Source organism: Desulfosporosinus sp. FKB, assembly GCF_002196705.1.
GTDB lineage: Bacteria > Bacillota > Desulfitobacteriia > Desulfitobacteriales > Desulfitobacteriaceae > Desulfosporosinus.
Genome location: NZ_NADJ01000013.1, coordinates 57,672 through 113,217 on the forward strand (window position 1 = coordinate 57,672; position 55,546 = coordinate 113,217).

The 55,546-nt window shown below is 40.0% G+C and carries 66 protein-coding genes and 3 pseudogenes (2 of these 69 only partly in view); 57 read left to right on the forward strand and 12 right to left on the reverse strand.

Features of this window, described 5'->3' with window-relative positions:
* The 5 genes from B5Y67_RS03590 to B5Y67_RS03610 all read left to right on the forward strand — a co-directional run.
* Positions 1-348 carry the final stretch of an MFS transporter gene (locus B5Y67_RS03590; protein ID WP_242975816.1) on the forward strand. The gene continues 1,071 nt to the left of window position 1, outside the view, so only the last 348 of its 1,419 coding nucleotides appear in the window; its start codon lies beyond the left edge, outside the window; it ends in the stop codon at positions 346-348.
* Positions 349-352: 4 nt separating this feature from the next.
* Complete coding sequence (locus B5Y67_RS03595) at positions 353-859, forward strand: putative zinc-binding protein (RefSeq protein ID WP_088225181.1); 507 nt, start codon at positions 353-355, stop codon at positions 857-859.
* A gap of 207 nt (positions 860-1,066) precedes the next feature.
* Positions 1,067-1,333: a DUF3343 domain-containing protein gene (locus tag B5Y67_RS03600; protein ID WP_088225182.1), complete on the forward strand. Its 267-nt coding sequence runs from the start codon at positions 1,067-1,069 to the stop codon at positions 1,331-1,333.
* An 18-nt stretch (positions 1,334-1,351) separates the two neighbouring features.
* Positions 1,352-2,503 carry an aminotransferase class V-fold PLP-dependent enzyme gene (locus B5Y67_RS03605; RefSeq protein ID WP_088225183.1) on the forward strand — a complete coding sequence of 384 codons (1,152 nt, stop codon included), beginning with the start codon at positions 1,352-1,354 and terminating at the stop codon, positions 2,501-2,503.
* 103 nt (positions 2,504-2,606) lie between these two features.
* Positions 2,607-2,996 (forward strand): metalloregulator ArsR/SmtB family transcription factor, encoded by a 390-nt coding sequence (locus B5Y67_RS03610; protein WP_242975817.1) that lies wholly within the window; start codon positions 2,607-2,609, stop codon positions 2,994-2,996.
* A 129-nt stretch (positions 2,997-3,125) separates the two neighbouring features.
* On the opposite strand, the gene B5Y67_RS03615 is transcribed toward B5Y67_RS03610, so the two are convergent.
* The 7 genes from B5Y67_RS03615 to B5Y67_RS03645 all read right to left on the reverse strand — a co-directional run bounded on the left by B5Y67_RS03615 (position 3,126) and on the right by B5Y67_RS03645 (position 7,698).
* Positions 3,126-3,680 (reverse strand): permease, encoded by a 555-nt coding sequence (locus tag B5Y67_RS03615; protein ID WP_088225185.1) that lies wholly within the window; start codon positions 3,678-3,680, stop codon positions 3,126-3,128.
* On the reverse strand, positions 3,677-4,162 hold the full coding sequence (locus B5Y67_RS03620) for a permease (RefSeq protein WP_088225186.1): 486 nt from the start codon (positions 4,160-4,162) through the stop codon (positions 3,677-3,679). The genes B5Y67_RS03615 and B5Y67_RS03620 overlap by 4 nt, the downstream gene beginning before the upstream one ends.
* Positions 4,163-4,253: 91 nt before the next feature.
* Positions 4,254-4,610, reverse strand: a complete 357-nt coding sequence (locus B5Y67_RS03625; RefSeq protein WP_088225187.1) for a carboxymuconolactone decarboxylase family protein — start codon at positions 4,608-4,610, stop codon at positions 4,254-4,256.
* A 44-nt stretch (positions 4,611-4,654) separates the two neighbouring features.
* On the reverse strand, positions 4,655-5,830 hold the full coding sequence (locus B5Y67_RS03630) for an MFS transporter (RefSeq protein WP_088225188.1): 1,176 nt from the start codon (positions 5,828-5,830) through the stop codon (positions 4,655-4,657).
* A gap of 78 nt (positions 5,831-5,908) precedes the next feature.
* Positions 5,909-6,880, reverse strand: a complete 972-nt coding sequence (locus B5Y67_RS03635; RefSeq protein WP_088225189.1) for a permease — start codon at positions 6,878-6,880, stop codon at positions 5,909-5,911.
* 259 nt (positions 6,881-7,139) lie between these two features.
* Positions 7,140-7,379, reverse strand: a complete 240-nt coding sequence (locus B5Y67_RS03640) for a thioredoxin family protein (protein WP_088225190.1) — start codon at positions 7,377-7,379, stop codon at positions 7,140-7,142.
* 13 nt (positions 7,380-7,392) lie between these two features.
* On the reverse strand, positions 7,393-7,698 hold the full coding sequence (locus B5Y67_RS03645; RefSeq protein ID WP_088225191.1) for a metalloregulator ArsR/SmtB family transcription factor: 306 nt from the start codon (positions 7,696-7,698) through the stop codon (positions 7,393-7,395).
* Positions 7,699-8,102: 404 nt separating this feature from the next.
* Between B5Y67_RS03645 and tatA the strand changes: the two genes are divergently transcribed.
* The 18 genes from tatA (at position 8,103) to B5Y67_RS26115 (ending at position 25,166) form a co-directional block, all read left to right on the forward strand.
* The gene (gene tatA, locus B5Y67_RS03650) at positions 8,103-8,354 is read left to right on the forward strand and encodes a twin-arginine translocase TatA/TatE family subunit (RefSeq protein WP_088225192.1); all 252 of its coding nucleotides are present in this window, start codon (positions 8,103-8,105) and stop codon (positions 8,352-8,354) included.
* Positions 8,355-8,677: 323 nt separating this feature from the next.
* Positions 8,678-9,274, forward strand: coding sequence for a 4Fe-4S dicluster domain-containing protein (locus tag B5Y67_RS03655; protein WP_088225193.1), 597 nt, complete (start codon positions 8,678-8,680; stop codon positions 9,272-9,274).
* Positions 9,274-10,440, forward strand: coding sequence for an NrfD/PsrC family molybdoenzyme membrane anchor subunit (nrfD, locus tag B5Y67_RS03660; protein ID WP_088225194.1), 1,167 nt, complete (start codon positions 9,274-9,276; stop codon positions 10,438-10,440). Before B5Y67_RS03655 ends, nrfD begins: the two co-directional genes overlap by 1 nt.
* A 1-nt stretch (position 10,441) precedes the next feature.
* Complete coding sequence (locus B5Y67_RS03665) at positions 10,442-13,252, forward strand: molybdopterin-dependent oxidoreductase (RefSeq protein WP_088225195.1); 2,811 nt, start codon at positions 10,442-10,444, stop codon at positions 13,250-13,252.
* Between the two features lie 131 nt (positions 13,253-13,383).
* Positions 13,384-14,049 (forward strand): molecular chaperone TorD family protein, encoded by a 666-nt coding sequence (locus B5Y67_RS03670; RefSeq protein WP_088225196.1) that lies wholly within the window; start codon positions 13,384-13,386, stop codon positions 14,047-14,049.
* A 70-nt stretch (positions 14,050-14,119) separates the two neighbouring features.
* Positions 14,120-14,647, forward strand: coding sequence for a rhodanese-like domain-containing protein (locus tag B5Y67_RS03675; protein WP_088225197.1), 528 nt, complete (start codon positions 14,120-14,122; stop codon positions 14,645-14,647).
* A gap of 119 nt (positions 14,648-14,766) precedes the next feature.
* Complete coding sequence (locus B5Y67_RS03680; RefSeq protein ID WP_088225198.1) at positions 14,767-16,209, forward strand: YeeE/YedE thiosulfate transporter family protein; 1,443 nt, start codon at positions 14,767-14,769, stop codon at positions 16,207-16,209.
* A 93-nt stretch (positions 16,210-16,302) separates the two neighbouring features.
* Positions 16,303-17,772 carry a hypothetical protein gene (locus B5Y67_RS03685; protein WP_088225199.1) on the forward strand — a complete coding sequence of 490 codons (1,470 nt, stop codon included), beginning with the start codon at positions 16,303-16,305 and terminating at the stop codon, positions 17,770-17,772.
* A gap of 74 nt (positions 17,773-17,846) precedes the next feature.
* On the forward strand, positions 17,847-18,803 hold the full coding sequence (gene phnD / locus B5Y67_RS03690) for a phosphate/phosphite/phosphonate ABC transporter substrate-binding protein (protein WP_088225200.1): 957 nt from the start codon (positions 17,847-17,849) through the stop codon (positions 18,801-18,803).
* A 48-nt stretch (positions 18,804-18,851) separates the two neighbouring features.
* Positions 18,852-20,363: an ATP-binding protein gene (locus tag B5Y67_RS03695; protein WP_242975818.1), complete on the forward strand. Its 1,512-nt coding sequence runs from the start codon at positions 18,852-18,854 to the stop codon at positions 20,361-20,363.
* The gene (locus B5Y67_RS03700; RefSeq protein ID WP_088225201.1) at positions 20,356-21,018 is read left to right on the forward strand and encodes a response regulator transcription factor; all 663 of its coding nucleotides are present in this window, start codon (positions 20,356-20,358) and stop codon (positions 21,016-21,018) included. Before B5Y67_RS03695 ends, B5Y67_RS03700 begins: the two co-directional genes overlap by 8 nt.
* A gap of 38 nt (positions 21,019-21,056) precedes the next feature.
* A complete protein-coding gene (locus B5Y67_RS03705) occupies positions 21,057-21,629 on the forward strand; it encodes a zinc dependent phospholipase C family protein (RefSeq protein WP_088225202.1) in 573 nt (190 codons plus the stop codon).
* Between the two features lie 293 nt (positions 21,630-21,922).
* Positions 21,923-22,261 carry a metalloregulator ArsR/SmtB family transcription factor gene (locus tag B5Y67_RS03710; protein WP_088225203.1) on the forward strand — a complete coding sequence of 113 codons (339 nt, stop codon included), beginning with the start codon at positions 21,923-21,925 and terminating at the stop codon, positions 22,259-22,261.
* Positions 22,262-22,273: 12 nt separating this feature from the next.
* A complete protein-coding gene (gene arsB / locus B5Y67_RS03715; protein ID WP_088225204.1) occupies positions 22,274-23,335 on the forward strand; it encodes an ACR3 family arsenite efflux transporter in 1,062 nt (353 codons plus the stop codon).
* A gap of 62 nt (positions 23,336-23,397) precedes the next feature.
* Positions 23,398-23,544, forward strand: a complete 147-nt coding sequence (locus tag B5Y67_RS25160) for a hypothetical protein (RefSeq protein ID WP_170932566.1) — start codon at positions 23,398-23,400, stop codon at positions 23,542-23,544.
* Between the two features lie 41 nt (positions 23,545-23,585).
* A complete protein-coding gene (locus B5Y67_RS03720) occupies positions 23,586-23,999 on the forward strand; it encodes a low molecular weight phosphatase family protein (RefSeq protein WP_088225205.1) in 414 nt (137 codons plus the stop codon).
* Positions 24,000-24,484: 485 nt separating this feature from the next.
* On the forward strand, positions 24,485-24,721 hold the full coding sequence (locus B5Y67_RS03730) for a hypothetical protein (RefSeq protein WP_088225207.1): 237 nt from the start codon (positions 24,485-24,487) through the stop codon (positions 24,719-24,721).
* Positions 24,722-25,037: 316 nt separating this feature from the next.
* Entirely contained in the window at positions 25,038-25,166 is a 129-nt protein-coding gene (locus B5Y67_RS26115; protein ID WP_282432745.1) for a hypothetical protein, read from the forward strand.
* A gap of 346 nt (positions 25,167-25,512) precedes the next feature.
* Here the strand turns inward: B5Y67_RS26115 and B5Y67_RS03740 are convergent, their stop codons facing one another.
* Complete coding sequence (locus B5Y67_RS03740) at positions 25,513-25,893, reverse strand: DoxX family protein (protein ID WP_088225209.1); 381 nt, start codon at positions 25,891-25,893, stop codon at positions 25,513-25,515.
* A 443-nt stretch (positions 25,894-26,336) separates the two neighbouring features.
* Between B5Y67_RS03740 and B5Y67_RS25765 the strand changes: the two genes are divergently transcribed.
* From B5Y67_RS25765 to B5Y67_RS03780, 8 genes are all read left to right on the forward strand, one after another.
* The gene (locus B5Y67_RS25765; RefSeq protein WP_282432748.1) at positions 26,337-26,714 is read left to right on the forward strand and encodes an NAD(P)H-dependent oxidoreductase; all 378 of its coding nucleotides are present in this window, start codon (positions 26,337-26,339) and stop codon (positions 26,712-26,714) included.
* Between the two features lie 1,258 nt (positions 26,715-27,972).
* Positions 27,973-28,230: a hypothetical protein gene (locus B5Y67_RS24820; protein ID WP_140419038.1), complete on the forward strand. Its 258-nt coding sequence runs from the start codon at positions 27,973-27,975 to the stop codon at positions 28,228-28,230.
* A 179-nt stretch (positions 28,231-28,409) separates the two neighbouring features.
* The gene (locus B5Y67_RS03755; RefSeq protein ID WP_088225179.1) at positions 28,410-28,841 is read left to right on the forward strand and encodes a C-GCAxxG-C-C family protein; all 432 of its coding nucleotides are present in this window, start codon (positions 28,410-28,412) and stop codon (positions 28,839-28,841) included.
* Between the two features lie 356 nt (positions 28,842-29,197).
* Positions 29,198-29,542 (forward strand): hypothetical protein, encoded by a 345-nt coding sequence (locus B5Y67_RS03760; protein WP_348982284.1) that lies wholly within the window; start codon positions 29,198-29,200, stop codon positions 29,540-29,542.
* Between the two features lie 69 nt (positions 29,543-29,611).
* Entirely contained in the window at positions 29,612-30,169 is a 558-nt protein-coding gene (locus B5Y67_RS03765) for a DNA-3-methyladenine glycosylase I (RefSeq protein WP_088225212.1), read from the forward strand.
* A 192-nt stretch (positions 30,170-30,361) separates the two neighbouring features.
* The gene (locus B5Y67_RS25575) at positions 30,362-30,532 is read left to right on the forward strand and encodes a MazG-like protein (RefSeq protein ID WP_207652389.1); all 171 of its coding nucleotides are present in this window, start codon (positions 30,362-30,364) and stop codon (positions 30,530-30,532) included.
* Positions 30,533-31,096: 564 nt separating this feature from the next.
* A complete protein-coding gene (locus B5Y67_RS03775; RefSeq protein ID WP_088225213.1) occupies positions 31,097-31,960 on the forward strand; it encodes an AraC family transcriptional regulator in 864 nt (287 codons plus the stop codon).
* A 147-nt stretch (positions 31,961-32,107) separates the two neighbouring features.
* On the forward strand, positions 32,108-32,515 hold the full coding sequence (locus tag B5Y67_RS03780) for a recombinase family protein (RefSeq protein WP_088225214.1): 408 nt from the start codon (positions 32,108-32,110) through the stop codon (positions 32,513-32,515).
* Positions 32,516-33,116: 601 nt separating this feature from the next.
* Here B5Y67_RS03780 and B5Y67_RS03785 read toward each other — a convergent pair.
* Positions 33,117-34,007 carry a LysR family transcriptional regulator gene (locus B5Y67_RS03785; protein ID WP_088225215.1) on the reverse strand — a complete coding sequence of 297 codons (891 nt, stop codon included), beginning with the start codon at positions 34,005-34,007 and terminating at the stop codon, positions 33,117-33,119.
* Positions 34,008-34,202: 195 nt separating this feature from the next.
* Between B5Y67_RS03785 and dapA the strand changes: the two genes are divergently transcribed.
* The 16 genes from dapA to B5Y67_RS03860 all read left to right on the forward strand — a co-directional run bounded on the left by dapA (position 34,203) and on the right by B5Y67_RS03860 (position 44,846).
* Positions 34,203-35,066, forward strand: a complete 864-nt coding sequence (gene dapA / locus B5Y67_RS03790) for a 4-hydroxy-tetrahydrodipicolinate synthase (protein ID WP_088225216.1) — start codon at positions 34,203-34,205, stop codon at positions 35,064-35,066.
* 404 nt (positions 35,067-35,470) lie between these two features.
* Positions 35,471-35,674: a hypothetical protein gene (locus B5Y67_RS03795; RefSeq protein ID WP_088225217.1), complete on the forward strand. Its 204-nt coding sequence runs from the start codon at positions 35,471-35,473 to the stop codon at positions 35,672-35,674.
* Between the two features lie 14 nt (positions 35,675-35,688).
* The gene (gene dapF, locus B5Y67_RS03800; RefSeq protein ID WP_088225218.1) at positions 35,689-36,540 is read left to right on the forward strand and encodes a diaminopimelate epimerase; all 852 of its coding nucleotides are present in this window, start codon (positions 35,689-35,691) and stop codon (positions 36,538-36,540) included.
* Between the two features lie 735 nt (positions 36,541-37,275).
* On the forward strand, positions 37,276-37,455 hold the full coding sequence (locus tag B5Y67_RS03805) for a hypothetical protein (protein WP_088225219.1): 180 nt from the start codon (positions 37,276-37,278) through the stop codon (positions 37,453-37,455).
* A gap of 193 nt (positions 37,456-37,648) precedes the next feature.
* The gene (locus tag B5Y67_RS25770) at positions 37,649-37,894 is read left to right on the forward strand and encodes a hypothetical protein (RefSeq protein ID WP_242975822.1); all 246 of its coding nucleotides are present in this window, start codon (positions 37,649-37,651) and stop codon (positions 37,892-37,894) included.
* A gap of 41 nt (positions 37,895-37,935) precedes the next feature.
* A complete protein-coding gene (locus B5Y67_RS25775) occupies positions 37,936-38,082 on the forward strand; it encodes a hypothetical protein (RefSeq protein WP_242975823.1) in 147 nt (48 codons plus the stop codon).
* Positions 38,083-38,434: 352 nt separating this feature from the next.
* Positions 38,435-38,791 (forward strand): hypothetical protein, encoded by a 357-nt coding sequence (locus B5Y67_RS03815; protein ID WP_088225220.1) that lies wholly within the window; start codon positions 38,435-38,437, stop codon positions 38,789-38,791.
* 373 nt (positions 38,792-39,164) lie between these two features.
* Positions 39,165-39,431, forward strand: a complete 267-nt coding sequence (locus B5Y67_RS03820; protein WP_088225221.1) for a hypothetical protein — start codon at positions 39,165-39,167, stop codon at positions 39,429-39,431.
* Positions 39,432-39,709: 278 nt separating this feature from the next.
* The gene (locus B5Y67_RS03825; RefSeq protein WP_088225222.1) at positions 39,710-40,045 is read left to right on the forward strand and encodes a DUF6054 family protein; all 336 of its coding nucleotides are present in this window, start codon (positions 39,710-39,712) and stop codon (positions 40,043-40,045) included.
* A 254-nt stretch (positions 40,046-40,299) separates the two neighbouring features.
* A complete protein-coding gene (locus B5Y67_RS03830; protein ID WP_088225223.1) occupies positions 40,300-40,881 on the forward strand; it encodes a hypothetical protein in 582 nt (193 codons plus the stop codon).
* A gap of 214 nt (positions 40,882-41,095) precedes the next feature.
* On the forward strand, positions 41,096-41,491 hold the full coding sequence (locus tag B5Y67_RS03835; RefSeq protein WP_088225224.1) for a DUF3795 domain-containing protein: 396 nt from the start codon (positions 41,096-41,098) through the stop codon (positions 41,489-41,491).
* Between the two features lie 197 nt (positions 41,492-41,688).
* Positions 41,689-42,150: a hypothetical protein gene (locus B5Y67_RS03840; RefSeq protein WP_242975825.1), complete on the forward strand. Its 462-nt coding sequence runs from the start codon at positions 41,689-41,691 to the stop codon at positions 42,148-42,150.
* A gap of 269 nt (positions 42,151-42,419) precedes the next feature.
* Positions 42,420-43,034, forward strand: a complete 615-nt coding sequence (locus tag B5Y67_RS03845; RefSeq protein WP_088225225.1) for an SGNH/GDSL hydrolase family protein — start codon at positions 42,420-42,422, stop codon at positions 43,032-43,034.
* A 203-nt stretch (positions 43,035-43,237) separates the two neighbouring features.
* Positions 43,238-43,753 (forward strand): DUF1648 domain-containing protein, encoded by a 516-nt coding sequence (locus tag B5Y67_RS03850; RefSeq protein WP_088225226.1) that lies wholly within the window; start codon positions 43,238-43,240, stop codon positions 43,751-43,753.
* A gap of 118 nt (positions 43,754-43,871) precedes the next feature.
* Positions 43,872-44,060 carry a hypothetical protein gene (locus tag B5Y67_RS03855; RefSeq protein WP_140419039.1) on the forward strand — a complete coding sequence of 63 codons (189 nt, stop codon included), beginning with the start codon at positions 43,872-43,874 and terminating at the stop codon, positions 44,058-44,060.
* A gap of 78 nt (positions 44,061-44,138) precedes the next feature.
* Complete coding sequence (locus B5Y67_RS03860; RefSeq protein WP_140419040.1) at positions 44,139-44,846, forward strand: hypothetical protein; 708 nt, start codon at positions 44,139-44,141, stop codon at positions 44,844-44,846.
* A 506-nt stretch (positions 44,847-45,352) separates the two neighbouring features.
* Here B5Y67_RS03860 and B5Y67_RS03865 read toward each other — a convergent pair.
* Together B5Y67_RS03865 and B5Y67_RS03870 are read right to left on the reverse strand one after the other, a co-directional pair.
* Positions 45,353-46,375 carry a tyrosine-type recombinase/integrase gene (locus B5Y67_RS03865; RefSeq protein WP_242975826.1) on the reverse strand — a complete coding sequence of 341 codons (1,023 nt, stop codon included), beginning with the start codon at positions 46,373-46,375 and terminating at the stop codon, positions 45,353-45,355.
* Positions 46,362-47,297 (reverse strand): site-specific integrase, encoded by a 936-nt coding sequence (locus B5Y67_RS03870; protein ID WP_088225229.1) that lies wholly within the window; start codon positions 47,295-47,297, stop codon positions 46,362-46,364. Before B5Y67_RS03870 ends, B5Y67_RS03865 begins: the two co-directional genes overlap by 14 nt.
* A gap of 143 nt (positions 47,298-47,440) precedes the next feature.
* Between B5Y67_RS03870 and B5Y67_RS03875 the strand changes: the two are divergent.
* The 7 genes and pseudogenes from B5Y67_RS03875 to B5Y67_RS03900 all read left to right on the forward strand — a co-directional run.
* A pseudogene (locus tag B5Y67_RS03875) lies at positions 47,441-47,704 on the forward strand (transposase); the annotation flags it as partial.
* Between the two features lie 459 nt (positions 47,705-48,163).
* Positions 48,164-49,069: pseudogene (locus B5Y67_RS25780) on the forward strand (tyrosine-type recombinase/integrase).
* The gene (locus tag B5Y67_RS03885) at positions 49,053-49,343 is read left to right on the forward strand and encodes a hypothetical protein (RefSeq protein WP_088225230.1); all 291 of its coding nucleotides are present in this window, start codon (positions 49,053-49,055) and stop codon (positions 49,341-49,343) included. The pseudogene B5Y67_RS25780 and the gene B5Y67_RS03885 overlap by 17 nt, the downstream one beginning before the upstream one ends.
* Positions 49,344-49,590: 247 nt before the next feature.
* On the forward strand, positions 49,591-50,265 hold the full coding sequence (locus tag B5Y67_RS03890) for a tyrosine-type recombinase/integrase (RefSeq protein ID WP_242975841.1): 675 nt from the start codon (positions 49,591-49,593) through the stop codon (positions 50,263-50,265).
* Between the two features lie 133 nt (positions 50,266-50,398).
* Positions 50,399-50,773, forward strand: a pseudogene (locus B5Y67_RS26120) (transposase); the annotation flags it as partial.
* Positions 50,774-50,797: 24 nt separating this feature from the next.
* On the forward strand, positions 50,798-50,995 hold the full coding sequence (locus B5Y67_RS26125; protein WP_282432749.1) for a transposase domain-containing protein: 198 nt from the start codon (positions 50,798-50,800) through the stop codon (positions 50,993-50,995).
* Positions 50,979-51,260: a hypothetical protein gene (locus B5Y67_RS03900; protein WP_242975828.1), complete on the forward strand. Its 282-nt coding sequence runs from the start codon at positions 50,979-50,981 to the stop codon at positions 51,258-51,260. Before B5Y67_RS26125 ends, B5Y67_RS03900 begins: the two co-directional genes overlap by 17 nt.
* A gap of 276 nt (positions 51,261-51,536) precedes the next feature.
* Here the strand turns inward: B5Y67_RS03900 and B5Y67_RS03905 are convergent, their stop codons facing one another.
* On the reverse strand, positions 51,537-52,211 hold the full coding sequence (locus tag B5Y67_RS03905) for an NlpC/P60 family protein (protein WP_088225233.1): 675 nt from the start codon (positions 52,209-52,211) through the stop codon (positions 51,537-51,539).
* A 411-nt stretch (positions 52,212-52,622) separates the two neighbouring features.
* Here B5Y67_RS03905 and B5Y67_RS03910 point away from each other — a divergent pair, with 411 nt between their 5' ends.
* The 3 genes in view from B5Y67_RS03910 to B5Y67_RS03920 are tightly spaced (at most 17 nt apart) and all read left to right on the forward strand, a layout consistent with a single transcriptional unit that may run on beyond the window.
* A complete protein-coding gene (locus B5Y67_RS03910) occupies positions 52,623-53,855 on the forward strand; it encodes an efflux RND transporter periplasmic adaptor subunit (RefSeq protein WP_088225234.1) in 1,233 nt (410 codons plus the stop codon).
* 17 nt (positions 53,856-53,872) lie between these two features.
* Positions 53,873-54,616 (forward strand): ABC transporter ATP-binding protein, encoded by a 744-nt coding sequence (locus B5Y67_RS03915; RefSeq protein ID WP_088225235.1) that lies wholly within the window; start codon positions 53,873-53,875, stop codon positions 54,614-54,616.
* Positions 54,616-55,546, forward strand: the 5' portion of a protein-coding gene (locus B5Y67_RS03920) for an ABC transporter permease (RefSeq protein ID WP_088225236.1). The gene runs 290 nt beyond the window's last position; the window shows 931 of its 1,221 coding nt (coding positions 1-931); its start codon is at positions 54,616-54,618; the stop codon falls past the right edge of the window. Before B5Y67_RS03915 ends, B5Y67_RS03920 begins: the two co-directional genes overlap by 1 nt.

Genomic DNA, 55,546 nt, shown 5'->3' on the forward strand with positions numbered 1-55,546 from the left:
AATTCCACTTTGCAAACGCCGGTATATCTGATTCTCATTTATCTTGCTTTGATGGGGCTCTCTTTGGGACTGTTTCAATCACCAAACAATAGCTGCATTATGGGGAACGTACCAAAGAACAAGCTTGGAGCAGCCAATGGCATTACTCAGCTTGTAAAAAATCTTGGAATGGTTATAGGTATAGCGTTTTCGGTTACTTTATTTTCAGCTTTTTTGGATAACACCGCGAATAATTATGGCACAAATTTTCTGGAAAGCACCCAGAAAGTTTATTACATTGCGGCAGTAATGAGCTTTATAGGTGCTCTAATCTCAGGCATTAGAAACAAAAATCAGAAGGAGGAATAAACAAATGGACGAAAAAATAATTTTGGTAAGCACAGAAACAATCGAGGGGCAAAAAACGAATGAGGTTAAAAAGGAAAAAGAAAATTGGTATCTTCCATATATGGATAAGAAGACAAAGGGTATAGAAGTCGAGGAAAGGAAAAGCCCGGTTGCTGTATTCTATTGTGCAGGTGCTTCTAATGTGGGTCAGTCTACAATGCTTTCTTCAGTGAAGGCTGCAAATGAGGTTGGTTATGATAAGGCGGCACTTCTCTGTCTCGCCAGTATCTCCGCCGGTCTTGCCAATATTACTAATGGGGCAAAAAATGCTAAAGGAATTGTTGCCATCGATGGTTGTCCAATGAGTTGTGCTAAGAAGACTCTAGAGAAGGCCGGTTTTACCCCGGATGAACATCTAATCGTTTCCAAGGACTTAGGTATTTCAAAAAACTTTGACCTAAATTCATCGACCGACTTAGGGAAGATAAAAGATGCTGTAGTAGAAAAAATAAATAAAATATATGAAAAATAATTTCTAACGTCACTTTCCTTACCAGAGAGGTGGAGAATTATAAAGGAAATTCTTAAACCTTTACTAATTGCTATCTTTGTAAAGTCATCGCTTTGCCAAATATGCTTACCGGGTATTTCTTTAATTTAATCAGTTTAGGACTTCGGGGTTTTGCTAGATATGATGCAAAACCCTTTTTAATGATCGATGGGGGGACTTTAACTTTAGATGCTTTATGGTGAACTTAAGCAGTACAGAGCTCTAATCACGTTCGATTCATTAACTCAAGCGATGGCGGCTGAGAAAGTCTTTAAGAAGCTTGACTGCCCCTATGCTTTAATTCCAACTCCTAGAACCTTACGGTCTGGGTGTAATAATGCTTTGTGTTTTCCACACGAGCGGAAAGAAATCATCGATGATTTAATTGATGAAATGGTAGTGTTTACTGGAGTCTATGAAGCGAACAATGACGGATTTGCTCCGTTAAAGTGGTAGCTTTCGGAGGGTGTAATCATGATTTATTTAGATAACGCCGCAACTTCTTGGCCCAAGCCTCAAGGTGTTGTCGAGGAAATGCGGCGAGTGATGACAAATCTTGCTGGCAATCCCGGTCGTGGCAGCAACCGTGCTGCAGTTGGGACTGCTCATTTAGTCTATATTGTTCGTGAACAGATTGCCGGATTTTTTAATTCTGGCGCCCCTCAAAGAGTTATTTTTACTAACAACACGACTCATGCGATCAATCAGGCGTTGTTTGGGATTTTACAACCAGGAGATCATGTCATCACCACATCATTAGAGCATAATGCTGTCGTCAGGCCACTCAAAGCGCTCACTGAACTCGGTGTTTCAGTAACAGAGATACCGGTTGTACCAGGTGAGAAATTTCCCTTTGCTGAATTTAAGGCATCCTTTCAGAAAAGCACTAAATTGGTGGTCACGTTACAGGCATCCAATGTTAGTGGTAATCTCTTGCCAATACATAAAATCGGAGAATTGGCCAGAGAAAAGGGAGTTCTTTATCTAGTTGATGCCGCCCAAACGGCAGGGATATATCCTATTGACGTTAAAAAGATGGCTATTGACCTGTTAGCGTTTCCAGGTCATAAGGGATTACTTGGGCCCCAAGGAACAGGTGGCTTAATTATCGGACCCAATATAACATTGTGCCCGCTTATATACGGTGGTACCGGAAGTTTATCGGAATCCGATCGACAACCTGATTTCCTTCCAGATGCTCTTGAAAGTGGGACCTTAAATGTAGTCGGTATTTCAGGTTTAGGGATGGGCTTAAAATATATCCGCAAGTATGGTATTGATAATATCAGAATGCGAGAACAAGAGAAGTGTCAACAACTAATTGACGGACTACAAACAGTACCTGAAGTTAGGATATATGGCGGAACAAATGCTTCCGAAAAAGCACCGATAGTAGCTTTTAATATTGGTGGTCATGATTCCATGATAATTAGTTACCTTTTAGACAAGGAATTCGGAGTTATCTCCAGAGCTGGATTACATTGCGCGCCCCGAGCTCATACTGTACTTGGAACAATCGATCAAGGATTAGTTCGTCTTAGTCCCTCGCACTTTACGACAGAGATAGAAATAGAACAAGCTATTGAAGCTGTACGTAACGTGGCGAAAGAGCTTGTTGATAGGTAACAGATGAATTATTTACCCTAAAATCGATAGAATACGTTGTAAATAAAAACTCAAAATACTATAATATGTTGTAATATCTACAAACTTAAATGTATTAATAAAAATGGAGGTATTTATTATTACCATTCAATTAGGAAAAATTGCTGAGTTTTATAAGGCTTTGGGCGACGAAATCAGATTGAGGATCATTGATATGCTCTCCGAACAGGAAATGTGTGTCTGTGAAATTATAGAGCGACTAGGTCTTTCCCAACCGGCAGTATCGCATCATTTAAAGATTCTTAAACACGCTGGGATTTTACGCGACACAAAGGAAGGGAAATGGATCTATTATTCCCTCAACACAGACGTCTTTAGTATAGTATTTCCAGGAGAAGAAGAGACTTTTTTGGCAAGTTATGCCCAATCTCTCAAGTCTAAACTCAAACAAACGATGCCCTCACGGATTAGGAAGGACCCGGCTTTATGTGAGCGATTAACCAATAAGAAGTGATGAAGCAGTAGGGATAAATATGCTGCGGGAAAAGAATACATGGAAGCCTGGTTAATTATATTAAGATGATTTAGTTATAACAAGGGACCTCTGATCAATGATTCAGAGGTCTCTATTTTTCTGTGGGGACTATAGAGATTCGGCACGTTGTTGAATATGCTTAATTTCTTGTCGGGAGAGAAAAGTTGACAAGATATATGCCATAATTATGATTCCAGGTATATCAATTAGTAGGCGAGTGATGGCAAATTTTGCTCCAAGTGAAGACATTTCAAATAGAAACATGGGAATCTTTGTTGTGGACCAGGCACCGATAAAGATCAGGATATTACTGAACTTAACTCCTTTTTTCATAAATACGGCTGCTATGGGGAATGCCCCATATAATGGACCTGCTGCAGCTGAACCTATGACGAAGGAAATGACGATCCCTTTAAGCCCCGATCCTTCGCCCATGTATTTTACCATGGTCTCTCTTGGAACCCAAACGTCTAAAAGTCCTAGTAAGATAAAGATCGGAGGAATAAAAGAAGCCATCTCTTCTATACTGTAACCGGATACCATTAGGGCTTTTATGCCAAGATCCCGGTTAAAGATCGTTAATAAGAGTGTTACAAGAATAGTTAAAAGAAATAAGCGATATCGTTTAACCAATTTTAGCAATGGGCTTTGTTTTTGATTCATAGTCCTATCATCACCTTACCAATAATGAACGCCACAAAAAAGGAAAAGAGAAAGGCGAGAGTATTACGCAGTATGGTCAGTTTTTTACCGAAATATTTAATTTCGACAGGCATTGTTATGATGCCAACCATCATAAGGGTGGAAACAAAGGCACCTATCTGCATATAACCAGCACCCTCGTGAAGCATTAAGGCTGCAGTCGGAAAGGCAACGAAACCAGGAATCAACGTGATAGCTCCGACTAATGCAGAAATGATAACCCCAAACCATCCTGACTCCTTGCCAATGACTTTGGAAATAACTTCTGGATTCAGTACGGCCAGTAAGATACCCACCAGCATTAAAACTCCCAAAAATTCCGGAAGAATATTCTCAAAGGATTTCCAGGCTTTTTTAAGAGCAGTCTTTGTCTTCTTTGGATCTTTTAAATAAGAAATAACTAGGAATGCACCAGCGACTAAATAAAGAAAATAGGTAAACATCTCGACTCACTGTCCTTTTTTGGCATGGCTTAAAGGGGACATCCCCCCAAAGCCATGCCAAGAAGTTTGCTGTTTAAGATCATAAATGAATTTATTCCTTATTATTAGCGAGCCACTCTAAGGCAGGAGCAGCACTGGAGATTGCCGTCGCTCCTTTAGCAAATTTGGCTAAAGCAAAGACTTCCATAATTTCTTCAACCGTCGCTCCAAGTTTTTTGGCCAGTTTGGTATTATTCAAAATGCAAGCCTGAGAGTCGAGTGCGATACCGGCGGACAATATTAGCAGTGCCTTATATTTCTGAGGTATTGTTGGCATTTCCATGACAAACTTTTTATCAATTACGTGATTAATTACAAGACTTTCATCGAGTTCACTTAAACGTTGCATTGGTTTTGGTATTTCTCCGTTTTCTTTTTTTAGATTATCTAGCACTGTTTGTAAATCCATTTGTAACTCCTCCTTTGTATGCGTGTTACTAGTTTGGGTTGTTTTTAAGCCTCATTAATTCCAACGACACGTCCGCGAATCAGAATATAGCTCAAGCAAAGCGTTGCGACTAATGCAACTCCGTAAATAATGAACAACTGTAGCAATCCATAGGCTGCAATAAGTCTGCTTCCAATCGCAGTGCCAACACCACCGCCACCCATAAAACAGAAGGCAACTAGGGACATAGCTGCTCCACGGGCCTTTTGGGCAAACTCTGTGGCTCTTGTAAGAAGCGTTGAATGCGTAAAAATAAAACCAAGCCCCAACATGGCAACTCCTAAAATCAATAGGATTAAGTTCGCCCCCAGATAATAGATGATCATGTCAGCCAGAGAAGCACATAACAGGCCTAACGTTAATACTGTTCTAGCTCCCACTTTTGCTGAGAGTTTGCCACTCAAACGTCCGCCTATAACCGTCATGATCCCAAAACCGGTCATGATAAGGCCAATATAAAAGAAATTATAGTGGTAAGTTTGCGCAATAAATGAGCCGATATAGGAAAAGCTGCCCACAATGAAAATGCCTTCCAGCAAAACCAAAATATAGGTCAGAAGACTCTTGGAAGTCGCTAGGAGTTTTTTGTAGGGTGCCAGTATTTTACTGTCAGGGTGTTTTTCCGAGGGTAGACTTTTGTAGTTTATTAGAAGTAAGATCGTTGGAATCAAAGAAAAAACAGAATAGGCGGCGAAAACCCCTCGCCAGTTTAGGAAAAAAGCGATGGTTCCGCCAATAACCATACTCAAACCTTGACCTAGAAAAGAAATGCCCATAAAGTTGCCAATGGCCCCCTGGCGTTCTTGAAGAGGAAAGACATCAGCAATTAAGGCTAGGGAAATTGGCATTACGGATGCAGCAAAAATTCCTGTTAAGGCCCTAAAAATAGCGAGACTAGTCAAAGTGCTGCCGAAAGCACAAAGCCCCGTGACAACAGTGAAAGCAATCATAGAAAAGGTAATTATTTGTTTCTTGCCATATCGATCGGCTAAAGGTCCAAAAATAACCTGAAAGATGCCAAAAGGTATCATGTAAGCACTGATTAATAAGCCAGCCTTTGCTATATCAATGTTCAAGTTTTGGGATATGGCAGGTAATATAGGAGAGACAACCCAGTTATCGGCCATAACAATGAATCCCGCCAGACCGAGCAACGCAATAAGATTTTTTTTCACGTCCATACACCTCGTTTCACTAATCTTAGGGGGGAGAGAATAAACTTAGTCCCAAAACAACGGATGAGTTTAAGAGTAAATGGCTTATGAAATGATGAAGTTAAACATATAACCCGTAAAAATAATTCCGCAGCCGACAATCGTTACAAAAATTGCAAGCAGTTTTGGCTTTAAAACCTTACGCAGTAAGATCATTTCCGGAATACTTAAGGCAGTGACCGCCATCATGAAAGCGAGCGCAGTGCCCATAGCGACACCTGCTCTGGTTAACTCACTGACCAGAGGAATGACTCCTGCAGCATTCGAATATAACGGGATGCCAAAGAGAACTGCGACCAACACAGCAAAAGGATTGTTTTTCCCAGCGTATTTGGCGAGTGCATCTTTAGGGATCCATCCGTGCATAAATCCCCCAATCGCAATACCTATCACAACATAGATCCATATTTTCTTAATGAGGTCCAAGGTGAAAACCCAAGCATCACGAAGTCGCTCGCTTAACGTGGGAATCGGTATTTCGAGTCCATCATCATTAAGCTCAATTTCATAGACATAGCCCTCGACATACTTTTCCAACCCAAGCTTGCCTAAGATGAGACCACTAATGATGGCGATGATTTCTCCAGAAGCAATATAAATGAGGGCGATTTTTAGACCGAAAAGACTGTATAAGAGTCCAAGGGCTACTTCATTAACCATTGGGGCAGCTACTAAATACGAGAATGTTACCCCTAAGGGAATACCGGCTTCAACAAAGCCTATAAACAAGGGTACCGCTGAACAAGAACAAAATGGAGTGACGATTCCCAGCAGCGCTGCGAGGATGTGAGCAAGAAAGGTATGCCCTTTTTTATTGGCAAGAATTTTTCGGGTTTTTTCAGGCGGAAAGAAACTGCGAATAAAGGTAATTGCATAGATGATTAAGAAAAGCAGAATAAAGATCTTGATGGTGTCGTAGATAAAAAAGTTGAGCGCACTTCCAAGTTTTGAATCTTTGGCAATATTCAAAACGGAATAGATCAGCCAATCAGCTAAGTTTTGAGTCCAAGTAAACATATAATCACTTCCTGTATTCCTATTTAAGCTGGTTTGTGCCTAGAAAGAGAGGTAGTTAATGGCTATAACCCGATCAGAAGAGACTAGCTCGTTAGAAGTTCACCTCCCCAATAAGTAATTAAGTAAATTCTAATATTATTATAATCACGGAGCTTTTCTTTTTCAAGAGAGGCAGGCCAAAATAACAAAAAAACCGTCATCCTCAGATGGCGGTTTTTTTGTTAAGTATTATAGTTAATGATAGGCAAGGAACCTTTGCTTAATCTTGTGCTTGAATTAACTTCTTGATTTCTGCAGTAGACAATACTTTTCCATAGGACTTTACCTTTTCGTTAATCACAAATCCAGGGGTTCTCATGACGCCATACTTCATGACCTCTTTAATGTCCTCAACTTTTGTTATTGAGGCATCGATTGCCATCTCTGCAATAGCCGCTCTGGCATTAGCCTCTAATTTCTTACAGTTGGCACAACCGCTGCCCAGAATTTTGATCTCCATTTCCAGTTCCTCCTTAAGTAATAGATTCCTGTATGCTCTTAATATGGGCAATAGCAAACTCATCCGTTAGTTTGATAATTGCTTTTACTTTTTCGCTGCTAATACGGTAATGAACATTGAGACCAACTCTCTCGCTTTCGAGTACACCGGCCTCTTTGAGGATCTTTAAATGCTGTGATAAGTTGGATTGGCTAAATTCTACATCCTCAGTGAGTTTACAGACACATTTCGGTTCATCGAGCAAAAATTTAACAATCTTATAACGAATAGGATGGCCTAGCGCCTTTAAAACTTTTGCACTTAATTCTATTTGGTTCATGATGTTCATCCTTTATTGGTGATTGTTTTGTCTAATTAATTATATTATAAAATACTAATATTATCAATTCACATTATCTGCATTATCAAATCAAAACCACGAAGAAAACAAAAAGGTGCCCATGCCTCTTGTTCATATCTAAATTAGTTATTCTATGATGAATGTAAAAATGGTAGAGTTTCACTAGTTTTAGGGATGTTAGCGCCATCATACAAACTATTATGAATTCCTCAATAAAGATTGGTGTAAATCATACAGAAGCTAAATTGTCGTAGCTGTACGGAGTCTTGGGTGTCAGGATTTTTTACGGGCATGAGACGGAAACTTGTGGGGGTTTTTACGTATAGCAAATACTCTTCAATTCGTTTATGCTTAACATATCTCATTTAACGGAGGCGGGATATGTGTTAATATCTTTTGGCATTCTAGCTCCAACAGAATTAATTGTTGTTCTGGTTGTTGCTCTAATTATTTTTGGTCCGGGAAAATTGCCTGAATTAGGGAAATCTTTAGGCCGAGGGATCAACGAGTTTAAGACCGCATCTCAAGAACCTATTAGAATAGTTGAAAGTATTGGAACAGAGAAAGATACAGTAAAAGGTAACGTAAATAATAACATAAATGATATCCCTAAAGATTCCCCAATAGAAGGATAATGAGAAAGATAAACTACTTTCGTATTAATAATAGAGCAAGAGCGTACAAGGTGCGCTCTCTTTATTTTTATAGGGAAAACAGATTACTTTGTAAGGAAAATTACCGACACGGAACTTAAACTATATGAGGGTTTTGAGGTAAATAAATTAGGTGTTTACCCGCTAGTAACTCTTTATAAACAATTTAAAATTTATGGTGATGAAATAGTTCATCTGCCTCCGAGTTCCGGCTATTTTAAGTTGGAACCGATAGGGTGCGGAAATCTGCGCCTGCCCGTATTTGGCGAAGGTGGCAAGCACTTATAAATGAAGGAGATGAGATAATGGGAAAACGCTATGCCATGGTCATAGACCTACGTAAGTGTGTGGGCTGCCATGCCTGCCAAGTGGCTTGTAAGAGCGAAAACAATGTACCTCTGGGCGTCTTCAGGAACTGGGTCGACGAATTAGAGACAGGTAAATTCCCCAATGTATCCCGTCATCGTTTGCCCAGACTATGTAATCACAGTGAAAATCCATCCTGTCTTAATGTTTGCCCAGTCAAAGCAACCTATCAACTTGAGGATGGGACGGTTCTGATTGATTATGATCGTTGTATCGGTTGTAAGTATTGTATTGCGGCCTGTCCGTATGATGCTCGGTTTATCAATCCTGTAAGAAAAACCGCCGAAAAATGCACGTATTGTCACGAAAGGTTAGAGGCCGGGTTACAACCTGCCTGTGTTAATACCTGTATTTCAGGAGCTCGGGTTTTTGGGGACCTAAACGACCCGACGAGCGAAGTCTTTAAACTCCTAGCCACTCAACCCGTTAATGTTAGTAAACCAGAAACGAATAATCGTCCACAGACGTATTATATCGGTGCTGATCAGAAAGCCCTTCGTCCAAATCTCCTAGACATCGTAGGAGGTGAGAAGTAATGACGACGGTTCATTTATTTGATACGAATCATCAAATTTACTGGGGGTTGCTCATCGCTGTATACTTCTACTACACCGGTATGAGCGCAGGATCCTTTATCTTAACAAGTCTTGGGACTGTCTTTGGGATCGAGAAATATAAAAAGGTTTCTAAAGTCGGGGTATTAATGGCCATCGTCCTTTTGGCGTTTGCACCCTTACACTTGCTGTTTGACCTGGAACAGCCTGGGAGAGCACTCAATCTGTTTTTGCACGTCAATCCAACCTCGGCCATGTCCTGGGGTGTCTACCTTCTTGTTTTATACCCGGTTTGTCTGCTTATCTATGCCTGGTTTATGTTTCGTCAGGACTTCGTCAATAATATGAACGGAACAGGTTTTAAAGCAGGGCTTTATCGTTTCTTACTGTTTGGAAAGACTGACATGTCAACTGCAGCTAAAGAAAATGACACGAAAAAAGCGAAGTTTTTCGGAACTTTGGGTGTCCCATTAGCCTTGGCTGTTCATGGATATACGGGCTTTATTCTGGGTAATGTCCAAGCACGGGCAATATGGCATACACCGTTGATGCCGATCATCTTTTTAATGTCTGCTATGGTTTCTGGTACAGGACTTTTTATCATTGTCCTGATGTTGGTCGAGAAGTTTAAGTTCGGTAAACTCGATGCTGACATTAAATCTCTTATCGCCGACATTGCCAATCTCATGAAATGGTTTATTGTCATCGATGGGGCTCTGATGATTATTTACTTTATTGTACTTTGGTATTCCAGTGAAGCGGGTTATGCCGCTGCCTACTATCTGTTGCACGGAGACGCCTGGAGTTTCTTAGGTTTGGAAAACGGTTTAGGGATGCTGCTTCCACTCTTAATCCTTCTATCCAAGAACGCACGTCAAAGTATACCGGCTGTGGTAGTAGCATCCTTGTTAACGATTATTGGTGTTTTGGCAATGCGTATTAACCTGGTAATCGGCGGACAAGAACTTCCTTTGACTGGCAGCAAAACGCTCGAATATGCTGTTTCAGGGCATGATTTGACTATTGTTATCGGTTTAGCGTTAGCGACAACTGTGGTACTTTCATTCCTTTATGCCGTCTTGCCGATGAATCGTCCGGGTGCTGTCGTTAAATTGACAAGTCAAGCCGTGAAGGAGGTAGCTCAATAATATGAAAACAACTCGCCGAAACTTTATTAAGGCTGCAGCTGCTTTAGGCGCCACGATGGCTATCTCGCCGTTAGCCTTTGGAAATATTACTCAAAAAACCATTCCCAGCTGGTCAGAGGGGTCTCCAGCTGAAGATGTTTTAGATACTGACCCAAGTGTTAGTTTTGTCTATTCAACCTGCTTGGGTTGTCGGAGTGACTGTAGTTTACGCGGTAAAGTCAAAGATGGTGTTGTTATCAAATTAGATGGCAATCCCTATAGTCCGATGACTCTAAATGATCCTATTAAATATTCTACCGATCCAAAAGAAGCCCGTAAAGTTGCAGGAAAGCTCTGTCCGCGCGGGCAGGCAGGATTACAAATCCTCTATGATCCCTTACGGGTTCAGCAGCCGTTAAAGCGGGTTGGTAAACGGGGAGAAAACAAGTGGCAAGCCATTAGTTGGGATCAAGCGTATAAAGAGATTATCGAGGGCGGCAACCTCTTTGGGGAGGGGAATGTCGAGGGCTTGCGCTCAGTGCACGATTTATCAACGCCGATCGATCCAGATGCACCGGAACTTGGACCAAAAGCGAATCAGTTCGTATTTTTAGCGGGTCGGATTGAGAACAGTCGTGCTGAATTAGTCAAACGCTTTGTTAACAATTCCTTTGGGTCGATTAACTGGTTTGAGCACACAACTGTATGTGAACAAAGCCATCATATCGCCACAGCCAATACATTTGCTGGTAAAGGGCATTTAAAGCCGGATTTTGAAAATGCTAAATTGATTATGAACTTTGGTGCCAATTATGGCGAAGCAAACTTCCCAATGAATGGTCTGAGCAGAAAATTAGCAGACTTTCGTATTAAAGGCGGTCGCTTAATCACAGTGGACCCGCGCTTTTCTGTCAGCGCCTCCCACGCCGATGTATGGGTTCCCATTCTGCCGGGAAGTGACGCAGCACTAGCTTTAGGTATGATTCAGTGGATCATGGACAACAAACGTTATGATAAATCCTTTTTAGAGGCCCCTTCTAAAGATGCAGCAGCGCTTAGAGGAGAGTCCAGCTGGTCTGATGCAACGTATCTTGTTCGGACGGATAACGGAAAGTATCTCCGTGGTGATGAAGCCGGTCTGGGTGGTACGAAAGACGACTATGTTGTTTTAGTTGGAGGCACCCCTTCACTTGCCGCTGCCGCGAATACCGCTGACCTAGCAGGAGAGGCTACCGCCAATGGGATTGCCTGCAAGACTGTTTTCCAATTACTCAGTGAGCGTTCCAAAGAAAGAAGTTTAGACGAGTATGCGAAAATATGCGGGATTCCAAAAGAACAAATCGTGAGTGTAGCAGATCAGTTTTCTTCTTATGGAAAGCTGGCGGTTGCCGATTTTTATCGTGGACCGGTACAACATACCAATGGTTTTCAGACCGGACGTACGATTTGTATTCTCAATATGCTGATGGGTAATGTCGATCACCGCGGCGGTTATCAATCGGGCGGCAGTACTCTCAGTTATATGGGCGACAAGAACGGAAAATATCAAGTAGCTAAACTACATCCCGGGTCTGTAAAAATGAAAGGTATTCGAATATCTCGGGAAAAAGCTAATTATGAGGATTCAACGGAATTTAAGAAAAACGGTTACCCGGCAAAAAGACCTTGGTTTCCACTGACGGGGGATGTTTATCAGGAAGTTGTAGGAGGAGTTTTAGATGGTTATCCCTATCCCGCTAAGATTTTATGGCTCCATATGGCAACTCCGGCCTATTCTATTCCGGGTATGAAAGACCGAATAATTAATGCCTTTAAGGATCCTAAAAAGATACCGCTTATCATTTCCACCGATATTGTTATCGGAGATACCACAATGTTCGCCGACTATATACTTCCAGATGTCACCTACCTGGAGCAATGGAATGCCCTGGGAGCCGCCCCAACGATACTTGGTTTGGTAGCGGATGTTCGCCAACCGATGACCCATGTATTCCCACAAGCAAAATCAGTAGAAAATATGTTTATTGATATTGCTAAGAAGATGAATCTTCCGGGCTTTGGGGACAATGGTTTCGGCGCGGGTATGCCACTGAACAAAGAAGAAGATTGGTACCTCAAGTTGGTAGCAAATTTCGCCAGTCAATATGGGAAGATTCCCGGTGCTACCGAGGAAGCACAAGTTAAATATATTCTGGATCGCGGAGGCGTCTTCGATTCCGGAGGAGCCTATGATGGTTCGATGATGAAGAACAAAGTAGCGAGTCTTTGCACGATTTATGCTGAGAAAGTGGCAACCACTAAAGATTCAATGACAGGTAAAAACTTTGATGGAATTCCTCAATATTATCCGGTTAGAGATGCTAAAGATCAAATCGTCAAAGACAATGGTTATGACTTTATCGCTACAACGTATAAGCAAGCGTTCCACTCTCACAGTCGGACAATTTCTGCTCCCTGGTTAACGGAAATCCAACCAGAAAACTTTATTGAGATGAACAATGATGATGGCGCAAAATTAGGATTCAAGGATGGAGATATGATTAAAGTCAGCAGTCTGAGCAATAAAGAAGGGGTTAAGGGAAAAGTTCGCTTACGACCCGGTATTCGTCCTGGCGTTGTTACTGTCTGTGCCAGTTATGGTCATTGGCACTATGGTGCTATTGATTCTGTTATTGATGGGAAGACCGTTGCAGGAGATAAGAGACGAGGCACGGGTGTTAATATCAACTTCGCCCTGCGAGTGGATGACTCAATCGGCAATGTTTGTTTAGAAGATAAAATAGGTGGCAGTTGTTCATTCTACGATTCCCGTGTCAAAGTTGAGAAGGCCTAAATAACCTCTTAAAATCAATAGAATAGTGCAGGAATATCCTGCACTATTCGTTATAATTGTAGAGCATTTCAACAACAACCTGATGCTTTAGAATATGTAGAAAGAAAAAATCCGATGAAAAGAGTGAAAAGATGATTGAGCCAGCCATATGTCTCGAACTTGTAGAAGAGTCAGGGACACGAGCTATTCTGTATAACATTTTTGCGGATGCTCTAGCCCGTAAATTGGATGTATCATGGTTAAACCCTCATTTTCAAGCACAATTGAGCAAAGGGTTGCCGGAAGCAGAGGGGAAGGAAGAACTATTAACAGCCTTGACTCAAGCTGTACATGAGACGGAATATTTCCAAAAGGTTCAGTTGGACTACGACGCCCTTTTTATCGTACCGGGGGCAAAGCTAATTTTTCCTTATGAATCATGTTATACGCACCGTAATGTGGATGGAACCTTTGGCCGTTTATGGCAAGAACCTGCGCAGGATATGTACCGGATTTTAAAAGAATGGGAGATTCAATTTGCTGAAGGATGGGACCTTATTCCGGATCATATTGCGATTGAACTCTTCTTTATGGGCAACCTTTGCCGACTGGTCACAGAACGACGAGGAAATGAAGATGAAGTGCAAAAACTCTTGGAATGGGAAAAGCAGATCTTTGTAAAACATCTGTGTCCCTGGGTTTTTGAATTAATCACTAACTTGGAAAGAAAAGCCGATACAGGGTTCTACTGCGGGATGGCAAAATTGCTTCAAGCTTTTCTAAAAGAAGAAGAAGCGTTAATAACAACATTTTATTAAACAAAGGACTACAGCTTAGATAAGGTGTGGTCTCCTTCCGGGTATATTAAATAAGTGGAGATGTTTGAGAATGAAGGTAACGTCAAATCTTCTACTCTTAATTCTTATAGTCATCATTTTGGCCGGATGCGGAGCTAAAGTAAGTCCATTACCTAATACCACCAGCACTTCACAACAGGTTACTCCCACCTCTCCAACAGCTTCAGAATTGTCCGGTTCAACAAATGGTTCACCTAGTTCTGTCGAAAAATCCTTACCCTCCGAATCGATGATATCTGCGAGCCAGCTTGATGCGGGTATTAAGGCTAAAAACAATTGGCAAATTATTGACGTTCGAGAACCCAGTGAATTTGCCTCAGGGCACGTACCGACAGCGGTAAATATACCGCTTGGGGGTATAGCCAATCATGTAAATGCAATCGCAAAGGATAAAGACATTATACTCGTCTGTTTAAATGGTTCACGCTCATTCACAGCATGGCAAACGCTTGCTCAAAAAGGTTATACCCCTCAAAAAGTAAAAGTTCTAATAGGCGGAATGGAACAGTGGAAGAGTTTGGGGATAGGTGAGATTACAGAAAGTATAGGCGGTTGTTAAATTAATAATGGATGTAGGTTGTTTGAAAGTACAGCCCTTGTTTGTGATGTTCAAACAAGGGCTGTACTTCGTCAAAGGAATTCGATTAGTAGAAGAGTAATAGCAAAGAGGCGGTCATCATGAAAGGGAAAATGTTTAAGGCGGTAACAAAACAGTGGTCTTTCTTTTGGGCCGGCTTGGTCTTTGGCCTGGCACAAATTCTTTTCATGCTCGTTGATATTCAAAGAGATTTTCAAGTCTATGGTCGAGCCGTTGTAGATCCACTACGAGTGACTGCAGGACTTGGGCAAATGTTTCGGGGGCTAGAGGTGTTTCTATTTGGGGGAAGGACAAATTTCTACGGACAAGTTTTCCAACCGGATGTTTGGTGGCCGATTATCGGAATGATTTTAGGGGGCAGTTTAGTAGGGCTGATGGAAAGAGAGTTTCGAAGTTGGGTTAAGTATGATACAAAGATGCTTATCGTTGCTTTTATTGGTGGGATCGTTTTTAGTTACGGTACTCGTCTTGCCGGAGGATGTACCCTCTATCATTTGCTTGGCGGAATACCTTTGATGCAGATCGACAGTTGGGTGGTTGTTTTGGTCATGAGTCTAAGCGGAATTTTAACCTTTCGATTATTTACTAAGTTAGGTTTGGCTGGGTATTTTAAACATCAGGAAACCCGTTATTATGTTGAAAAGGCTCGGTTGAAGGGCTGGAACGAAGAGGGCATGGGTTATCATCCTGAGTATAGGCCCTGGCGGGACCCATGGCGCTGGATTGGCATTTTGTTTTTAATACTCATGGTTGGAGTTGCGGTTTGGAACGGAATGTTTAATCCATCTTATACGATGGGTTTTTCTCAAGCAGGTTGGGTTTATCCGACTCTTACACTTTTAGCCGGTCTCTTGGCTGGTATTGCTATGGCCAAGAGTGGTTTTGGTACTGAATGCGCTATGGTTTCTTTAGAATTATCACCAGCTTTACATCGAAATGACGAATGGTTAGGAACTTTGGGTTTGCCTAAGATTACTCAAACCTTATTTAAGGGGTTGTTCCCTTTCATTGGGGTAATGACAGCTGTTGTCATAACGAACTTATTTATTCTTATCACTTGGGTTGGCTATGGGATTCCTTTAGGTCATCATATAGCGATTAAAGATCAGCTTAATCTTGGGCATCTGGTTGGAGCAGCGATGCTGGGTTTTGGGGCGGTAGCGTTAATCGGATGCGAAATACGGTCTTACATGCGTCTGGGACTTCTCTACGGTAATACATTAATTGGATTTATCGGGTTTGCCGTCGGATACCTTCCATACACTCTTTCACCGAAAGCTCATGACTCATGGCTTAGTTCAACCATAATAATTCATCAGGCTTACAATTGGCCTGAGCTTATAACGGGAAATTTGGGAGAGCAACATATTTTGGGTATTTTCTACTCTGCACTCTTAATTGCAACACTAATATGGGCAATGTATACCTCTTATCGTGTCATGAGAATTCCCTTAAAAACCTTACTTTATCAGGATATAGAATCTATCCAGTTGTCAGATGAACGTCCCGGCAACTCAATATGAAATCCATGAAAAGAAGAGATAAATGGATAAAACATCGTGAGAGCCATTAATAACAAGAGTTCCTATCCATTGAATAAGAGGTGTCATCCCAACATGTGCAATAAATTTCCCTGGGTAAAGGAAGAAACAGGCAAAATATGGCTTTTTGGGGGTTCTGTTTTGCTTTTTCTTGTAGTGGTTATTAGGGTCATTTGGGTTAATAGTCATCCAAATTGGGAAATGTGGCAAATTCAATATTATCAAGCACAGATTGCTCAATTAAAGAGTAAAATTGATTCAACTCAAAACCCTGAGCTAAGGAAAACATTAGAGCAACAACTGGATAATCTGAAAGAGCAAAAACCGGAAATCAAAACGTTAATCCTTCCGAATGGGAAAATTGAACGCTGTCAGACTTGTCATTTGGGAATTGAAGAAATTTCTGCTTCTCATTCGTCAGAGGCGTTCGGTTGTGTCGTTTGTCACGGGGGGAATGCGCTTTCTCTCGATCAAAATCAGGCTCATGCTGGGATGTACGGAGCAGGGCATCCGGGACGATTAGAGGTCAGTCAATTGAGTTGCGGTTCTCAAAATTCAAACACGCAATGTCATTCTGGAAATGTGCGCTCCGAGGATAACCAAGTCGATTTAGTTGAATCATCGTTAATGGCAAGTAAAGGAGGGGAATTGTCCATGATTCGTTACATGCATGGTCTTGATATTTCTCCGAAGATTTCCATAAAACCCGGAGTAATTGCCTCTCAGGTCCCTTCACCGTTTAACGGGCAACCTCTTGAACAGAAACTGTTGAGTAATTGTTTAGAAGCATGCCATCAGAGCAATGGAAAACTACTCGAACAAGCTTCCTTGGCGAATGGTTGTGAAAGCTGCCATGTTTTAACTGATTGGTCCCATACCTATCAAGGACAAGATGTAACTGTTAAAGGAGAGGCGGGACATGGTCTAACGCATCGCCTAACTACTCAGATTCCATATACCCAATGTAATCAATGTCATAATCAGGGGATACCCAATCTCTATAATATGCAGTTTAATTCTCGGCCCGATTTAGCAAGTGTTAAATCTTCTTCCGAAAAAGGCGTAGAAACTCCAACTGATCGGTTAAAAAATGTGTATCAACCTAGTATGGTTTTTACTAAGTGCGAAGTAGAATTGGATTGTATTGATTGTCATACTCGGCAGGAGGTTATGGGGGATGGACATCTTTATCCTACCGAATATCAGGATCTGAAAATTCAATGTTACGACTGCCATGGAACAAAGGATAAAAAACCTTCAGGCTGGACGGTTGGTACATCAGACGACCTTGCTTTTGAAGAGGAGCAAGTCAATACAAATTTCCCCAAACTGAACATAGGGGATCAAATTTTAAAAACCGCTAAAGGAGAAGAATTACCGTATATTCGTCAAGACGCTCTAGGTTGGGTACTTACTAGCAAAGTCTTGGGAAAGAAATACCCAATTCCTCTCGTCTATGGAAGCGGTTGTATGCAAAATCCTGAAGCCCAGACCTCAAACGACTGCCACAAATGCCATGATTTTTCAGGGAATCTGAAAAGGTAAACGGGTGTGCAGGAGATCTAAGGTATAAAAACGAATTAAATGTTGAAAGGTGTAAAGTTTTTGGGGGGACAATCATGAATCTTCGAAGAAGACAAAAATTAGTTCGGTATTTTAACTTAGCTATAATTCTTCTAGCAGCAACGTTTTTGCTCGTGGGTTGCCAAAGTACAGAACGGTTGCCAGTGGTTAGTATAGAATCAAGAGATCCCTCTCTCACGAATCCACAACCTATGGAAAATCAAAATGTCTTAAAGGTCGGAATTTCTTCAGTTTTGTCTCCTCGTGAAACGCTGGAAAATTATCAATCGTTGGCAGATTACCTTCAGAAAAAAATTGGCAGACCTGTGATATTGGTTCAACGACAGAGTTATCAGGAAATTAATGACCTCGTACGTGACAATGGAGTAGATGTGGCCTTCATTTGTTCGGGTGCCTATGTGTCGGGAAAACAAGAAAACCTCATGTTATTAGCAGTCCCTGAGGTGAATGGAAAATCTACCTATCAATCTTACATTATCGTAAATTCGAATAGTAAGTTTCAGTCTTTTAAAGATCTTAAGGGTCAAGTATTTGGTTTCACGGATCCCATTTCTTTTTCAGGGACGATTGCCCCAACGTATATGGTAACGCTTTTAGACAGTCGCCCGAATGACTTTTTCAAAAGGGTCGTTTATACGTACAGTCATGATAATTCGATTAAAGCTGTTTTGGATAATGTAGTGTCTGCAGCTGGGGTAGATTCTCTCGTGTATCAGTATTCTGTAGCTAAGGATCCATCATTGGCAACGAAGATCCGGATTATTGCACAATCACCGGAGGTAGGAAGCCCTCCGGTTGTAGTTAATAAAAAAATTGACGCTCACCTAAAAGCGGCTTTGCTAGAGGCGTTGTTACAAATGGATAATGACCCCATTGGTAAGAAGGCGTTGAAAGCACTATTATATGATCGTTTTGTTTTACCTAATGATGTTGCGTATGAACCCATCCAGTCGATGTTGAACGCAAATTTCACGATTGAACAAAAGAAGTAATCGGGAATTACTTGGGTCTGTTAGTTGATTATAACAATGGGAGGACTTATGGGTTTAATATCTTGGATTATTAAAATGAACCGAAAGTTGCAGACTTATAGATTCGTGAAGTACGCAAAGGGTATCCTTAAACGTATCCGGGTGCAGTATAAGATACTCGGCTTAGTTGTTGGAGTAGTTCTGCTTTTGAGTAGTATGATTGTTTGGCAGATGGGAAACATCTTAACAAACAATTTGCGAGATCAACTCGACAAGAGGGCCGTTTCGATCGGGAGTGATGTGGCGGCAAGGGCTACCAATGAATTATTGATTAATAATGATTATGCTGTTTATGAATTGTTGCAAAACACTTTGAAAAATAATGAGGATATTTTGTATCTTTTCGTTGTCGATCCTCAAGGGAATGTTTTGGCGCATACGTTTGGCGAGGCCTTCCCTAAAGAACTATTGAAAGCAAATGCGGTAACGGGAACAGACAATTATCATCTGACGGTTTTTCGTACAGAGGTTGGAATCGTTCGTGACGTAGCCGTGCCTATTCTGAATGGAAAACTGGGAGTAGCCCGGGTGGGGATGACTGAAAACGGATTACAAAAAGCAGTTCTTCATATGACCTGGAATCTCTTGCTTATTGCTCTTTTCGTATCAGCTCTGGGCATTATCGCAGCGGTGTTGCTGACCCGAGTGTTAACCCAACCGATCCGAGAGTTGGTAGCTTTGACTCAACGGGTGACAAAAGGAGAATTAGATGTCCAGGGAATTGTCCATACGCAGGATGAAATCGGAGTCTTAACCGAAGCTTTTAATAAAATGACAGTATCTCTTAGTCAGAACCATCGCGAACGAGAGAAATTGCTTGATGAGCTTAAGGAAAAGGAAGAGATGCGGCTTCAACTCTTAGAAAAAGTAATGACAGCGCAAGAAGAGGAACGAAAAAGAATTTCTAGAGAGCTTCACGATGAAACAAGTCAAGCGTTGACATCCCTCATGGTAGGAATGAAGGTTTTGGAGTCTGAAACTTCCTTTTGTTCTGTAGGGGATCGTTTACAAGAAATGCGTCAGACCGTTTCGCAGACATTAGAAGAAGTTCATCACCTTGCAAGGGAGCTTCGGCCCAGTGTCCTCGATGATATGGGATTGGTACCGGCTCTCGATCGTTATATTAAGGAATACGAAAAGAAATTTGGCATAGAAATAGATTTTAATGTCAATGGGTTTAATGAATACCGAGTTTCTGCCACCATTGAAGTTGCTCTTTATCGAATTGTCCAAGAAGCTTTAACCAATGTTGCAAAGTATGCGGAAGCGACGATGGTTTCTGTTTTACTGGATTGGAGGGAAGACTGGGTTTTAGCGATCGTTGAAGACAATGGTAAAGGGTTTGATCCCAATCAGGCCGTTCTTCAACCTGGACGGGGCCTTGGACTTTTTGGGATGCAAGAGAGAGCAGCTTTATTGGGAGGAACATTTAATATTGAGTCACAAAAAGGTATAGGAACAACGGTCTTTATTAAGATTCCTGTGAATCTGGTGCAGGGAAAGAAGGAGCTTCATGTCTGAAAAGAAACTTAGAATTTTATTAGGTGATGATCACGCTGTTCTAAGGGCAGGATTGAGAGTGCTGCTGAATCTTGAAGAGGATTTTGAAGTTGTTGGTGAGGCAGCTGACGGTGAAGAAGTTATTCAAATGGTTGAGAAAACCTTACCTGATTTAGTGTTGCTCGACCTTACTTTGCCAAAGATAAGTGGCTTAGAATGTATAGGACGTATATTAGAAAAACACCCGATGTCTAAAGTTTTGGTTTTGACTATGCATGATGATGAGGAGTATATGAAGGCTGTCATTAAGGCTGGTGGAAAGGGATATGTCTTAAAAAAGGCTGCGGATGTGGAGCTGCTTTCAGCCATCCGAATGGTTTCGCGAGGAGAACTTTATATTTATCCTCCTATGGCCGGAGCACTGCTTTATCAGATTGTTACGCCTCAAACCTCAGAACAACGTAAAGTAAAAAGAGAAAAAGGATTGAGCGAGAGAGAACGGGAAGTGCTAAAGTATTTAGCCTTGGGGCATACAAATCAAGAAATTGCAAATCTTCTTCACATTAGTGTAAAAACAGTTGAAACCTATAAAACTCGTGTTATGGAGAAACTAGACTTGCGCAAGCGGGCGGAGCTTGTTAGGTATGCAATGGAAAATGGTCTGATTAATGATTGAAGAAGAATTAAGCCCAGAACAGAGGAGTGATTTGTAATTTGGGATCTAGAATAATGCATATAAGTATTGCTACAAAAGTTTGCGCAAAGGTTGAGTTAAACAAGAATAGGTTTTTACTTGGAAGTATTGCCCCAGACGCTTATCTTCCCTCGAAACAGTTTAAAATGATTTCACACTTTGCAAATAAAGGTAATGGCCCTAGCATTGATAGCAATGCATTTTTAGATAAATACAACAATTGTTTAAATGATAGCTTTTATCTTGGATACTATTGCCATTTATTATCAGATAAATTATGGTTCAGTAAATATCACAAAAAGATGCAGACTAATAGGAACCATTACGAAGATTATAATCGACTAACCAATATACTTATTAGATATTACAAATTAGAAAATAACTTTTCGTTCTTTGATGATTTTTTTATACAAGAGATTGATATGAATGTTTTTAGGAATATATTTGAAGAATTGAAAAATGACTTTATCCTTGAAAAGGAAATAACAGCAAATCTCTTAGAGATGTTCGAGGTTGAAGATATTAAAAACTATATTGAAGAAGCTGTAAAGCTATCCGTTAATAGTATTGAAGCTATATTATTAGATAATTAGGAAATTAGAGATACCATTAGGCTTCTTTTGAACTTGGTCTTCATAATGAAAACAATTAAGCTTTAGTAGGAGTGGAACTCTTAGATAAATAAATCTAGGAGTTTTTTTCGTGTAAACAATGTTCTAAATTTATAGGATATAGGGCAATATTTGAAGTGCCTTCTCATAGGAGACCATGCCTATATCTATAAGTAAAGTAGGTTAAACGGTTTTCTTTATCAAAAGCACATGGTATAATATCCGTATATTCGCATATGCGCATATACGGATATTAATTTTGTGTAGGTGATTGTATGCAAAAACTACTCAATACATTAAAGTCGTTATCTGACGAAACCCGACTACGATTAATCAATTTATTATATGAAAAGGAGCTTTGTGTATGTGATCTAATGGAAACGCTGCAGGTTACTCAAACAAAAGTGTCTAGACACCTTTCTTACTTAAAGAATGCTGGACTAGTCTCAGACAGAAAACATGCTCAATGGGTCTATTATTCGATTGTACATGATGATGAAAATCAGTTTTTGGACACTTTAGTATTTAATAACTTAAGAAATAAAGATCTATTTAAGGATGACTTGAAAAATCTTTATGAATGGCTTCAAAGGAAAAATATTGCATGTGATTAAGGAGGAGTCATAATGAACAAAGAAAAGTCTGTCAGACTATCTTTCTTAGACCGCTTTTTAACCCTTTGGATATTCCTTGCTATGCTAGTGGGAGTAGGAGCGGGGTATTTGTTCCCCAGTATTGCTGACTCACTCGATAAACTGTCGGTTGGCACAACTTCCATTCCAATTGCTATAGGTCTTATTATCATGATGTATCCACCACTGGCTAAAGTTAATTACCGTAAACTTGGTGAGGTGTTTAAAAACACTAAAGTGTTAGGATTATCGCTCTTACAAAATTGGATTATCGGCCCAATTTTAATGTTCCTTTTGGCTATTACCTTTTTGCGTGATAAACCAGACTATATGGTCGGCCTAATTTTAATCGGGTTAGCACGCTGCATCGCTATGGTTATCGTTTGGAACAGCCTTGCGAAAGGTGACTCAGAGTATGCCGCAGCCTTGGTAGCCTTTAATTCAGTGTTTCAAATGATCTTTTACTCAATTTTTGCTTATGTTTTTATTACCGTTTTGCCAAGGCTATTCGGGCTACAGGGTATGGCGATTCATGTGTCAATTAAGGATGTCGCTGCCAGCGTGGCTATTTACCTGGGAATTCCTTTTTTCGCCGGTATGCTTACTCGTTTAATATTAGAACCAGCTAAGGGCAGAGAATGGTACGAAAAAACCTTTGTTCCCAAGATTAGCCCCCTAGCCCTGATTGCATTACTATACACCATTATCATAATGTTTTCCTATAAGGGAAGCTACATCGTGAAATTGCCCATGGATGTTGTGCGTATTGCAATTCCGCTCGTCATTTACTTTATAATCATGTTTACGTTATCCTTCTTTATTAGCAAGAAGCTAGGCGTAAATTATGCCCAGACGACTAGTCTTTCATTTACTGCCGCAAGTAACAACTTTGAGCTGGCCATCGCCGTAGCTGTTGCAGTCTTTACGATTAAATCCGGGCAGGCCTTTGCTGCCGTGATTGGACCGTTGATTGAGGTTCCTGTAATGATTGGACTCGTTAATGTAGCATTAAAATGGGGTAAAAAGTATTTTAATAAAGACGGGCAACCGATTTAGTAACAGTCTAGGCCTTTCCAACCTCGCAACGGTGGAAGGAAAACAAACGTTCCTAAGGTGATATGGGAACAACGAATCATCTATTGGCGGCAAAGGCAAGCCATGAAATCGAGTGGATTAATAAGGTTGATGAGCATTCTATGGGCAACTTTGCAGTTATTGCTTGGAGTGCCGATGAAATTAAAGGAGAAAAGTTACTTAGCCTATAATTCGCATTAAAGAGTTAATAACTTATTCGATGAGGTGTTCTATGAATAAACTAAAGGTTGCATTTGTTTGCGTACACAATTCTTGTCGTTCTCAGATAGCCGAAGCCCTGGGCAAAATGTTTGCCTCAGATGTTTTTGACTCATATTCTGCTGGTACTGAAACCAAACCATCCATTAATAAAGACGCCGTTCGGATCATAAAGCAGCTTTATGATCTTGACATGGAAACGACGCAGTCTTCCAAGCTTATATCAGATATTCCTCAGCCAGATATTGTTATAACTATGGGATGTAATGTGAATTGTCCATATGTTCCCTGCAAATACCGAGAAGACTGGGGCCTTGATGATCCAACTGGAAAAAATGACAACGAGTTTATTGAGACGGCAAGAATAATAGAACATAAAATTTTAAGTCTAAAAGAACGAATAATAAATCACGAAATCAAAGCCTAAACAATTAGTGTTTTACATTGAGATTAGTTGCAGAATTAAGTTAGATAGTGATAGAAATTCTAGGCATGACCTCCTCGTTGTCAGGGGGTTATGCTTTTGTTTGAATTCTTCTACGTTACTAGAAAAATACTAAGACATTATTTAATTGGCAAGAATAATAGTTGCATATTCAAATTATTTTGTGTTTTCATGTTTAGTGATTTAATTCGCACTGTTAAAGCTAATCATCGAGATAAAGTATTATTAGAAAAAGTATTATTAGAAGATGTTTATTTAATAGTTCGTCAATTAAAAGAGGATAAAGAAGCGAACATATTATATGACTCGAATATTACTCCAGAAATGTTGTAAGAAGCTATTGCAAAAATTAAAACTGATATAGTAGAAAACCAAGAAACAAATGTATTTTTATATCCTATATCTAGAACAGAATATGAAGAAATACTTTTTTTCTTAGGATAAAAAGCTTTAATGAACTGAATTTCATGATTAAAAATCATGAGTTTAGTAAACTGTTTCCCCGAGGAACTAAGCTGCCGCAAATTGATGCAATCAGAGACACACTTAAAGTTATTGATATAAGCGGACTAAACCAAATTAATGATCACATTATAAAGAAGTCCGTTGAGAATAAGGCTTTTGATAATGGAACAATCGACAGATATACTGTGGCTGCGATTGATGGAACAAAATTCTTAGTGAGCAATAAGAAAAGTTGTTAAGAATGCTTGAAAAATGCTAAAGGCAATAAGACCCATTTCTTTCATAGTGGCGCTGTAAGGTTAATTTGGGGGTAGGGAGAGGTGTATCCTTCTTTACCCGAATTAAGTAATTGGAGGTGATATAATACATTACAATTGAATTTATCAATATGGTCTGCGAGAATCATGACAGAAGCTAAATTACTGGGTAAATAATACTTGACACGCTGCCCAGTATTATTTTGAGGATAGTCACGAAGCTATTATAAGTAAGGAAAATTTGCCGTAGTGCAGCAAGAATTTGAGAGACAAACAAACTTGCGGGGGTATTCCAAGAGTGGGAAAAGTTCTTTTACGAGTGAATACCCTTTTTCAGGGGAACTATTCTGCCCAAATTGTGGTTCAAAGTTTAGACGCCAAGCATGGGGGAGAGGTAAAAACAGAAAGTACGTATGGCGGTGTATAAACCGAGAAATTAATGGAGTAGATCTTGTAGCATGAAATTAGAAGGATTTAGAGAAAGCTTTTGTACAGGCGATTAACAAAGTCATTAGCGAGAAGGAGGCATTTTTGATTGAGGAAACCGGAATTTACTCGGGTAGTATAGAGGACATCGACACTAGGTAGCTGAACTCCAGCAAGAATTGATGAGTATCGTGCGTAGCTCTGGGGTTGATAGTGAGGAATATTCAAGAGTGGTGGGTGAAATTGAGGCTTTACGGGAGCGTAGGGTTGGGATAAAAAATGCTGAGGCCGAAGGGACATGGAGGAAAAGTAAATTAGAGGAATTCAAACGAAATGACTTTAAGTTTTTATTTATCATAAAAAGAAGCCAGGGCAATGATAATTGCCCCACCGATTAACGAAATATTCTTCATAAAGTGCTGCATCTGATTGGTTTTCTCTTTTTTATCCTTAACACCCCAAAACTTGTGGCCGAAAAAGGTTGCGGGTAACAAAAACAGGATAATCATAATTGAACCATACAGGCTGTAGGCGTAAAACACTATACCGATACCACCGGCTACCGCCATTAAAGTCGAAGCAATTGCTGAAAACTTTGGAAAAGGTACACCTGATGTGGACATGAACTGAACAGTACCTTTATAATTTATTACCTGAGTGAGACCACTGAAGATAAAAATTACCGCAAAGAAAATACGTCCAGTTAAAAGTAGGATTAAGATAGTCATGAACTCTGCACCTCTTTCCAACCTAGGTGGATATGCCTAATATTTAATAATAATGCTACGGTAAAGGTATATTTAACAAACTGAGTTGATACATACATGTCAGTTGCCAGTGGAACAATAAGTTAAGACAAAAGAGAAGTGAAAGCCTATGCTGGATCTTCTGAAGAAATCTTTATCTCGGAAAGGAAGAATTAAAAAGTGGCTGAGTTATTTTATATCACTGCAAACCCGAAACCGGTTCAGGATTCTTACTGCTTATCTATAGGCTAGACATTTCTTGATGCCTACCGCCAAACAAACCCGAACGATGAGATTGTTCCCCTAGACCTATATAAGATTAGTATCCCCCTTATTGACGTTGACGTATTCAGTGGCTGGGGAAAGTTGCAGCAGGGGATGGCTTTTGACCAATTAGCTGCCGAAAAGACGAAAAAGTAAGCCGGATAAATGAGCTATGCGATCAATTTATAGCCGCAGACAAATATGTTTTTGTAACCCCTATGTGGTGGAACCTATGTATTCCTTCCAAAATGAAGGTCTATATCGACACTATAGCTATTGCCTGCAAAACATTTAGGTATACGGAGTCCGGGCCGGTAGGCCTGCTTACTGATAAGAAAGCGCTTCATATTCAGGCAAGAGGCGGCGTATACTTCGAGGGTCCAGCCCATGGTTTTGAATTTGGCGATAAATTTATCCATACTAAACTCACCTTTCTTGGTGTCCCTTCGATTGAATCTATAATTGTCGAGGGGATGAACCAAACTCCAGATGAGGCTGAAGAAATTAAGGCTAAAGCTATTAACCAGGCCAAAGAATGAGCCAAAAGCTTCTAGCTAGCCCCAAGGGTAAGCGGAGTTCCTATGTGAGCCAGCACTTTAGCCTCTACCATATCAAAGCATTGATATCAATGACATTTTTGCCAATTACAAAAGTGCATCAAATTCGGAGATTTTTACTACTGTCAGACCTCCCTTTCTGCTAAAATCAGAGGGGAAAAGAGGTTTTAATGAGAAAAAACTATTTTGTAAAATTGGTAAAATATATGAAAAATGTTTATCAGATTTATCATGGTTTGAATAAATTATCTGACGGAAGAGTTAACCCAACTTATAACACAGGCCAAGTAATTCTGCCTGTGCTTTTGGGTTTTTGCTTCGGATAGGAAGCTTTAATGATCTGAATTTTATGATTAAAAATCATGAGTTTAGTAAGCTGTATCCTCGAGGAACAAAACTCCCACAGATTGATACTATCAGAGATACACTTAAAGTCATTGATATAAGCGGACTAAACCAGCTGAATAATGTCTTCTCGGTACTTCTGCCGGAGAGCTTATGCGTCAGATTGTCAACAGAATCGTGGAGTAGTTAGTTTTCTAACTCCAATTTGCTTAAGCGTTTTTCAAGTACTTTTACCTGCCGCTCAGAAACGAAAATATACCCTAAGTTATATTCTGAAACTCAAAAGCTAATTTCTTTTGATTCTAGGATAATGTCTTAGGGCGCAGGTCTATCTTGGTATGCCCGTTCTTTAGGGATTCTGCTCACATTTAAGATAGGGACAATTGTATCTTAACTATAAACCTAATGTTGTAATAATTCGTCATTTTTATAAGTTACAGCATTAGTTGTTGATATAAAAGTGTTTTTATCTAAGTCACTTATTTGTACATTTGTTTTTTTATTAACTTTACTAGTTTTTTCTTCGCCTAATGAAACGATTAATTGGGCGGCAACGACTCCAAATATCGTATTCTGTATAAGTGTTTAGTAATAGCTTATAGAAGTATGGTGTTTTATGCTATATAATTTTGCTTTAGCAAATATGTTATATAAAAGGCCCCAAGTTGCTAGTCCATAGCCCCTTTGATTCAAAGGAAGATGTACTTAAATACTGTCTCGGAGAAAAAATAAATGAAGTCCGGCATTTTGTTGAAGAGATACAAAAATCCCCCCTGGAGCCGTCTCAAAAATTGTCGGAAATCCTTTTAACCGCTGGTAAAAATTTCGAAGAGAATAGTCAGCTTATAAATCTGTTTATGCAGTTTCGTCGCNTAGTCAGCTTATAAATCTGTTTATGCAGTTTCGTCGCCAGGTCTTGCGCAGCCAACGGGAGTCCCCCCACGGCCCTGTTTTTAAAGAGATACTGGCTGACATAGTGTGTGAGGGGCAGGAAAAAGGCGTATTCCGTAAGGATATCGCTGTGGGAATAATTATCGAAATGTTCATGGGCCTGATACAATCCACCATGAACAGCAACCTGGAAATCCCATTTATGGATAACCTGAAACAAAAGCTATATTTATTCCTGGAAGGTCTTGGAGTAAAACAATAATCCTTATGCATTATTGGAAGGAATAAAAGAGTTTAAAAATGAACATATTCAATTATGAATATGTTCATTTTTATTGACTTCGAACACATTGCGGGTTAAAATAAAGTGAACACGTTCATATATGTATAAATTCATAAAAATATCTCAATAAAAAGCTAAAATTGTGGGAGGAATGCAATGTGAAGGTTTCCGATAAAGCGGTAGATATGATGAAGAACGGCTTTTTATGTAGTCAGGCGGTTTTTTCCACCCTAGGGGAGCAGCTTGGAATGGACCGCAGCCAGGCCATTAAATTGGCCACCGGATTTGGGGCTGGGATTTCTGGCACAGGTGAAATATGCGGCGCGGTTAGCGGAGGAATCATGGCTATGGGATTAAAGCACGGCAATGACGAAAACACCGTCTTCGATATGGGAAATAGGACCTTTCCCTTAGCTCAGGAACTAATAGAAAAAATTAAGGTAAAACATGGCTGTTCCACGTGCAAGGGCCTAACTGGAATTGACTTTACTCCAGAAGGATCTAAGTTATTTAAGGAACAGAATATAGCAGAGAAAATCTGCTTTAATGTTATAAGAGATGTTATAGATACTGTGGAGGAGCTGTGGTAAGACGGTTATTACGGTACTGAAGCAGCTATTGCACCATCTTAAGGAAAGCTGAAATGTTGCTGAAGTATATCTAAAAGCTTATTGAAAACCGGCTGAGAGGACTTTAGTATTTATAATCTCAAAACTTCAGATATGCGATTAAGGCTGTAGGTTATCAACCCTCATCAATTTTGTCGATGAGGGTTGATATTATTTTATGTATGAAATATTGATATTAAAACAGAGAACGGATATAATAAGAACACGAGTTCGATAAATGGCCAAATATATGTACTAAGAGGCGATAAAAATGAGAGATGTCTGTACTGAGTGTAATGGGGAATCCCATTGTATAGAACTCTGCGAAGAGTGGTTAATTGCCCATGATCAATGCCCAGAGTGCCGAAACAAACTTCTACATATCGGAGGATGCAGCGAATGTATTACGGGTGAATGGGCGAAATGCGGCTAAGATGAAAGTCGTTATGGCTTCCATCGAAATGATTGCATGGTTTGATATCTCTGGTACACCGCGTCCGATTCGTTTTCGACATGAGGGCGATGTCGTTAAGGTTGAGATGATTATAAGAATATCTGAAGAGAAAATTGCCGGAAACCGAATGAGGATTTATGATTGTCAGAGTGAGATCCATGGGCTAATGAAACAATTTCAATTAAAGTATGAGCTAAATACCTGCAAGTGGTTTTTGTATAAGATTTAGTGCTTGGATTTTGGGATGCGCAAATTATATCAAAATGAACATTTGTAGGATGACTGGGAGGAACTTTTTATGAGTGCATGTTTATGGCCTGGAAAAAATCAATTGATGAAAGAGTATCATGACAATGAGTGGTGTGTTCCAAGTCATGATGATTCATATATATTTGAAATGCTTATATTAGAAGGTGCTCAATCAGGATTATCATGGAATATAGTACTTTCCAAAAGAGAAGATTATAAAAGAGCTTTCCACAATTTTGATATCACCTATTGCTCAATGCTAAGCGACGAAGAACTAGAAGGCATCAAAGGTCAATATAATGTTATTAAACATCTATCAAAACTAAAAGCTGTAAGAAGCAATGCCAAAGAAGTCATCAAAATCCAATCAGAATTTGGAAGTTTTTCGAATTTTTTGTGGCGTTACGTTGATTTTAAACCGATGATAAATAATTGGGAATCTGATGGAGATATTCCTGCTCAGACTACTCTGTCAGAACAAATCAGTAAAGATTTAAAACAACGAAATTTTAAATTTGTGGGCCCAGTAATAATATACTCATTTATGCAAGCAATAGGCATGGTTGATGATCATATAAGAACATGCCCTCACCATTTTAAGAACTGATAAAACTTAAATAATATATAGAAGAAAAGGAATAACATGAAAGATATGAACTTAAGTGAAGTTGTTGAACGCTCTGTTCAAATAAGAAAGCTCTATCACGATTTGGAAAAGTAGTACCATGAAAAAGAATGGTCAGTCGAAGAAGATGCACTAGCTTTTCTAACAGATGCTGGATTGGTAGGTCGTTTGACAATGTCTCAACAGGGGCGTTGGCCAACAAATGGGGAAACTGTACCTGAACTGGAATATAAGCTCGGCGAATGCATATGGTGGATAATTATTTTGGCTGAACGCATGGATATTAAAATTTGTGAAGCAATGAAAAAATTCTTATCCAAAACAGAAAAACTTTTACAGGATTAAGTTAATAAGTAAGCGATATTATTTATGAATATATGTCCATCTAGAGTGGACATAACCTTCTAATTTTCCAATTATAACGATTTATATGACATAGAGAATTGAAGTAATAACGAGTATTTGAAAGATCGCATTCATGATGAAAAACATCAAAACGCTGGAATTTCAAACACCAAAAGCAGCCTTGAAAGGCCGGTTTTGGTGTTTTTGGAGCAGTGGATATTCAGTTAACTTGTCATAGCACCCATTATCGGACTCATTTTATAAAGGTAAATACATGTCGAAGTACGAATACTTATTAATGAACGTTATAGGACAATTAGAAGTTGATTTCCTAATTTAATTTAATTGCATGAACATGAATAATAAAATGTTCCCTTCCGATCGAAGCTTGATAAGATTGGACACCTTATTATGAAATATCGTTAGGAGGCATAATTTCGAGTTCTAATTTTGGTGTTATAAACTAACTGGGTTTAATCAACATATTTACCAGTCATCTAAAAGCAGAGAATGACAGGAAATAATAATAGAATCGTGTTAATTTATGTTACAGGAGTGGATGCGATGGAATGGCTTAATAAAATGATGGATGCTATTGATTATATGGAAGTGAATATGGTAGAGGGACTTAAAATCGAAAATATTGCACAAGTAGCATGTTCATCTCCATTTCATTTTCAACGGATGTTTCATATGCTTACAGGTTTTACGATTGCGGAATATATTCGCAACAGAAAATTGACGTTAGCTGCTCAAGAGCTGGCCATATCTTCGAATGTTAAAGTCATAGACATTGCATTTAAGTATGGCTATGATTCCCCTGAATCCTTTGCAAGAGCTTTCCGTAAAGCTCATGGAATTTCGCCATCTGAAGCGCGACAATCTGGAGTGAATCTCAAAGCATTTCCACGCATCTCTTTCCAATTATCATTGAAGGGAGACAAGGATATGGATTACAAAATAGTCCAAAAGAAAGCTTTTCAAGTAATAGGTAAGGAGCTCACTGTATCCACAAAAAATCAAAAGCAATTACAGATGATCCCCCATTTCTGGGATGAATGTGAAGCGAATGGAGTTGTTTCTAAAATTTGTTCCCTAGATCCAAAGCAACCTTTGTTGGGCATCTGCATGGATTTTGAGCATGACAAAGAACAATTCTCCTATATGATTGCAATCGAAGATATCCAAAATTCAACGAATACTGAGTTAGAAAGGAGGGAAATCCCCGCATCTACATGGGCGGTATTTACATCGATAGGTCCGATGCCCCACGCTATTCAAACAGTATGGCATAGAATTTTCCAAGAATGGTTTCCGGCAACTGGATTTGAGCATGCTGGTACACCGGAATTTGAAGTCTATCCCCCTGGAGATGGTTCTGCTGAGGACTACCAATGCGAAGTCTGGATACCAATAATTAAGAAATAACTTATGAAGACTAAACTTGCCATCTACCCCAATACAGAGTTATCATGTCCTACGTCCGGAATAACCCGGGCGTAGGATATTTTTTTGTTATCAATATGTTCCCACAAGCCTCACCTTTTAAATTCAACCAGGAAGGAAAGGAGACATATGAAAAAGTTACGAACCATTGAAAAAGCACCAGTCTTTAATGAAACTCTCAAGAAGCTTAGAGTTTGCGCTTACGTCAGGGTCTCAACTAACCAAGCCGAGCAGCAAGAGAGTTTTTCAGCCCACGCCCACGTCCAACATCACACTTCCTTTATAAATAACAATCCAAATTGGATATTTGCAGGTATCTATAGTGATAATGCCCTATCCGGTAAGAACGCAGCAAAACGATCAGAGTTTATGAGAATGGTTCAGGATACAGAGAATAATAAGTTTGATTTGATTATTACGAAGTCCATAAGTCGTTTCGCTAGGAATACTCAAGATTGTTTGGAAACCGTCCGTAAGCTTAAATCACTTGGGGTAGGAGTTCAATTTGAAAAAGAACAAATTAATACTCTTAGCTGACGATATTTTCTGAAATATACTCTTCCGCCAGCCAAGACCCCACCAGGCTCAAACGGCATTTTTTTTGTATCCTCAAGGCACATTGGCGTAACTTCAATGACATTCAATTCATCAACACCAATGCACTTTGGGGTTACTTCATTGTAAGTTTTTACGGAAAATATGTTTTCGTGAACGCAGCACGTCGAGACGGTGGTAGTATGTAGAAAACAGACAGTCTGAAAATCGCTATTCTGCGGGTTGCAGGTCTTGTCAATATTCAGAATTGCATTAAAAACACACAATGTTTTCAGCCTACGTCCACGGAAACATGTCAATAGGTAAAACGGGCAAAAAAATGCCTAATAATGTGTCACAGTGTCAGGGGACCCTTGAGACTGAGAAATCAGGTTTGTGTAATTTATACCACTGAGAATTAGACATAAAGAGCCGGTTAAATATCTTAGGATTAGCATAAAAAAAGTCAGATCATTGATTGATCTGGCTTTTTTATTTTCTTCTGACGAATTTCAAGATCTTATCTGAAATGAAGGACAGTTAAGGAATGCTAGATTGAATTCAATATACCAACAACGCCGACTTATTTAATATCTGAATTTATTTATAACCGTAACATTTGTCGAGTCAATTCCAGAAAGGATTTCAAAGTCGGTGATATCCACTTGTCTTTGTGATATACCAATTGAGTGATAAGTCGGAATTCAGGACCTGCCCAGGGTATTTGAACTAATTTACCGGTTTCAACTTCCTGTTTAACGGCGGTTTCCGGTAACAATGTAATACCAATGCCACTTATAGTAAATTGTTTTATAGCCTGAATACTATTGGCTCCCATTTTATATTTTGGTTGTACACTCGCCTCAGCTAGGATGTTTTCAAGAATAATCCTATAAGTACATTCATCCTCCGTTAAAATTAGGCTTTCTCCTTGCAAGTCTTCAGGATAAATCTCTTCCTTGGCAGCTAAATGATGATCGGGTGAGACCAGTACAGTCATTAGCTCAGGTGTTAATTCTTCAACAATGAATTCCTGAGTGTTTAGTTTCCGGTCAATAATAAATGTAGCATCAAGAGCGTTGGTTCGTAAAAGTCGAAGATTTTCACTGCAAACGCCGAAATTCATAACGATTTCTACTTCTGGATAGCGGTTGTGGTATTCCTCAAATACTTTTGGAATGCGAGTTATAGATAGTGACTCAACCGTACCAACAGTTAATGTCCCTCTGGGGACTGATGACGTTTCAGATATAACATTTCTGGCCTCAGATACAAGCTTTAATATTTGTTCCGCATAAGGTATCAACTTTTCAGCCTCTTGTGTTAGTGTAATTCGCCTACCTAAACGCTCAAACAACTTTACTCCCAGCGATTCCTCCAATAACTTGATTTGGGTAGTAACGGATGACTGGGCATAGCCTAGGGTTTCGGCGGCTTGAGTAAAATTTTCTAATTTAGCAATAGTCAAGAAGGTTTTTAATTGCCGTATTTCCATGGCGTTCCTCCGATAAACGATCGAGATCTTCGATTAAATTAATCATATTAATCAATTTTACTGGTGCATCTCTTTATGATATGATCTTCTTCAAGAAAAGTCTAGTAATTAATTATAAAAATGGGAGAATAAGTGATTTTAGCGTTTCAATCTTAATCTATATTACACTAAACTTGTTAACTGGAGAGGATATTCATGAAGGTTGAAGGAGTATTTGTCCCACTTGTAACACCTTTCAAAAATGGCAAAATAGATTACAATTCGTTTAAAAGAATGATCGATTATTATATTAATAAAGGAGTAAGTGGCCTTATTCCATTAGCTACAACAGGAGAAATTCCAACTATATCAGAGTATGAGTATGAGGAAATTATTGAAAAAACCATGGAATATAATAATAATCGTATTCCTGTTTATGTTGGATTAGGTGGAAATAATACAAGCAAAGCAATTAGCCAACTAAAATTGGTGGAAAAGAATAGGGTTAATGGAATTTTATCTGTATGTCCCTATTATAATAGGCCGAGCCAAAGAGGTATATTTGAACATTTTCGGAACATATCAGAAGCAACAAGTTTAGATATTATTATCTATAACGTACCATATAGAACTGGCAGTAATATTGCGAATGATACCGTTTATAAGTTGGCGGAGATTGAGAACATTGTAGCAATTAAGGATTCATGTGGAGATATAAGACAAACTAGTAATCTATTATTAAAGCCACCAGAAAACATTTCTATTTTAACAGGTGAAGATGTATTCTATTATACGAGTTTAACCCTTGGGGGTAATGGTGGAATACTGGCCTCGGCACATCTGAATATTGAAGAATTTCTTGGTATTTTTAATGCGATAAAAAACAATAACTATCAATTGGCATTAGCAAAATGGAAGAGTTTATTTAGGTTTATTCCTCTTTTATTTGAAGAACCAAACCCCACACCGATTAAGTATTGTTTATTTAAATTAGGTATTATTGACTCTCCAGAAGTAAGATTACCGTTAACCGAAATTACATCACATTTAAAGGAATCACTCAATAGAGTTTTGTTATGAGTTAATGTCAGGACTAGCAGGAGGTCGCAGTAGGGTGAAACTTCCCTGTTTGTCTCGATCCAGGCAATACTATTATTATAACTTGATTGTTTATACACCCACCGAAGCGTTTTGGGCGTTTGCGGTGGGTATTTTTGTGACACAATATGCAGGAAATAAAGGATAATGGTGGAATTTATAATAAGTCTCCGCGAACTCACTATCGCTAGCTTATTCTGTAAACTTCATCAAATGGTGAATTATCCCCTACGCATTTGTAGGAGATTGTGCTAATTGGAGGATTATTAAATGGATAAGCCTTTCTGCGAAAAACATACAGAGACGAAACTGTAACAATATTCGGTACTAAACCGAATAGAACAATTGAAGCTAAGATAAATACCAATATTGGTGGCTTAAATATAATGCATATATTTACAAATAAAGTTCCTGCTTCTTATGATATTGCTCCATTTGTCAAGGGTCTAGCTGATGAAGGAGAGCTTGAATCAATGCATCTAGATTGGCAAATTATTAGTTCCACATCACATGTCTTTGAGGATGAGCATCCAGGTGTAGCCAAACATTTACATGCGTCGAATACAGTTGTAGCAAAGAAAAATGTTTAGACAAGGAGAAAACGATGAAAGTAGATTATTACAAATACCATGCTTTGGGTAATGACTATATTGTAATTGACCCTAATAAAACTAGGATTAATCTCACCGAAGAAAACATCAAACTAATTTGTCATCGTAATTTCGGAATAGGCTCTGACGGCATTTTATATGGACCATTCTTTGAGGGTGATAGCCTAAAACTCAGAATTCTGAATCCCGACGGTAGTGAGGCAGAGAAAAGTGGCAACGGAATCAGGATTTTCTCAAGGTATCTTTTTGATCAGGGCTATATTAAAACTAACTGTTTTTCTTTAGATACTTTAGGCGGGAAGGTTTTTGTTACCATCTTAGATGAGAAAGGAAAGTTAATCAAAGTTGATATGGGGACAGTTACCTTTCTGAGTGATACTATTCCAGTGGCAGGACAATCACGAGAAGTTATTGACGAAGTTATAGAAATAGAAAGTGTTCCGTTTAGAATCACAAGTCTTTCTATAGGAAATCCACACTGTGTGATTCCTATGGATATGATTTCGGAGGAATTAGCAAGAAAATTAGGTCCAGTTATTGAAAACCATCCAATGTTTCCAAATAGAATTAATACACAATTATTAAAGGTTATCGATCGAAAGAATATTAAAATTGAGATCTGGGAGCGAGGAGCGGGTTATACTTTGGCATCCGGGAGTAGTAGCTGTGCGGCAGCGAGTGCTGCATATAAACTAGGTTTAGTTGATAATGAGCTAAAGGTACACATGCCTGGTGGAATTATTGAAATCGAAATAAATTTGGATGGGCATGTTTATATGACTGGTTCAGTTTCGAGTGTCGCAAGTGGTACATTCTCAAATGAAATGTGGAAAAACATAGGATGAAATTTTAATTAGTAACTCTTTTCCTTCCATGAAGACCAAAGAGTTATTTATGAAATGAAAAATTCCCCGCTTCCCAAAAGAAGGCCCCTTTCGAAGATTGAGTGGGGATGGTAGGGGCGAAAGTGTACTGGTTGACTAAGATATGAGCTGAGTGTGGCATTGATACAGTATTGAATAACCCACCGAGAGCGTTTGGGAGTCTGAGAATGTTTATGGAGTTCATAAGTCACGGTTATTTAAGTAGTGGGTGTGTTACAACGAAAATCGAAAAAACAACGCCGGAATTCCATTCACTTGTAATTATTGGAGGAAGAAAATGAAATCAAAGAAAATTATAATTGCCTTGTTTGTAGTAGTGCTTGTGATTGTAATTTATTCTTTACTGTTTTTACGGTGGACTGGTAAATAAGTTCACTAGGGAATAGGGAGTGGACTGGTTGACATATTTCGGCCACAATCGGATAAACCAAATCGGCAGTATGATCGAACACTTCATCGAAAATTAAACACACCGCCGGTTGCGCCTTGCTAAGTTCAAGAAACCGCCTCTATAAACCTAGCCAACAGTCAAGTACCGAGTCTTGCGTGGTGTTGGTAGGGCGTGGGGTGCTTATTTGATACAAATCCGGGCACATTTTTGAAGGTGTATTAACTGACTTGATTTGTAAGAAAGTGGAGTATATCATTTATCATAATGATTTAATTGAAGATTAAAGTCCTGGAGGAGGGTTAATTATGGCAAATGAACTATGTCCACGATGTGGAGTCGCAAGAAATATGGTGATATTTTCAACAGAGAATAAATCTATCGACACAGATGGAAAAACGTTTACGGTTGTAACGAAAAATTATCAATGTGAAGTATGCCATACTTTTGTAAGAAGCGAGGAAGAAAAGGTACTTGCTCCAACTTAATTAATTAATAGTAGAACGCCCTCATGGACGTTCTATTTCATATCCACTGAAGAATTAGCCGCCCTGTATAAATCCCAGCCCCCAGTCAACCCACCGAACTTCTTCAATCCCGCAGGATGGGATGTGCTTACCTGGCGGATAAGGGTAAGTGTGGAGAGCGGAAGGATGTGATGTATGGGAGGAGACAAATCTCTTGATAGCTATACATACTGCAATCGTTGATGATTTGGAATCATTGGCTCAACTATATGAAGAGTTAAGTGGCGAAGAAACAGATATCAATAAGATGAAAGAAAATTTTAAGGTGATGGATTCAAATCCTGATTATGTAATTTTGGTTGCAAAAGATGATAATTTAGTTGTTGGCTCAGTAATGGGAATCATTTGTTTGGATTTAGTTCGTAAATGTAAACCGTTCATGGTAATCGAAATGTTATAGTAAGAAATACTTGGCGCGGTAGAGGAATTGGGAAAATACTTATGGAAGAAATAGAGAATATTGGGCGTACAAGAAACTGCTTTTACACGATGTTTCTATCCGGAGGCAAAAGAAAAGAAGCACATCATTTTTATGAGGCTATTGGTTATGATTTGGATTTTGTTCGAGGATTTAAAAAATACCTTTAGTCAATCTAAAATTACCTGTAGCATTCCAAGCTAACCTCGAGAAGAAATACCCGCCTCTAATAAGCCTCAGCCACTCGTCAACCTACCGGAACGCCTTCAATCCCGCAGGATGGGATGAGGTTGCTTGGTGGATAACTGAAGTTCTACCTCTCATTGAACATGGAAGTTAGAATATACAATCAGACATGTGGTCTGATTGGTGCTAGTTCTGGCACGGAGAGGATTTTGCACAAGATTGGAAGGAATGTTTGGAAATATGTTGAATGCATATGAAAATAGATTAGAGATTTTTTAATCTCCAGTGCCTGTTCAAAAAAGTTTTGACCAGAAGTGAAAGGAGAAATATGTTAAATTGCAAATATCGATTGGTCAAAGTATATTGATAGGTATATGTGGGGGAGCAGGTGCAGGCATAGCGGTATTTTTATTTAAGTGCCTTTTAAATTGTTTAATATATCTAGTAGAAGAAAATAGAATTTATAAGTGGTTAGAGAAAAATACCGAAAATGCGGATTGCCAATATTCTAGAAAAACACTCTCTATTGCCTGTTATAATAATTTGTCTGTAGATAGGGTTATCTTTGTCGCATCAAAAAGTAAAAGAATTTTTCACTGTTATGAAGAAAATGATATAGTATGGACTATTTACGATGATAGAAAAGCTAATAGTACTGATAAATTATCCGAGGTATTGTACAAATATTCTTAAGGAACCCTATGATAAAAAATTATGCTCACATGAATACTATTTCAGAGGTTGAAGTATTCGTAGGAGAGCTTCACTTCCAGAGGATATTACTGATTAATTAGTGAGCAATTTCGTTCATCTCTTCGAATGTTAATTCAATGCACTATTACTTAGTCCGCTACCCTCAACTCCCAAATGCCCCATATCCCCTAGCCCTCAGTCAACCCCACCGAACTCCTTCAATCCCGTAGGATGGGATGTGGTTGCCTGGTGGATAGGGGGAGGTGTGGGATGGAGGAATACGGTATATTTGGAATTGATATTTTACTGTTTGACATAAAGTCGGGGTTATAAAAAGCTGCATCTTATATCGTTTCATTGGAGGCATATTTTGATGGAACCAGCAAAATTTATCCGTAAGTGGGAAAGAAAACGTGCAAAAGGACCATTTAAACATATACTTCTATATTGTGTTGCAATTCCGGTTGGAGGGCTATTTGGTGGATTAATAGGAACAGCACTTGGTCATGGAGATGTTCATAAGTTTCTTTCGAACTCATTATTTGGTGTTGCTATTCTTTTTATATGGGGATTAGGACTAGGTGTGTTTGATTGGAAGAGAAATGAAAAGAAGTATAAAATCTTGATTCGGCTTCCCTAAAAAGTAGGCAAAAATCCCCACCCACGAAAAACCAAATAATCTAAACGGCTTTGCGAATCCAGGGCGTGTTGCTCTGGATTTTTACAATTTGTCGAGATAGAGTGGTATAATTAGGAAAAGAGAGCGGTTAGAATCGGCCCGGACGCCAATTCCGTTAGTTGGCAGACAGCTTAACGCGGTAATATTTTGTCCTGGAAAGCAGGGATAGTTATTTGGTCGGAAAGCTGGATGGGATACGTTGGATGGGTATAGGGGCTCAATATGAGGGAGGGAGAATAATGGCTAAGTATGAAAAAACGATTACTGGTCAATTTGAGGAAGTGGTTAACCAGTTGCAGGAAGATATTGACAATAGTGGATTAACTATGAATTTAGTCGATGAGAGCAATTACATTTCTGGAAATACAAATATAGCCGTTCGGGTTTACGATAAATATTTTATGAGAAATGGAAACAGAGCGAGTTTAAGCCTCACCGTAGTGGGACATGGCGATAATATTTTTATTTCTGCGATTGGTGCTGGTGGAGGGAAAGGTGTTCTTTTTAACTTCAGTCTAGGTGCTGAAGAAGATATGGTGGGCATAGTGCAAGAGAGCATTAAACGTATGGAATAATTTCTTCTATATTTATAGAAGGCCCTTCTCAATTTAGTATCCTAGCCATTTACCCGTACCAGCTAACCTCAACCCCAAATCCCCATAAACCCAGCCCGCAGTCAACCCCACCGAACTCCTTCAATCCCGTAGGATGGGATGAGATTACTTGGCGGATGCCGGGGGAAGTGTGGGTTGGATAGCGGCGCTGAGTCCGAGAATGGGTCCCTTATATAGAGAGAGCGGTTGAGTTGAGACGGAGGAATTAAGTAAAAATGAAGAAAGCTTATGCCAAAATTGTTATAGTCATTGTTATTTTGATAGTCGCAGTTTGGTATTGCTATTTTGGCGGTTATAGATTTACTCCTTTGGAGGCAGCACATTTTGATATTGGAGAGAACTCAGTACCTTTTGGAAATGTTGATTTCGGCTGGGGGAAAGTAATCCTATTTAATACGCCAAATGGTCCCCGGACTGTATTGGCAATTAGAAGCGGTTTCTTATGGAGAGCGCCAGATGTTTGCACACTTGATAAATTATCTTCAGATAAGATTAACACAGTTGGTTGGATGAGTTATAAAAGCGGCAAAAATCAGGCTACAGTATTAGCGGTGCAAACATCTGATCCTAATGTTGCATCCATTGAAATGGGTTCAGCTAGTGAACAAGAGAAAAAAGTGGTAAAAACGGGAACGCCAGTAATCTTTTCTTGGAATAAGTTAATCCAGTCCTATGATTTAAAACCCACAGCGCTTTCAAAAGATGGCGCTCCTCTGTATGAATATAGATATCCGAAGAACACAAGTGTATTAAGCAGTAATGATCTGAAGTGGTATCCGGTAAATGGGGACAAATAAGGATTTTAGATAAGATTGAATTCTTTGTTTCGATAAAAGTCCTAATCATCTTTGTTAACCTTACAACCCCAAATTCCTATAAAACCTAGCCCCCCGTCAACCTTACGAATTCCGTCAATCCCGCAGGATGTGATGTCCTTACCTATCCAAAGACGCTCACCGAACTGGGAAGGTGGAGGTGTGCGGCATACCAGTATGAAGAGAGGAGTCTCATATGACTAAGCTGTCTTATTGTGGAAATGATTGTTCGGTATGCCCGAGGTACACAGCTACTGAAAAAGGTGATATTCTTCAACTTAAGGAGGTAGCAGATTTATGGTTTCGAGCTGGATGGCGTGATACAGTTGTATTTCCTGAAGCAATTAAATGTTATGGGTGCCTAACTTCAAATTTTTGCAGGTATGGAATACAACAGTGTGCGAGTTCAAAAGAAATTGATAACTGCGGAATGTGTCCAAGCTATCCTTGTGAAATAAGTTCCAAAACATTTATACAAACTCAAAAATACGCAGATAGCATTAAAGATAAATGTTCTAATGAGGAATATCTTACGTTGCAGTTGTCATTTTTTCAAAAGAAAGTGAACTTGGACCGACTTCATTCGAAATAAAGATGGCTCATCTAATCAACAACACCTAACCCCTCGTCCCGCGCTAACCCTTAACAACTAATGCTGCGGGATGCCCTTACCAATCTAAAGGCGCTCACCGAACCGGGAAGTTGGAGGGGATGTGCTACAAGGCGTGAATGCATTTTGGTTATGCGCCCAGAGTATTATGGAACGGATGTGATTCAATGAGTAGGTTTATGTTTATTGCAGCTGACGTTGAATTGCCAGAAATAGATTTCTCTGGCGTCTTAAGGCTGACGGTTAAGGACTTAAAGACCATGAGTCCTAGACCAATATCATTTTGGGATCGGGATAAACTTTCTGATGATTGTAAAGCATTAGTAATTCCGAAAGACGCCGACACTACAGGGCTACAAATATCGAAATGTACAAATCCTCCTCATGAAACAGGAGAATATATTAAAAGGAAATACATTTATTGGCTAGGTGGAAGATTTAACTCTAAGTGGAAAAAGCAGTTTCAAGAATATGTACAGGATAACTTTGGAGAAGGTACTTATTTCGAACTTTGGTCACTATGGTTCGGAAACCACAAAATGGATGAGATATTACAAGAGGAATGTGACTTTGTGGATATCGCTAATTTTGATTTTGATGATTTATTGAATACAGATAGTTGCATAACTGTAATTATGTAGACACCACACCACCACCACAGTGACCCCCGCTACCCCAAATCCCCCAAATCCCAGCCACCCGTCAAGCCACTGAACTACTTCAAATCCCGCAGGATGGATGTCCTTACCTATCCAAAGGCGCTCAGCGAACAGGGTAGGTGGGGGATAGGTTTATGGAGTGTTATGGTGGAGAGGAGTTTTTTAAAGGTAGACGAGATTCGAAGATCGGATTGGGGAAAAAGGCAAAACGTAGAAGCTAAGTTAATTGACTGAGTAGCAAGGTGAAATATATGGAAAAGAAAACAGTATTTGTCCTTGGCGATAGCATCTCGATACACTACAGCCCATTTTTGGGAAAAATGATAAGCAGTAAGTTTAAGTATCAACAAAAGGGCCAGGTTATTGATGCTCTCAAGGATTTGGATAAGCCGAATGGGGCTAATGCGGGTGACAGTAATATGGTCCTGGAGTATTTAAGAGATGAAGAGAAAAAAGGTGTATATTACGACATATTGCTCGTGAATTGTGGTTTGCATGATATAAGGGTAGATCGTAATGATAAGCAAATTCAAACTGAGAAAGAGCGCTATGAGGAGAATTTAAAACAAATTTGTGAAGTTACCTTGAAAATGTCACAAAGAATGTTTTGGATCACGACTACCCCAGTTATTGATATAATCCATAATCGTAGATCTGAAGGATTTCTAAGGTATGGCAAAGATGTTGAACTCTATAACAATTTGGCACAAAAAATAATGGACAATCGTCAAATACCAATAATTGATTTATTTTCATTTACTAGCAGTCTAGGAAACAATATTCATTATGATCATGTACACTTTACTGAAGAAGTAAGGGCATTACAAGCAGCTTTTATTTCTGGATTTTTATTTAGTATTGGATAAAAAAGCTGATTACTTCCAACCAACCCAACACTCCCTCCGTACCCTCAACTTCAAATCCCCATAAATCCCAGCTACCAGTCAAGCTACCGAACCCCTTCAATCCCGCAGGATGGGAAGGTGGAGGGGATGGGGCATATTTGGAATTGATATTATTTAGAAGTCTGACTATAGCCAAATAGTTTGCTTTAATAAAGGAGCAAGTTATGACTGAGAGTTCTTCGAAGGAAAAACGTCCGCGAATACAAATGCATCGTTCCTTACTGGAAAACATATTTGATATTGGAGCTATAATTGGAGTAGTAGCTTCATTAATTTATCCTGTAATTATATGGTCCTCATTACCGAGTAAAATTCCGGCTCATTACAATATTCAGGGTCAAGTTGATCGATGGGGGTCGAAAGGGGAAATATTCCTATTAGTTCCAGTGATCATTCTAATGTACATATTCCTATCAATTATTAATCGTTATCCACATAAGTTTAATTATCCATTTGCTATTACCGAGCAAAACGCAGAAATACAATATCAGATAGCCAGGTTAATGGTCCAATCTCTGAAGGCGGAAGTTATTTGGATTTTCGCTTATATTCAATGGAGAACTATTGAGGGTGCAATTGGTAAGGAGCTAGGTCTTGGAATAGGTTTCATCTTAATATCTATATTGCTACCGTTAGTTACTCTGATTTTCTACATTTGGCAGGCATTTAAGGCTAAATAGTGTGAGAACCCTAACAAGATGCCCTTACCTTTCCAAAGACGCTTGCTGAACCGGGAAGGTGGGAGGGTGTTGTTAAAAAAGTATGGACTATGCTTCTATATTATTGAAGGAGAAACTAATGATTAAATCAAAAGGTAAAGTTGTATCGATTGCGATGATGGTCATAGCAACGGCAGTTATGATTTTGGCTATTTGGACAGAAAACATGAGCAGATCTACACGACCTTATATTGTTTTGAGTTACTTGATCCCAATGACGGTTGCAATGCTTATTTCTAGAAAGAGCGTTAACTTTAAGAAGAGATAACCGCCTACCTATTAAACCCCAGCCCCCGATCAAACAACCGAACTCCTTTAATCCCGCAGGATGGGATGAACTTACCTAGTGAATACTGGAGGATGGATGGGATGCGTCACACCGGTCATAGCACCACGCGGAAGAAAGGTTCTGAACATGAGAAAGAGAAATATTAAAAAAATTGCGAAAATTTTTATTGTCCTGACAGTGTTCAGCATTATTTTACTTGTGTCAGGATGTTCAAACAATAAGGCTTCAACCAAAGCCGAAAATGGAAAGATTATACCGGTAGAACTGTCAAAAGACGAAAAACAATTACTCAATGCGGTTGGAGTGCAGAAATACTTTGTTTTTCAGGTAAGTTTGCCAAAAGGGGAAAATGGTCAAGCCCATTGTTGGATAGATTATTATCATAAAGGTGTAATTAAAAGAATAATGGATGGAAATAGCATATTTAATACCAATGGAGATAATACCGAAAAGATAGTTTTGGCAACATTAGAGGCTGATCAAGGTGCAAATGAGCAAAAATGGATTATTTCTTACATCGGTAATAGTGGCTCCAGCAGATTAATATCAAGTATACCAATAGATAAGGATGGTGCAACAACATCAGCGAGTACAAACGGCTCAGACATAATTAAAGGTAAACCTGTAATTTTAGCGGTGATGACGTACAATCAATCAGTTTGCCCGATTATACCGCAGACCGTATTTACAGGAGAAGTAACTGCATTTAAAGATTTGATTAGCGATAACGACTCAGTGTATGTATTCAGATTTGAATTAGAATAATAATATTTTTTACATATAATCCCTGGTTAAATACGGGGATCTATATTAGGGATGCGTTTCTCATATTATTCCCAAAATCTCTAACAACACTGTTTTGCCACAAGTCAAACCACCGAACTCCTTCAATCCCGCAGGATGGGATGTGTTGTCTGGTGGATATGGGGAAGGTGGTGGAGAGCGTGACATGAGTGATTTTTTAGAATGGAGCAAAAAAATGAGTAACATAGTTTTGTTGGTAGTAGATGTTCAGTAAGCGTCAAATCTAACGACACATAGCTCACACGCTTTTTCTGTGAGAAACTATGGTAGAGAGAGCATCCTGAGATATCGCGAAAACTCTCAGTAGCTCTTAATACTACTCGCAGGAGAGGGTGAAAAATGGAACTGCAAAAGGTAAAACATGAGCTAAAAGTGGAGAAATGGCGCAAGCTTATCTATGAGTGTCGGAACAGCGGTCAAACGATTCGCACTTGGTGCAACGAGCACAATATCAGTCCTCAGACCTTTTATCGGTGGCAGCGTGTTGTTTGGGACGCAGGGACACAAAACCTTCTTGAAGGGTCAAAGCGGCAGCCGGTTATGATACAGGATGAGACAGCGGTGTCGACGAAATATTGTTTTGTCAGTCGGAGGTACTTTTCTGTTGATTCAATACCCTTGTGTCCTAGATAGGTACTAAGTATGGGAAGTGAGCAGTAAGGATCTATTCCTTTGCGAATCATCTGCTCCAAAGCATGGACACTGAAAGTGTGTCTTAGGTCATGTACGCGTGGGTACTTTCCATTACTTAACTGGGATATGCCGACTTTCTTTTCTAGATTTCTAAACTGATTCCGGATGGTTGTTGGAGAGTATCTTTCATTGTGAAGCGCAGGGAAAAAATATGGATTTCCCGCTCTTATAACCTTTGAATCATACCAGGATAAATACTGTCGTAATGATTCGGATACTGGAATCAAGCGGGATACATTATTTTTACCGTTCATAATGATAAGAACTCCATTATCTAAATCGACGTGTTCACGCTTAAGGGCAAGGGCTTCGCTTACTCGTAATCCACATCCATAAAGCATACGGATTACCGCAGGATATATATAAGGGGTATTTACAAACTTATTCTTGTTTGGCCCGATTGTATCAGCTTCCTGAAGAATTCTGCTGATTTCCTCATAGGTAAAAATATACGGAACAAAGTCTTCGGTAGTTTTAACCAGTTCCTTTGGGTAAACATAAGCTGGAATGCCTCTAAGGTTTAAGAAAAGGGCAAACTGTCTTATATGAGATTGTCTTGCATGAAGGCTCCGGACACTTTCAGAGCCCCTTTTCGATGCATAAGTATTAACCAGTTCTGGCGGTAAAGCCAGTATAGGATCGGATTTTGAATTAGCGTATATAAAATTAAGCATGCTGTTTACCTTGGTCTGTTCGATATACGAATACTTAAATCCGAGGGAATGTTTATACTCTATGTAATCCATGGCAACGTCACGGTAAGTCTCGGGGAAATCGAAGGTTTCATACTGTTTCATATGGCACCTCCAAAGCTAATTCTCTAAGGGCCTCAACATCAATATTAAGATAAATTCTAGTCGTATTGATGCTTGAATGTCCCAATACCTCCTTAATTACATGCATAGGGGTATTGTTATGGAGCATGTTGCTTGCTAGAGAATGCCGCATGGCATGTGGCCCATGTTTACGTTCCGATGTGTCAATGTTTGCCTTTCGGAAATATTTAGAAACTATATGGTGTATACAGGTATTAGTCAACGGCTTTTTGCCATTTTTTATACCGATAAAAATGTACTCTGAGTCACTTTTCGGACGCCCATTTTTTAGATAATCGATCAATGAATACTTGATATTTTCCAGTAAAGGAAGCTGATTAAAGATTTTAGTCTTATACTGAACAAACTCAATCGTATCATGTACCCAATGGATATCCGACATTTTCAGCCGGATGATGTCTCCGGAGCGCATACCAAGTTCTGCAGCTAGCAGTAGTACGACAAAGTCCCTTTTTCCATAAGGCGTACCCCGGTCTATGGCAGAGATGATTCGCCTGACTTCCTCAATAGAATAAAAGGAAAGTATACGTTCCCGTTTGTTTGTAAATATAACCGGGAAAATCTCATATCCCGAAAACGGGATGAGGTTTCCGAGGTTCAGGTAATTAAAAAAGTGGCGCAAGATAAATGTGCGTCCACTGATGGTAGAAGAGGATAAATTAGCAACTGAAGATAAATAGCCAGTCACATTTTTCTGTAGGCAATGATGAAAATCCTTTACGTTGTTGTCACCAAGATAATTCAAAAAAGAAGTAATCGTTAATCTTTTTGATGAAATTGTCAGTGGTGACAGGTTGCTGAATTCTTCTAGGTTCAAGTATTCTTCCAAGATATCTAAATAAACGTCATACCTAAGAAGAATCTTCCCAGTTTTGTTATGCATCTTGATGCACCTCCTTTTTTATGAGGATAACATCAAAATGTTATGTTGAGTCATATTTCCATAAAGATGGGCTAATCAGCTGGAATACAATAACTTTCTAACTTTATCTGGAATCGCTCTACATAATATATCGCTCAACATAAGATGAAACCACTCTGCAAGTGCTGCGGGAACCGGGGAAATCCGCTCAGTCCAAGAGCTACATATGGCTATACCGAACAAGCGGCGATACCGGACAGCCGATTATCTTGTATGAATACCAACCGGATCGAAAAGCCCGCCGCCCAGCCGAATTTCTGAAGGATTTTTCCGGATATTTGCATGCAGACGGTTACAGCGGCTACCATAGTCTACCGGCTCCAATCACAGTAGTTGGCTGCTGGTCGCATTATCCCAGATGTATGATTATCCGAGGAGATTCGGCGCAGGCTGCATAACTGCTGTATTTTCGTCTTTTTTCTCAAATAATCCTACTCCTATTACAATAGAAATGTACCTTAATATTTCTATTGTGAAAGGAGACAGTTATGAGTACAAGACAATACGGATGCCAGTCGTTTGATTCATTGAAGAAGGGTCTACTGAAACTACTTCAGGACAAGGCCTACAGAAAGGATACCATCAATAATTATCACCGGAAGCTGAATCAGCTTGAGCGACATATGGTTGCGAATGACATCGTCACTTATGACCCGTCTGTCGGCCAGAGATTTATTGATGATTATCTTTCAACGCATGTACTCAGTAAAGGTAACCGGCAATACATTAATACAGTCATTCATCGCTTAGATGATTATTGTGTTGGTAAGTATCGGATCCAGCGCAAAACGGAACTCATCCCATTGCCCGAAAGCTATACCGCATTGATGGGTGGATATCTGCAGAAATGCAGGGATGATGGAAACAGGGAATCAACAATCATTGGAAAGAGATATTTTCTTCGGGAATTCTATTGCCATCTTGAATCTCTTGGATGTCATGACCTTAGGGATGCGGACGCTGCCATCATCGGCAAGGCATGCCTCATGCAGAACAACAAAGACGGATGGGCTGTCATCAGGATGTTTCTGCGGTATCTGAATTGTGCCGGTCTGATAAATCATGATTTCTCAACTATCATCCCTCATTTTAAGAGAGCGTTCCGCCTTCCGAGTACCTATACAGAGGATGAAATCAATCGTTTTGAGGAAACGATTGATACTAATTCTAAAGTCGGAAAACGCGATTATGCGATGCTGCTTCTCGCAACTCGGCTTGGTATGAGATCCGGCGATATAGCAAATCTCACTTTTTCGTCGCTTGACTTCGGTAACGACACTATCAGTTTTACACAGGAAAAGACAGGTGAGCCTCTTGTCCTTCCTATGATCTTGGCAGTAAAAACTGCATTAGCCGATTATCTTAAGAACGGAAGGCCGGAATCGAGTCAGCCCTATGTATTCCTGAGGTCAAATGCCCCATTTGAGAAGATAACTGCTTCTGTAATTCGCTTCGAGACTAACAAATATTTTTGTAAAGCTGGCATCAATATCACTGATAAGAAGCATTGACCCCATGTGTTCCGTTCTTCTCTGGCCAGCTCAATGATAAACCATCTGGTGCCATACGATGTAGTACGGAAAATCCTTGGACATACAGACCCTGATGCCGTCAAGCACTATGCAAGAGTTGATATCGAGAGGCTTCGCGAGTATGCTATTGAACCTCCTGCACCTTCCGGTTGTTTCAAAGAGTTTCTGGAAGGGAGTGGCAGTTATGAGGACATTCAATAGTCCCTTCCGGAAAGAACTTGAAGATTTTCTTTCCTTGCGACAAGCATCACTCAGTAAGAGCGCATATGCCCATGACTGTCATTATCTTGCAGATTTTGATACGTTTTCAGCTAGATATACAAATGAAAATTCCGTATCAGAAACCCTGATTAATAACTGGATTCATACCCTAAACGGAAAGAGCAGTTCCATAGCAAATGAGGTCATAGTCATACGTATTTTTATGAAGTACCTTAACAGTATCGGGATTATCGCTTACGATAAAATCGTATAAAGCAGCTTTCAGACTGCTCCTGAAATATATGTATCAGGAGAAAGGTATCTCAGCTGATCAGATAGCTTTTGAGGGTTTCGATTACCAGACAATTATTGACTTCCTGTCGTGGCTTGAAAAGTCACGAGGATGTAGTGCAACTACCAAGAACCAGCGCCTGTCAGCACTTTCGTCATTCTCCTCTTATGCACAAAACAGGGATTTCGCAGCTGCATCGACATTCAGAAGCAGTGTCACAAGGATTCCGATGAAGAAGGTCGCACATAAGAATCGGGCGATCTTCACAAGGGAAGAGGTCATAATTCTACTGAAGCTTCCGGACGATCACTATGAGATCGGTCTACGGGACAAAGTGCTTCTTAGTCTCATGTATGCCAGTGGTGCAAGGGCTCAGGAAATATGTGACCTTACCGTGAAGGACATTCAATTCTCGAAAAAAGGTGCTTCTCTTAACATCACTGGAAAGGGACGCAAAAGGAGAAGAATTGGAATTTCTTATGAATGCGCATCTCTCTTGAAGGGCTACATTGATCATAGGAAGATAGCATCACTTCCGGAAAGGCATATATTCTCCAGCCAGACACACGAAAAGGTGACCGTATCCTGCATCGAAGAAATCTTTAAAAAATATGTCTGGATAGCAAAGCAAAAGAATTCTGGCTTATTTATTGATGACAGCTATACGCCCCATTCAATGAGACACTCGACAGCAAGCCATATGTTAGAAGCAGGTGTCCCTCTTGTTGTGATTAAGAACTTTCTTGGACACTCGTCATTGCAGTCAACTCAGATTTATGCTGAGATATCCCAGAATACTGTGGATATGCATCTGAGGGAATGGAATGAGCGATGGTTCTCAATACCAGCCAACGTTGACCATAACACTGTCCATGATAATGAAATGCCTGATTTTCTACGCTGATTGTTTCATTATGATTATCCGAGAAGGTTTTAAGGCTTTACCTATCTCTTCAGCTTCGAGCATACTTTCTCGGATAATCATACATCTGGGATAATGCGACTTATTCCAGTTCTCGAATAAGTCGCATGCCCGACGAAAATTTGATGAAGCTCTGAAAGCTCTCCCGCCCAAAGACCGGGAGGGGTCTTTGGCCCTGCACGGAAAACGCTATTGCGATACGTTGTTTAACATCGAAGAGCAACTGACAGCATACCCCGAGGAAAAACGTTATGAGAAACGTCAGGGACTAGCAAAGCCGGTGCTTGATGCCTTTTCAGCATGGCTGAGTGCCCAGAAAACCGCGCCGAAATCTGCGATCGGCAAAGCAATCTATTACATACAAGAACAGTGGCCTTGGCTAATAAACTATCTCTTGGACGGACGGCTGGAGATTAGCAACAACCGGGCGGAGCGCAGCATTAAACCCTTCGTCATTGACCGGAAGAATTTTTTATTTGCCAACACGCCGAAAGGGGCTAAGGGCAGCGCCATCATGTTTAGTCTCATTGAGACAGCAAAGGAAAACGGACTAGATCCCTATCGGTATCTGAGTTACGTCTTTGATGCAGCGCCTAACATGGAACTCGGTAATCCGGAACAATTAGAACAGCTACTGCCCTGGAACGCGCCGGAGATGTGTAAAGTCCCGCCAAACTTAAGTGAGAGGAGCCAATATGAAAAAGCGAAGTAACATTGACACAGTTCTCGATATGGTCGAAGCGTTCCTCAAAGGCAATATGAGTCGTATCGATTTCAAACTCGATTTCCCCTATGAAGTACAGAAGCGCTACCAAAAGATGGCCCGCGAAGACGTGGAATTTGCAAGATTGATTGACGATCGTCTGGTGGAAGACGGTGTTTATAAAGGCGATCGCCTCAGTGATGAGGAATTCCGGGAGCTCATACGGAAACAGTTTCTGGATGTCGTAGACATCAGTGACGAAGGGTTCCTATAATCGCTTGATACGAGTAGATATTTGTCAAGGCGTCAACACGTTTGACGCTTACAGTCATTTGGTCAGCGAAAACTTCAAATGGCGGATACGAAGGCAATTTGAAGCAGGGGAGATTGTTAATTTGCGCTTTATGTTCGGGTACGTATCGTGAAGGGTAAAATAGAAATCGATCTCAATAATTTCTAGCATCATTAAACGAGCAACAGCATTCGGCTGTTGCTCTTATCATCCAATATCATTTAACCATATTGAGAATAAACAGATCGAAGAGGGTGACTAAAATACCCGTCTAGCGGTTAATTCAACGGATGTCCAATAGGGTCCAATCGGATAAATTGTAACTCCCTCAGAACTGGAAGCATTGATGAACTGGTCGTTTCCGATGTAAATACCCACATGGTCTACTTTTCCGTCATTATTCATGGAGAAGAAGATCAAATCACCTGGTTCCAGCGCATTAAAGTTTACCGGTGTCCCTACAGTCGCTTGATCGCTTGAAACTCTGGGTAAGCTAATCCCGTTTTGGGCGAAGACGTATTGAACGAATCCCGAACAATCAAAACCGGTGGGAGATTCGCCGCCCCATAGATACGGAGCCCCAATGTATTTTTCGGCAGTGGCAATGATGGCGTTGGCTTTATCAGCATGTAATTTCTTGGCATAAGCATTGATCAGGGCTTCACTTGTGTTCGTTCCAACGATGCCATCGGCACTTAAAGAGTTTGCTCTTTGAAAATCAACAACTCCCGCTTTGGTTTTTGCACCGAAGATACCGTCAGGACTACCAACATTATCACCCAGGTAGTTCAGTTCGGTTTGCACCTGCGTGACCCCTTGGCCAGTTGAGCCGACTTTTAGTAAGGTATTTCCGGTGGATGCTTGTGCAGTTTGAGCGAAGCCGAAAACGAAAAAGGTTACAAGAATTAATAGGGTCGACAAACTCTTTTTCATAAAGCAACTCCTTCATTTTTTAGTTCGAAACTTGTATGTGATTAGGTTCATTATATATAAGAAGAATGGACAAACTATAAAGGAAATGTATCCTTAACATTAATATTTTTATAAGAAATTGTTAAAGAAGTATAGGATTTGATCATTAAGAAAAATGAACAAAATATGCATTAAAACTAAATTTTGCTCAAAAACATAATGAAGGCAAATTAATTTTAGGTTTAATAAAGTTAAACTACAAGCATATAATTGTAAATAGAAACTGGTGGCAGTTTTCCCAGCAAATCATATAATGTAAGGTTATTTAATTCATAATTTCTTCACACATTCCTATTTTGGTTGTGTTAATATTGCACTTGTCGTTGAAAATACTTCGAAAAAATCTCAGTAAAAAACAGGAGTGTGCAAGTTATGAAAAGAAGACGAATTGATTGGGTTATCTCAGGTGTCCTAATTGTAGCTGTAGCACTAGTTGGTGGAAATATACTCTATAACACCCAAAATGCTAAAGCAGATACACCAAGTTATATTACAGGAACAGTAAGAATGGGTACTGTCGAGAAATCAGTCAGTGCATCAGGAACGATTCAACCGCTCAATCAATATGATTTATCTTCAGGCAGCGGAGGGAAAATTACCGAGATTGATGTTAAAGTCGGCGATTCGGTGAAGGCCGGTCAACAATTAGCGAAGCTTGATCCAAGTCAGGCACAAGAACAGATCGACACAGCGCAAGCAAACCTAATCCAAGCCCAAGCAAAAGTGGATCAAGCCGGATCCAACAGCGCTAATCTAGAAGCTGCTCAGCTTCAACTTTCTTCAGCCCAAATCGCTTATGATTCCGCAGAGACTGCTCTTGCAGATACTATTATCAAGGCACCTGCCGCTGGCATAATTACCGCTGTCAATGGTCAGGTTGGCTCAGGTTCATCAAGTGGAACTTCATCAAGTAGTCAATCCTCTTCAAATAGTACAGGAAGCCAAGGAAACAGTGCTTTGATCTCGATGATAGGTACTTCCGACACGATGCAAGTGGTCGTTCCTGTCAACCAAGTGGACATTGGCAAAGTCAGTGTTGGGCAAGCAGCCAATATCACCCTGGATGCCTATCAAGGCCAAACTTTTTCCGGAAAAGTGACTCAAGTGAGTCCAACGGGCACTTCACAAAGCGGCGTAACCACCTTCAACGTAACTATTAATGTTACCAATAAAGATAATGAAATGAAATCTGGAATGAGTGCTAACGTGACGATCATTATTGCTCAAAAACAAAACGTTCTTACGATACCAAGTTCGGCAGTTCATACCAAGGGTTCTAATGAAACCGTTTCCTTGCTGAAAACTGGTTCCACGGTACCGGTTACTCAAACCATCCAAACTGGGCTTGACGATGGCAAGAATGTCGAAGTTGTTCAAGGACTCCAAGCGGGCGATAAAATCGTGCTTGGAATCCGAAGCACGAGCTCGCCAACGAAATCTCAAACCTCACAATCGGGGAATTCCCTTAATAAAGCCTTAGGTGGAAGCACCGGCAACTTCGGTGGCTATGGCGGAGGCATGGGAGGCTATGGTGGCAGTGCCGGAGGGGGCCGAGGAGGATATTCAGGCGGCAATGGCGGTTCATCGAGCAGAGCTCAAGGTTAGGAAGCAGGTGATATGGAATGATTAATCTTAAAGATATCGTCAAAATTTATAAAACAGGAGATGTCGAGCTAAGAGCACTGTCGGGAATTAATTTAAAGATAGAGGACGGAGAATTTGTGGCCATCATGGGGCCCTCCGGTTCCGGAAAATCGACGATGATGAACATTCTCGGTTGTTTAGATACCGCGACCTCGGGAGAGTTTTTGTTAGATGATTTAAATATCAACCGCGCCCGGGAAGATGAGTTAGCGGAAATTCGGAATCGCAAGATAGGCTTTGTCTTCCAAAGCTTTAACCTTTTATCCCGAACGACTGCGTTAGAAAATGTTGAATTGCCCATGCTTTATAATGGAATCGGTGCTCGGGAAAGGCGGATTAGAGCCACCAATGCTCTGACGGCAGTTGGACTATCTTCACGGCTTCACCATAAGCCCAATGAATTGTCCGGAGGACAACAGCAAAGGGTTGCTATTGCCCGCTCCCTTGTTAATAATCCTGTCATTTTGATGGCGGATGAACCGACAGGAAACCTTGACAGCAAATCAGGCATAGAGGTTATGAATATTTTTCAACAGTTAAATGCCATGGGGATTACGATTGTCCTTGTTACTCATGAACCGGATATAGCTCAATACAGCAAACGTATTATTCATTTCAAAGACGGTTCTATTGATCGAGATGAGATCGTTAAAAATAGAAGCATCGCTGAAGGTGAGCCTCTGAATCTAGACTTCAATTGGCGAAGGGAGGTAGCCAGTTAATGAATCTTCTGGAAAATATTCGAGTTGCTCTGCGTGGCCTAAAATCGAATAAACTTCGTTCCATTCTCACCATGTTGGGAATCATCATCGGAGTGGGTGCCGTGATTATTATGGTCTCCATCGGTCAAGGCGCTAAGGCATCGGTTGCCGATCAAATCCAGGGATTAGGGTCGTATTTACTCATTGTAACACCGGGTCAGTCCAACACCGGAGGCGTCAAAGGCGGCATGGGAAGTTTAAATAATATGACCATGGATGACGTCAATGCCATTAAAAGCAATGCTGATGCCGTTGCGAGTGTTGCCCCCACGACCAGTAAACAGGCACAGGTCGTTTACGGGAGCGAGAACACGAGCACATCGGTCGTGGGAACAACCCCTTCCTATGCAGATGTCCGTAATCAGCAAGCAAGTATCGGACGATTTTTTACCGATCAAGAAAACCTAGATAATGCTCAGGTAGCAGTGATTGGTACGACGGTAGTACAAGATTTAACGGGTAATCCCAATACCAACATGGTTGGACAAACCATTAATATAAATCAAGTACCTTTCCAAGTCATTGGAATCTTACAAAGCAAGGGGTCGAGCGGAGCGAGCAACAACGATGACCAAATTGTGGTTCCGATCTCCTCGGCTGAGACCCGGCTCATCGGCTCAGATAGTATTCGCACAATTTATGTAGAAGCAAAAAGTTCTGACTTAATGGATACGGCCAGTGCCGAGATCACCCAAATTTTACGCCAGCAGCATGGTCTGAGTTTCAACGCAACCAATGACTTTACGGTAACGAGTCAAACGGATATCTTGTCAACCGCCGAAGGTGTATCCCAATCCTTGACTCTCTTACTCAGTGGAGTTGCGGCAATTTCCCTCTTAGTCGGGGGAATTGGAATCATGAACATCATGTTGGTTTCCGTGACAGAGCGAA

What these genes read in the sequence shown, in the direction of transcription:
- B5Y67_RS03595 (WP_088225181.1), top strand. Translation starts at nt 353, where the DNA reads ATGGACGAAAAAATAATTTTGGTAAGCACAGAAACAATCGAGGGGCAA.
- B5Y67_RS03600 (WP_088225182.1), top strand. Translation starts at nt 1,067, where the DNA reads ATGCTTTATGGTGAACTTAAGCAGTACAGAGCTCTAATCACGTTCGAT.
- B5Y67_RS03605 (WP_088225183.1), top strand. Translation starts at nt 1,352, where the DNA reads ATGATTTATTTAGATAACGCCGCAACTTCTTGGCCCAAGCCTCAAGGT.
- B5Y67_RS03610 (WP_242975817.1), top strand. Translation starts at nt 2,607, where the DNA reads ATGGAGGTATTTATTATTACCATTCAATTAGGAAAAATTGCTGAGTTT.
- B5Y67_RS03615 (WP_088225185.1), bottom strand. Translation starts at nt 3,680, where the DNA reads ATGAATCAAAAACAAAGCCCATTGCTAAAATTGGTTAAACGATATCGC.
- B5Y67_RS03620 (WP_088225186.1), bottom strand. Translation starts at nt 4,162, where the DNA reads ATGTTTACCTATTTTCTTTATTTAGTCGCTGGTGCATTCCTAGTTATT.
- B5Y67_RS03625 (WP_088225187.1), bottom strand. Translation starts at nt 4,610, where the DNA reads ATGGATTTACAAACAGTGCTAGATAATCTAAAAAAAGAAAACGGAGAA.
- B5Y67_RS03630 (WP_088225188.1), bottom strand. Translation starts at nt 5,830, where the DNA reads ATGGACGTGAAAAAAAATCTTATTGCGTTGCTCGGTCTGGCGGGATTC.
- B5Y67_RS03635 (WP_088225189.1), bottom strand. Translation starts at nt 6,880, where the DNA reads ATGTTTACTTGGACTCAAAACTTAGCTGATTGGCTGATCTATTCCGTT.
- B5Y67_RS03640 (WP_088225190.1), bottom strand. Translation starts at nt 7,379, where the DNA reads ATGGAGATCAAAATTCTGGGCAGCGGTTGTGCCAACTGTAAGAAATTA.
- B5Y67_RS03645 (WP_088225191.1), bottom strand. Translation starts at nt 7,698, where the DNA reads ATGAACCAAATAGAATTAAGTGCAAAAGTTTTAAAGGCGCTAGGCCAT.
- B5Y67_RS03655 (WP_088225193.1), top strand. Translation starts at nt 8,678, where the DNA reads ATGGGAAAACGCTATGCCATGGTCATAGACCTACGTAAGTGTGTGGGC.
- nrfD (WP_088225194.1), top strand. Translation starts at nt 9,274, where the DNA reads ATGACGACGGTTCATTTATTTGATACGAATCATCAAATTTACTGGGGG.
- B5Y67_RS03665 (WP_088225195.1), top strand. Translation starts at nt 10,442, where the DNA reads ATGAAAACAACTCGCCGAAACTTTATTAAGGCTGCAGCTGCTTTAGGC.
- B5Y67_RS03670 (WP_088225196.1), top strand. Translation starts at nt 13,384, where the DNA reads ATGATTGAGCCAGCCATATGTCTCGAACTTGTAGAAGAGTCAGGGACA.
- B5Y67_RS03675 (WP_088225197.1), top strand. Translation starts at nt 14,120, where the DNA reads ATGAAGGTAACGTCAAATCTTCTACTCTTAATTCTTATAGTCATCATT.
- B5Y67_RS03680 (WP_088225198.1), top strand. Translation starts at nt 14,767, where the DNA reads ATGAAAGGGAAAATGTTTAAGGCGGTAACAAAACAGTGGTCTTTCTTT.
- B5Y67_RS03685 (WP_088225199.1), top strand. Translation starts at nt 16,303, where the DNA reads ATGTGCAATAAATTTCCCTGGGTAAAGGAAGAAACAGGCAAAATATGG.
- phnD (WP_088225200.1), top strand. Translation starts at nt 17,847, where the DNA reads ATGAATCTTCGAAGAAGACAAAAATTAGTTCGGTATTTTAACTTAGCT.
- B5Y67_RS03695 (WP_242975818.1), top strand. Translation starts at nt 18,852, where the DNA reads ATGGGTTTAATATCTTGGATTATTAAAATGAACCGAAAGTTGCAGACT.
- B5Y67_RS03700 (WP_088225201.1), top strand. Translation starts at nt 20,356, where the DNA reads ATGTCTGAAAAGAAACTTAGAATTTTATTAGGTGATGATCACGCTGTT.
- B5Y67_RS03710 (WP_088225203.1), top strand. Translation starts at nt 21,923, where the DNA reads ATGCAAAAACTACTCAATACATTAAAGTCGTTATCTGACGAAACCCGA.
- arsB (WP_088225204.1), top strand. Translation starts at nt 22,274, where the DNA reads ATGAACAAAGAAAAGTCTGTCAGACTATCTTTCTTAGACCGCTTTTTA.
- B5Y67_RS25160 (WP_170932566.1), top strand. Translation starts at nt 23,398, where the DNA reads ATGGGAACAACGAATCATCTATTGGCGGCAAAGGCAAGCCATGAAATC.
- B5Y67_RS03720 (WP_088225205.1), top strand. Translation starts at nt 23,586, where the DNA reads ATGAATAAACTAAAGGTTGCATTTGTTTGCGTACACAATTCTTGTCGT.
- B5Y67_RS03730 (WP_088225207.1), top strand. Translation starts at nt 24,485, where the DNA reads ATGATTAAAAATCATGAGTTTAGTAAACTGTTTCCCCGAGGAACTAAG.
- B5Y67_RS03740 (WP_088225209.1), bottom strand. Translation starts at nt 25,893, where the DNA reads ATGACTATCTTAATCCTACTTTTAACTGGACGTATTTTCTTTGCGGTA.
- B5Y67_RS24820 (WP_140419038.1), top strand. Translation starts at nt 27,973, where the DNA reads ATGCAGTTTCGTCGCCAGGTCTTGCGCAGCCAACGGGAGTCCCCCCAC.
- B5Y67_RS03765 (WP_088225212.1), top strand. Translation starts at nt 29,612, where the DNA reads ATGAGTGCATGTTTATGGCCTGGAAAAAATCAATTGATGAAAGAGTAT.
- B5Y67_RS25575 (WP_207652389.1), top strand. Translation starts at nt 30,362, where the DNA reads ATGTCTCAACAGGGGCGTTGGCCAACAAATGGGGAAACTGTACCTGAA.
- B5Y67_RS03775 (WP_088225213.1), top strand. Translation starts at nt 31,097, where the DNA reads ATGGAATGGCTTAATAAAATGATGGATGCTATTGATTATATGGAAGTG.
- B5Y67_RS03780 (WP_088225214.1), top strand. Translation starts at nt 32,108, where the DNA reads ATGAAAAAGTTACGAACCATTGAAAAAGCACCAGTCTTTAATGAAACT.
- B5Y67_RS03785 (WP_088225215.1), bottom strand. Translation starts at nt 34,007, where the DNA reads ATGGAAATACGGCAATTAAAAACCTTCTTGACTATTGCTAAATTAGAA.
- dapA (WP_088225216.1), top strand. Translation starts at nt 34,203, where the DNA reads ATGAAGGTTGAAGGAGTATTTGTCCCACTTGTAACACCTTTCAAAAAT.
- B5Y67_RS03795 (WP_088225217.1), top strand. Translation starts at nt 35,471, where the DNA reads ATGCATATATTTACAAATAAAGTTCCTGCTTCTTATGATATTGCTCCA.
- dapF (WP_088225218.1), top strand. Translation starts at nt 35,689, where the DNA reads ATGAAAGTAGATTATTACAAATACCATGCTTTGGGTAATGACTATATT.
- B5Y67_RS03805 (WP_088225219.1), top strand. Translation starts at nt 37,276, where the DNA reads ATGGCAAATGAACTATGTCCACGATGTGGAGTCGCAAGAAATATGGTG.
- B5Y67_RS25775 (WP_242975823.1), top strand. Translation starts at nt 37,936, where the DNA reads ATGGAAGAAATAGAGAATATTGGGCGTACAAGAAACTGCTTTTACACG.
- B5Y67_RS03820 (WP_088225221.1), top strand. Translation starts at nt 39,165, where the DNA reads ATGGAACCAGCAAAATTTATCCGTAAGTGGGAAAGAAAACGTGCAAAA.
- B5Y67_RS03825 (WP_088225222.1), top strand. Translation starts at nt 39,710, where the DNA reads ATGGCTAAGTATGAAAAAACGATTACTGGTCAATTTGAGGAAGTGGTT.
- B5Y67_RS03830 (WP_088225223.1), top strand. Translation starts at nt 40,300, where the DNA reads ATGAAGAAAGCTTATGCCAAAATTGTTATAGTCATTGTTATTTTGATA.
- B5Y67_RS03835 (WP_088225224.1), top strand. Translation starts at nt 41,096, where the DNA reads ATGACTAAGCTGTCTTATTGTGGAAATGATTGTTCGGTATGCCCGAGG.
- B5Y67_RS03840 (WP_242975825.1), top strand. Translation starts at nt 41,689, where the DNA reads ATGTTTATTGCAGCTGACGTTGAATTGCCAGAAATAGATTTCTCTGGC.
- B5Y67_RS03845 (WP_088225225.1), top strand. Translation starts at nt 42,420, where the DNA reads ATGGAAAAGAAAACAGTATTTGTCCTTGGCGATAGCATCTCGATACAC.
- B5Y67_RS03850 (WP_088225226.1), top strand. Translation starts at nt 43,238, where the DNA reads ATGACTGAGAGTTCTTCGAAGGAAAAACGTCCGCGAATACAAATGCAT.
- B5Y67_RS03855 (WP_140419039.1), top strand. Translation starts at nt 43,872, where the DNA reads ATGATTAAATCAAAAGGTAAAGTTGTATCGATTGCGATGATGGTCATA.
- B5Y67_RS03865 (WP_242975826.1), bottom strand. Translation starts at nt 46,375, where the DNA reads ATGAAACAGTATGAAACCTTCGATTTCCCCGAGACTTACCGTGACGTT.
- B5Y67_RS03870 (WP_088225229.1), bottom strand. Translation starts at nt 47,297, where the DNA reads ATGCATAACAAAACTGGGAAGATTCTTCTTAGGTATGACGTTTATTTA.
- B5Y67_RS03885 (WP_088225230.1), top strand. Translation starts at nt 49,053, where the DNA reads ATGAGGACATTCAATAGTCCCTTCCGGAAAGAACTTGAAGATTTTCTT.
- B5Y67_RS03890 (WP_242975841.1), top strand. Translation starts at nt 49,591, where the DNA reads ATGAAGAAGGTCGCACATAAGAATCGGGCGATCTTCACAAGGGAAGAG.
- B5Y67_RS26125 (WP_282432749.1), top strand. Translation starts at nt 50,798, where the DNA reads ATGTTTAGTCTCATTGAGACAGCAAAGGAAAACGGACTAGATCCCTAT.
- B5Y67_RS03900 (WP_242975828.1), top strand. Translation starts at nt 50,979, where the DNA reads ATGAAAAAGCGAAGTAACATTGACACAGTTCTCGATATGGTCGAAGCG.
- B5Y67_RS03905 (WP_088225233.1), bottom strand. Translation starts at nt 52,211, where the DNA reads ATGAAAAAGAGTTTGTCGACCCTATTAATTCTTGTAACCTTTTTCGTT.
- B5Y67_RS03910 (WP_088225234.1), top strand. Translation starts at nt 52,623, where the DNA reads ATGAAAAGAAGACGAATTGATTGGGTTATCTCAGGTGTCCTAATTGTA.
- B5Y67_RS03915 (WP_088225235.1), top strand. Translation starts at nt 53,873, where the DNA reads ATGATTAATCTTAAAGATATCGTCAAAATTTATAAAACAGGAGATGTC.